Raw genomic sequence first — 57,671 nt, 5'->3', positions numbered from 1 at the left:
CTTTGGTACGTATTAGGCGGAGTGGTGTATTGGCTAGCCGTTGAGAGCATCCATAGCCTACTCATGAGCTGGACATTCCTGACAGAATGGCATGGTTATGTCGCTGCTATGGGCATTAGCTGGCTGCCTTTATTCGCTTGGGTGCTGTATCGAGCACTACGCTATGATGATGTTAGTGCAGCTTTGCAACAGCAGCGTGAGATTGAAACAGCACGTTATATTGAGCACAGCCCTATTTATGATGATGACTATACGCCACGTTTTGAATAGTATCCTTAGTAGTTAGTTTGGCCTACTATTTAATAAAGACACGACCATTACTTAAAAACACCGCTGGTTTAGAGAGGGTGTTGGCTGATAACTATTGTTATGAAACTATTGTAAAATTATGCGCCTACTATTGGCGCTTTTTTTATCGGTTACTATTACTTTGTTACACATACTTAAAGCTGTCTACGCAAATACTAATGAGTACCGGCTGAAGAATGAGTTATAATTTAACTATATGATTATAGTGATAATTGCTATAAAGTACGTTTTATTTTTAGCCACTTTTAGGAGTTTGACCATGTTTACTGTTCCTGTTTTGGATGTAAAATCTGATCCTTTAGATGTACTATTAGCGGTAGTTGGTTATCGCTTGTCTATGCTTGCTGATAGCAATAACGAAGACTTTAAAGCACTATTGACTGAACGTAAGGTAACTATTGAGTTTGCTAGCGAAGAGTCTGATATTGCTCGTTACTTTAGCTTCGATAATGGTGAGTTTAGTCAGCGTAGTGGTCATGCTGAAAAAGCCGACTTAACTATCACTTTTAAAGATTCAATGACTGGTGTTAAGCTATTAACTAAAGGTAGCTTGCCAGCCTTTATGACTGCTGTTCAAGAAGGCAACTTAAGCATTGAGGGCGATTATAGTTTGCTAATGTGGTTCAATAAACTGGCAAAACATATCGTACCAGAGATCCCAGAAGAGCTAAAACCTCATATCCAAAATGCTAAGCCTTATGTTTATAAAGCCCAGCAGTTCGCTGAGCATTGGATCGGTTTTGCCAAGCATAAACTAGGTAAATAGTTGCCCTAGTAAGTAGCTGCTATATTGACACGAAGCATTATTGCTGTCACTTAGCACTACTCTGCTGTTATTATAAAGGTTGCGGTACACTACGGTTGCTGCAACCTTTTTTTATGTGGTAATCTTTTTATAATTTAAATTTTTTATTTACTAAATAATAGTCGCTGTTACTATTAGTGCTACTCTTCTTATAAACCACGCTTTAGTTTTTGAATAACTCAATACACCCTGATTAAGTTTTATTATCGAAGCTTTTTCAAATGTTGTGCTACTTATTACCCAAGGATTTATCATGGCAGGATTGCTTAGTATTACCGAACCTACTCCTACTTCTACTTGTAACCTCCCTAAAGGCAAGTATTTTAATCCTGAAGCGTTAGCTACAGAAGCTGTTGAGCCTGTTAATAAATATAGCCGTGAGCAAGTCGCCCAGCTTTTTGAATTACCATTGCTAGATTTATTATCACAAGCCCAAACCATTCATCGCCAATACTTCATCGCTAATGAGGTGCAAATTAGCACTTTATTATCGATCAAGACTGGCAACTGTCCTGAGGATTGTGGTTACTGCTCGCAGTCTGGTCATCATCGTGACAAAACTAAGCTACAAGCAGAAAAACGCTTAGAGATTGATAAGGTTATTGCCGCGGCCAAACGTGCTAAAGCGACTGGTTCATCACGGTTTTGTATGGGTGCGGCTTGGAAACATCCAAGCGCCAAAGATATGCCTTATGTAGTCGAGCTAATCAAAGAAGTCAAAGGTTTAGGGCTTGAGACTTGCATGACCTTAGGTATGCTCAACCCTGAGCAAGCAGGCCAATTAGCCAATGCTGGATTAGACTATTATAATCATAACCTCGATACTTCTAGAAGCTATTATGAGCAAGTGGTAAGTACTCGTAGCTATGATGATCGTTTGGATACTCTGAACAACGTGCGTGATTCAGGCATTAATGTCTGTAGTGGCAATATCGTCGGCATGGGTGAGAGCCGTGATGATCGTATAGATTGGTTATACGAATTACTCAAAATGCCTAAGGCTCCTGAATCTATCCCTGTCAACTTACTAGTTCCTATTGCTGGCACACCTATAGGCGATAAAGTATTAGCAGAAGGTGAGCTATCCGTGCTTGAATGGATTCGCACTATTGCGGTGACTCGTATTTGTTGCCCTACTAGCTATGTGCGCCTATCAGCCGGACGTGAGAGTCTATCTGATGCCGAGCAAGCCTTAGCCTTTATGGCAGGGGCTAATTCATTCTTTTATGGTGATAAGCTGTTAACCACTGGTAATGCTAGCCAAGCCAATGATGATCGCTTACTGCGCGAGCTGGGCTTAACTAAGCAATTTGCGGCGCCAAAAGCTGCAAAACTATTGCCTGTACTCGATGCTGTGAGTGGTCATAAGTCACAAGTAGTGCTGTCAAACTAAAGCAAACTGCGCTAAGCTTGCCCGCATTCCAATATAGCTATCAGCAGATCGACATTAGGAAAATGAGTATGGCAAATTATTTTGATTGGATTAAAGCGGCGCATGTTATCTCTTTGGTTTGCTGGTTTGCAGCTATTTTTTACTTACCAAGACTGTTTGTCTATCATGCCATGAGTGAGGACACTATTAGCCAAGAGCGCTTTGTTATTATGGAGCGTAAGCTGTATCGCGGCATCATGACGCCAGCGATGATCGCTACTTGGATTTTTGGTTTGTGGATGGTGATATCGGGCTGGGAAGTATACAAGACTCAGGGCTGGCTACACGTCAAGATAGTACTAGTTATCCTGCTTTCTGGCTATCATGGCGCTTGTGGCTTCTATCGAAAAAAGCTAATAGACAACCCACAGTACAAGTCTCATGTGTTCTGGCGCTGGTTTAATGAAGTACCAGTCTTTGCTTTAGTGATTATTGTGATTTTAGTGATAGTAAAACCTTTTTAAAGCTGATTTTATTATGGTTAAGCTGTCCTCTATTAGTAAGATTAAAGCTTAGTATAAAACCTAAAAAAGCGTCCATAGTTTATTAGCTATGGACGCTTTTTTGTTTAACCGTACAGCAAAACCGACTCTTCTATAAAGCTGATAATCAAAGTAGCTTAAATAGTTGGGCGCATGATTTGGTAGACATTACTCAAGTCATAAACCCGATAACGTGCAGGCTCACGGCGATTTTCACCGGCGTAACTGAGCATTAGAGCTTGCTTGGCTGACTCATCGACCCAACCGACGAACAGACCACTGTGTTCAATACCTTTATAGCCGTGGTTAATATAATACAGCCAATCACCAATTTGAATCTCACTACTATTAGCATAAGGACCTTGTCTATAAGTGCCTTTATGTAGCGTATCACGGCTGACTCCAGCACGGTTAAATACGGCATTTAGATAGTCCCAGCAGCCGCCTTGAATGATAGTACGTTCATTGAGCGCCATAGTACGTGCAATGCTGATCACCCCACGAGCCGCCTTGCTACTCTGTAATTCAGCAGTGCTGAGCAGTGGTAAATACTCACTATCCACATTGTCATAGTTGCCCGATAAAAATGCCGGTAGTACTGCTAGCGCTGCCGATACTTGAGGATAGCGATAACTACTAGGAGCAGAGGCAGTGATAGCAGGAGAGGCTGTAACTTTGGAGCTACTAGTGTTTGACCAGCCAGAGGACACTACTGGCGACGCTACTGATACTTGAGGGTAACGATAACTGCTAGGAGCAGAAGCGGTAATAACGCGGGATGCACTAGGTTTAGAACTACTAGGCTCATAGCTGTTAGGATTGTGGCTGTTGGGATGAGAGCTATTAAGGTTAGAATTATTAGAGGTGTAGCTAATAGCGTTAGAAGGGTTAAGGCTAGAGTTGTAGCTATTAGCGTTAGAAGGGTTAAGGTTAGAGTTGTTAAGGTTAGAGTTGTTAGCATTGTAATTAGTAATATTACGATAAGTAGGCGTTGCTGCTGAAGGGGGCGCTGCACGTCTAATGCTTGAGCTGGTACTAACCCTAGCGGCGGGTACTGGCAGCATAGTTTGTGTAGTCTTTTGGGCGATCATCTGGCTCATATCATCAGCGTGTCCATAGCTTGTGAGACTCAAAACAGACAAACCTAAGGTCGCTACTGGTATCAGTTTTATAGCCTTAGATGAAACAGTTTTCGATGCAATCATCCATGTTAACGACATGATCAGCTCCTGGCAAAACAGCAAAAAAACAAAATCGCTAGGACATTAAATTCGGCAGCGATAAAGGTATAAGCTGTAGTTATAAACTATTATAGGGGCAAGTCGCAAGTACTATTAGTTATTTGACAGCGATAGCAGGTATATAAACCTAGACCAAAGGTTCAGTCAGCATTAAGCTTAATATTGACAGAGCGTTTATTAATGACTTGCCCTTGTAGGATAGCTTTGGTGGCTTGCGCCTCTTGCATAGTATCAAAGCCAATGATGTGGTATTTGCAGCTATTATCAGCAGCAATAATTTGCAGTTGCTCGCCATGCACAGTGATTTGATCATCATCAGCTAGATGAATCTGCTCACGCTTGCCTTGATTATCATGGACTAACTCGCTATTGCGTACCCATAGAATACCGTTACTGATAACGCCACTCATAGCTTTTTTGCGCTGTTGGCGCTGGCGATTAAAGAAAAAGCTGCCAATAATAAGTAAGGCTAGAGCGCCGATCGATAAGCGCTCCGGTAGCAGGCTCATAGCCAATACTACGGCTACTGCCCCTACCAACAGTGCTGAACCAAACCAAAACAGTCCATTATCACTTGCTGGCGGCTGTCCTTGCAAAGTGATTTTGGCACCATCATCAGTCAGTTTAAGCATGTAGTACTACCTATTAATTAGCGGATAAGACGTATCAACTACTGAATAAAAGAAAATCACCAGTACTGGCTACTACTTACCAGCCTAAAGCTGTTTTTTGCATAGTGATAAGCTCAGCAATGCCCTTTTCAGCTAATGCTAGCATATCATCTGCTTGCGCGCGGGTGAATGGCTTCTCTTCAGCAGTCCCTTGTAGCTCAATGAACTCGCCTTTTTGGGTCATCACTACGTTTAGATCAGTATCACAACTAGCATCTTCTTGGTAATTTAAATCCAAATACGCCACGCCATCTTTCATACCGACGGAGACCGCAGCCACTAAACCAATTAACGGATCGGCTTTTAGTTTTTTAGTTTTTTGGATAGTTTCTAGGGCATCAATTAGGGCAATAGCTGCACCAGTGACACTAGCAGTACGAGTACCGCCATCTGCTTGGAGTACATCACAGTCAAGATAGATGGTATTTTCGCCTAACTTGCTGAGATCTATCATGGCTCTTAGGCTACGCCCGATCAGGCGTTGAATCTCTTGGGTACGACCTGACTGCTTACCACGGGCAGCTTCGCGTTGATTACGAGTGTTAGTGGCGCGCGGTAACATGCCATATTCGGCAGTGATCCAGCCTTTACCTTTGCCTTTTAGCCAGCGCGGAACGCCGGACTCAACACTGGCAGTACACAATACTTTGGTATCGCCAAAGCTGACCAACACTGACCCTTCAGCATGCTTGGTATAATGACGCTCAAAGCTGATCGAACGAAGTTGGTCTAGCTCACGGTTATCAATACGCATAAGGTATCCTAGTATAGAAATAATAAATAGTTTTAGAGGGCTAAACAATGAGTGATCATATATTTTTCAATGACATAAACAGCGCTTGTTATCAGACAAATGCAGCCTTTACTGCTAGATATGGAGCTATTAACGACAATATCTTGTAATGATTGAGGACAAAATAACTGAGATATCCTAACGTGACCTCGATTCAATAGCAAGAAAAGCAGATAGCAGTGATACTTTATTAAGCCTAAATCCTAACTATAATCAACTAAAACTGCAATCGATTTAAACTCTAGCCAAGGTAAAATAAAACACTGTGGTGAATATCTATGCCCTGCTACAAAGGCTAAGGTTATAGCGACTATTAAAACTTATTCCAATAGCGCTATAGCTTTTTACAATGCAATTGCTGGTTTGATAACTGGGTTGCTGGAGCCCTCATTATTAGCTGGAAAATCACAGCAGCTGAGTTAATGGCTGATAGCTGACGGCTGATGACGAACGACGAACGACGAACAATCAATATTTGATTATTCCAAGCCTTCCATCTTACGTAATTCTTTACGTAGTATTTTACCTACATTAGATTTTGGCAGTTCAGCGACGAACTGTATATGACGAGGACGCTTATAGCCAGTCAATTGTTTTTTGCCGAAATCTATTAGCTCTTGCTCAGTGACTTCGCCTTTTTTGACTACAAACAGCTTCGGATCTTCACCACGCTGATCGTTAGGTATGCCGATAGCTCCACACTCTAATACTCCTGGGTGCTCCGACATCACTTCTTCAATCTCATTAGGATAGACATTGAAGCCCGAAACAATAATCATATCTTTTTTGCGATCGACTATTTTAATAAAACCCTTTTCGTCCATGATGCCGATATCACCAGTTTTTAGATAGCCATTAGCAGTAAAAGTTTCGGCAGTCTCATCCGGACGGTTTTGATAGCCAATCATCACTTGTGGGCCTTTTACACTCACCTCTCCACGCTCACCGATAGCCACTTCATTTTCGTCATCATCAATTAATATGACATCAGTACTAGAAGCGGGTATACCTATTTTACCAGTGAACTCAGCTATGGTCATCGGGTTAAAAGCTACTACTGGCGAAGTTTCAGATAAGCCGTAACCTTCAACGATAGGTAAGCCGGTGATTTTATGCCAGTCTTTAGCTACGCTTGGCAATACCGACATCCCACCGCCAATAGCTGCTTTTAGATTAGAGAAATCTAAGTTTGCAAAGGCTTCTTTATGGACTAAACCATTGAACAAAGTATTTACCGCTGGGATAAACGACGGCTTATATTTGCCCATCTCTTTAATGAGGCCATCTAGATCACGAGGGTTAGGAATCAATAGTCCCGCATAGCCTTTGTACATGCCATACATACCACAGACCATAAAGGAGAACACATGATAAAGTGGCAGTGCAGTCAAGATAACATTATCAGCATTAGCATCATCTTCAAAGGCGCTATTCATTAAAGCGTTAATCTGTAGCATATTGGCGACTAAGTTGCCATGCGATAACATAGCCCCTTTAGCGACACCAGTAGTACCACCAGTATACTGTAACAATGCCACGTCACTTAGGTTCAAGTCAGGGCGCTGATATGCGCTAGCTGACTCTTTATTCAAAGCTTCGTTAAAGCTAGTGCTATGAGGCAAGCTATAAGCGGGAATCATTTTTTTGATATAGCGAGCTGCTAGATTGATTACGGTGCCTTTTATCAGACCCAGCATATCACCCAGCTTACAGACCACCACATGCTTAACTTTACCTTTGTCTTCGGCATCTTCATAAGTTTTCGCAAAGTTCTCAACGATGAACAAAACTTTAGAGCCACTATCATGCAGCTGATGCGAGAGCTCACGACTGGTATACATTGGATTGACATTCACTAGTACCATACCGGCACGAATGATACCCAGAGCCACCACCGGATACTGCAAAATATTCGGCATCATCACCGCAATTTTGTCCCCTTTCTCTAAGTCTAAAGATTGCAGATAACTGGCTATTTGGCGGCTATATAAGTCCAACTCTTTAAAGGTAATAGCAGCGCCCATACAGATATAAGCGGGTTTTTTACCATAGCGACGAAAGTTGCGCTCAAAGACTTCGAGTAATGAGGTTTCATCATCAGGCATATCGATAGTCGCATCGATACTGTAACGTTCATAAGCAGCGAGCCAAGGTCTATCGCTCGGAATATTCGGCATCGTAGGGAATTGAGTAGCGTGTGCCATTGGTTGATTATCCTTTGCTTTATTGTAGTTGACTGGCTTATGATCTAGGGTTTTGAGTTCTATAAAAATTTATATTAATATCAATTTATAACAAAAAACTGTGCATAGGCTACTGATTTTGAGCCTGTATTTTCTGGCACTATAGCAGTTTTATGGTAAATTCTCTAGCACCAACACTATCGATCTATAGTCTCATCGTCCTATCTTTTGTAGTTTACTCTTGCTCAGAACTTTGACATAAAAAAATGATAAGGCCGCGAATAGGCAACCTTACCATCTGTTTGCTCATTATTAGCACTAAAGCTAATAGTGAGCCGTTTATCCCTTCTGCTAACTATAAATCAGCCAAAACTACTGATGATTTAAGGGCAGTTAAGCGTTATTCTTCTCTTCCATGACTCGCAAATCTTTGTGCAAAATTTTACCCACATTTGATTTAGGCAGCTCATCAATAAACTCAACATAACGAGGACGCTTATAGCCGGTTAAATGCTCTTTAGCATAATCGAGGACTTGCTCTTCAGTTAAACTGGCGTCTTTACGGACCACAAAAATCTTTGGTGACTCGCCACTCTTCTCATCGGGAATTCCGATAACGCCACACTCTATGATCTGGGGATGACCCGCCATCACTTCTTCGACTTCATTCGGATAGACGTTAAAGCCTGACACTAGAATCATATTCTTTTTACGATCGACAATAGTCACATAACCATCATCAGCCATAATGCCGATATCACCCGTTAAGAAGAATCCATCGTCAGTCATAGATTCACGAGTCGCCTCTTCACGCTGCCAATAGCCTTTCATCACTTGCGGACCGCGAACCCCTATTTCGCCGCGCTCGCCTAACTCTACTTCATTACCGGCATCGTCTATGATAGCGATATCAGTTGAGGGCATAGGTAAGCCTATAGTACCGCCAAAGCTTACACTAGTAATAGGATTGGCGGTCGCTACTGGTGAGGTTTCAGAGAGACCATAACCTTGTAGGATGATATTGCCAGTGATTTGACGCCATTTCTCTGCCGTATCACTGACTACTGCCATACCACCACCCATAGAGACCACTAGCTTACTGTGATCCATACCTTTGAACTCTTCATTATTAGCTAAAGCATTGAATAGAGTATTTACTGCTGGAAAGAACGAAGGTGGATTGGCTTTATAGGCTTTTATCAAACTATCGAGATCGCGTGGATTAGGCACTAATAGACCAACACAACCACGATAAATACCAAACATACCGCAGACAGTAAAGGAGAAGATGTGATAAAGCGGCAAAGCGGTCAGGATAACCGGCTGCTCACCTCTTTTATCGAACTCATCAAAAGCGGTGCCTAAAAAAGTATTACTTTGTACTAAGTTAGCCACTAGATTCTTATGGGTCAGCATAGCCCCTTTAGCCACACCAGTAGTACCACCAGTATATTGTAGTACTGCAATGTCTGCCAGACCGATATCGGTTGGACGCTTGTACTTACTGGCAGAAGATTTTTTTAGCATCGCTTTAAAACTGACACTATTAGCAATATTGTAGTCTGGGACCATTTTTTTGACATGACGGACTACAGCATTGACCATAAAGCCTTTAAGGGCCCCCATCATATCGCCCATGCCAGTAATGACCACATGCTCGACTACTTTACGACCTATATCTTGATAAGTTTTAGCGAAGTTTTCTACCATGATCAATGCTTTGGCATTAGAGTCTGTTAGTTGATGCTCAAGCTCTTTAGTAGTATACAAAGGGTTGACATTCACTAAGGTCAACCCTGCACGTAATACGCCGATGACGGCAACAGGAAGTTGTAAAACATTAGGCATCATCACGGCTACTTTATCGCCTTTGACTAACCCTAGAGACTGTAAATAAACCGCTACTTGTTTGCTGCGTTCATCCACTTCTTTAAAGGTAATGGATGCACCCATGCATATGAAGGCGGTTTTATCACCGTACTTAGCAAAGCTATTTTCGAAAATATCAATCAGCGAGGTATCATCGGCTGGCATTACGATATCATAAGTGAGCCCGAGATCCTCATAAGTTTTGAGCCAAACTTTTTTATTATGACGGGTTGGATTGCTTGGCATTTGATTGTCCATAATCTGGTTTCTCCTAATGGTAATATGCTAAATAGCCCTTTATTCTTTAACATACACACTTTGCACAGACTACTCAATACAAAAGATTGCTACTTCAGTCCTTAAAGACACTTGACCTTCAATATCATTGGTTAGATCAGTATATTGTTATAAAGCCTTCACCTTATTGACTAAGCTAGTCTGCCCAAGTAAGGGGGCACTTCTTAATAGCCTTAAGCACTTTTAACAATCAATAGCCCCAACTTATAAGCAACTAGGTATAAGTTGGAGCATATTTTTATGGTTAGCTTGTCTTTAATTATGGTTATCAAGAGCATCAGCCAGTTCAGTTAAGCTAACAAAATTACGCTGTATACCGTCTGTATCACTACTCGGTTGGCTAGTGATACTTTTACTCGCCAACTTACCACTATCACTAAAGCTCCACTCGTTGATATAATCGCTTTGAGCTAAGCGCTGAGCGAATCCGGCGACTGCAATGGCAAATTGGGTATCGATATTAGCATTACTCAAGTCACGATTATTATTGGTAATAGCTTGGCTAATGAGTTTAGAGCTGCCCCCTTCAGGAGACTTGTAACGTATTTTTAGCAAGCCCAGCTCATTGGCTTTTTGCGTAGTAGCTACTGTTTTATTCGGTTTATCACTGGCATAGCGACGCTCACTATAGAGACCAACTTGGCCGGTCGGCGTGACTTCAAATAGAGCAACCACTGCTTTTCCCGCGCCTAACTCGCCAGCATCAACTTTATCATTATTAAAATCTTGCTCGTTAAGCACTCGGTTTTCGTAGCCTATTAATCGCCACTCACTAACCACAGCCGGATTGAACTCAAGCTGAATCTTCACGTCTTTGGCTACGGTATTGAAAGTCGCTCCTAGCTCATCAGTAAAGACCTTTTTAGCTTCTGTCAGACTATCAATATAACTGTAGTTGCCATTACCATTATTGGCCATCTGCTCCATCATATAATCATTCAAATTACCGCGACCAAACCCTAAAGTCGATAAAGAAATGCCACGATCACGATTGGCTTTAACTAAATCTAGCATTTCATTAACGTCGCTAATGCCAACATTAAAATCACCGTCAGTGAGCATGATAATACGATTAATACCTTTTTTTTGTATCGCTTGTTCAGCTTGGTTATAAGCGAGCTTAAGGGCGTCTTCACCATTAGTTGAGCCTGCTGCCGTTAAGCTATCGATAGCTGCTATTATTTTTGATTTTTTATCACCACTAGTGGCAGGTAAGGCGACGCTAGTACTACCAGAATAAGTAACAATGCTAACGCTGTCTTGCGCACGCAACTGCTGAGTTAGCAGTTTAAGAGAGGCTTGTGCTAATGGCAGCTTATCGTTGGAGGACATAGAGCCAGAGACATCAACTAAAAACACTAAATTCGCTGGCGGCAAGCTAGTATTGCTGGCCGTTGCCAAGCTAGTATCGACCGCTTTGATAGCGACTTTGACAATCTTATTACCTTGATCGGCTCGGTCCCAAGGGGAGTCAACGACTTCCGTAGCTACCAAAAAGGGTGCTGTTCCTAAACGCTTACCATCAGCGAATTGGTAATTGAAATAGTTGATCAGCTCCTCAACACGTACCGCGTCAACTGGCGGCAGCCGACCTTCATTAAGATAGCGGCGCACGTTAGCATAGCTGCCAGTATCAGTATCTATAGATAAAGTAGCTACTGCCATCTCACTAGTCTTATGTACTAAGTTAGGTTTTATATCCTGATAATTATCGCCTGACTGAGACTCTGCTACTATAAAGGGCGATGGTCGGACTCTCTTGCTCTGTGGCACAGCACGGATGAGCATATTAGGGTTAGCCGCGTAATCAGCGCTAGCCGTTTGTTGCGGTGCTACTGTTGCTGAGACCACTACAACTGGCGCTGGAGCAACAGCTTGAGTATTAGTGGTACTAGCACTGGTACTGACACTTTCGGCACTAGGTCGAACCATCTGTTGCGTGCTACAGGCGCTCAGTCCTAAGCCAGCTAGCGTCGTTAACACTAACGCTTTACGAGTCATAATAGTTATACGAGTATTAGCTAACTGAACTGATGACATGAGTGACGTCCTGTTTAGTGAGGATGTAGTTATCATTGCTCCAAAGTCATTGCTCTAAAGTCATTGGGGACTACTAAGTACTGCTTCAGCGATAATGCCTTCGCACCCCCAGTTACTAGCTGCTAATCAACTAAGTAAATAATAAAAAACTATTAAAATCACTATACTAATCTTAGGGGATAAAAGCTATAAACAAAATCAGCATTGGCACGTCACGACCTGTCGTTTATTGTCATAGATAGCTTTTTAATTGCGGCAATATCCTTTACGATAGCGCTAGCTTATTTTATTTTTGGCCTAGAGGCTGAACGCACCATGCTAATTAGGCCAAGCGACTTTGAATGCATGATATTTATATTTATTCTACTTATAATAATAAATACTTATCTAGTTAACAGTAGACCCTTTATACGTAGCACCCTATTTGCAGCAAATTTTTGATCACTATAAAAGCGAAATTTATTCTATGCCTGATATTATCGATAACGATACTGCCCTTCTAGCGGACGATGCACTAGACACGCGCTCAGTAGCCGAGTTTACTGAGCAAGCCTATCTCAACTATGCCATGTACGTCATCATGGATCGCGCACTGCCCAATATTGCCGATGGTCTAAAACCTGTCCAACGTCGCATCATCTATGCCATGAGCGAGCTAGGTCTTAAGTCTACAGCTAAGCCCAAAAAGTCGGCACGTACTGTCGGCGACGTGCTCGGTAAATATCATCCGCACGGCGATAGTGCTTGTTACGAAGCTATGGTACTGATGGCGCAGCCGTTTAGTTATCGCTATCCGCTGATTACGGGTCAAGGGAATTGGGGTAGTCCTGATGATCCCAAATCCTTTGCTGCTATGCGCTACACTGAAGCTAAAATGTCAGCTTATGCCAATACTTTACTGGCGGAATTGGGCCAAGGAACCGTTGATTGGCAAGATAACTTCGATGGCACTATGCAAGAGCCGACTACTCTACCTGCTCGCTTGCCTAATATATTATTGAATGGTACTACTGGTATTGCCGTAGGCATGGCCACTGATATCCCACCGCATAACCTTAATGAAGTAGTCCGTGCGGCTATCCGTCTACTCAAAAACCCTGAACTATCGGTTAAGCAGCTCACCCAATCAATACCAGCCCCAGACTTACCTACTAGTGCCGAAATCATCACTAGCAAAAAAGATCTGCAAGCCCTATATGAAAGTGGGCGTGGCAGTTATAAGATGCGAGCCACTTACCATATCGATGATAAGGAAAAGAACCTCGTCATCATCGATGCGCTACCTTATCAAGTCTCGGGCAATAAAATCCAAGAGCAAATCGCTAAACTGATGACCGATAAAAAACTGCCTTGGGTAGTCGATATTCATGATGAATCTGATCACGAAAATCCTTGCCGTATCGTCTTAGAGCTACGTTCTACGCGCGTCGATGTGCAAAGAGTAATGAGTCATCTGTTTGCCACTACTGAGCTGGAGAGTAACTACCGAGTCAACATGAATATGATTGGCTTAAATGGTAAGCCACAAGTCAAAAACTTGAAAGATATCCTAGAAGAATGGCTAGTCTGTCGGCGCTCAGTGGTCGTACGCCGCTTGCAGTACCGTCTCGATAAGATCGATAAGCGTCTGCACATTTTAGCCGGCTTACTGATTGCTTATCTTAATATCGATGAAGTGATTCGCATCATTCGTGAAGAGGAAGATCCAAAGCTGGCGCTGATGCAAGGCTATGATCTGAGTGAGATTCAGGCCAATGCCATCTTAGATATTCGTCTGCGTCAATTAGCAAAACTAGAAGAATTTGAGCTTAGACGTGAGCAGGATGAGCTAGTCGCAGAACGAGCCATTATTCAAGAGTATTTAGATAATCCTGAAAGCCTAACTGGCTTGATTATTGATGAACTCACTGAAGATATGAAAGCTCATGGCGACAATCGCATGTCACCACTAGCAGAGCGTGAAGAGGCGCAAGCGCTAAAAGAGTCAGATCTAGTACCGAGCGAGCTGATTACGGCTGTGCTGTCAAAAGCTGGTTGGATACGTGCTGCCAAAGGTCATGATGTTGACCCTACCACTATGAGCTATCGCTCTGGAGATGGTTACCAAGCTTATGTGCGTGGCAAGTCTAATGAGAAGATCTATGTCCTTGATAGTACCGGACGTAGCTATAGTATTGACGCCCATAATTTAGCTTCGGCGCGTGGTCAAGGCGATCCATTGACTAGTGTGCTGAAACCACCAGCAGGTGCACACTTTGAGCAGCTATTAACTGGCAATAATGAGCAGCGTATTATCCTTGCCAGCTCGCAAGGCTACGGCTTCATAAATACCATTGGCAATCTTGATAGCAATCAAAAAGCCGGTAAAAACATCATCACTCTAGCGGCTGATAGTCGCCTATTACCAGTCGCTCGTATTGATGCCAATTACAATGTTAGTACTAATGCTAATAGCAGCGATGATGGTTCTGTAAAAGCTACACCTGATCATATCGCCGTGGTAACTAACGCTGGCTACTTATTGATCTTTGCTTTGGATGATCTGCCTGAACAAGCCCGTGGTAAAGGCAATAAGATGATTACCTTGAAAACTGATGAGGAAGTGCTGGCTATCACCCCGTTAAGCAAGCAAGACAGCTTAGTCATCACTGCGGGTAAGCGTCATGTGACCTTGAAGCCAATGGACTTAGCTAACTATACTGCCAAACGTGGCAGCCGTGGTGGCCAGTTGCCAAGAGGTTTTCAGAATGTGACGAGTGTTGAGGTGGTTGGATAAAGTTATCGTAATTTACTTAATAGCAAAGTGGTTTTAGTGCTTGCTAAATCCACAACTAAGATTAAAAATCTAAAATTATTTCCTTAATTATTAATATTAGCTATTCTAAAGGTGAAAATTAGTTGACAAACATTTTAAATAACGCTTGGGTCGTAGGTATAGGTGGAGGCATCCTAAGTGGTCTTTTCGTTGCATTTGTTTCAAGGTATATTTTTTCTAAAAGAGATAATCGTGAATACACACAAAAAGTAGAGGCTGCTAATCGTGAAGTAATATATGCACTGCGCCCAGGCATATCTGATGGCAAAATACCCATAGGAGAAGTTTTAGATGCCCTTCTAAATGCAACTTCTCGACGCTATAAAGTGAGTAAAGACGATATTTTTAAACCTAAGCAAATTGCTGAAGAGTTAATTAAGGAAATAATGGATTCTAGTTTTATATCATCTGATACAAAACAAGGTTACTGTGAAACGCTTACTCATTTAATTGTACCTTCCGATGAAGATACCTCTAAGGATGGCCTATACTATGAGCTAGAAATTATGCAGACTGATTATCGCAGACGTTTAAATGCTAGAATGAGTTATATTTTAGGTTTAACATCGACCTTAATAGTTATCATGCTTACTATATTCAATAGCAGTAGTTTATTCAATTTTAATGACTTTTCTCCAACCCACAATATTATTTCGAAAATATTGCTTCCTACTACATCTATTCTTATATCATCTATTTTAGTTATTACTGCAATAGGCTCAATATACTCGAAAGCTTATACTAAATCGAAAAGGGAAAGCTAGCGTAGGCTGGGCTTTTAGCCCAGCAAGCCATGACTAAAAAACTGAACCCAAATCCCTAAAATCAATCATAATCTAAATCAAACCCATCAATACCTGCCCCACCCCAATCAGAAGAATAAAGCTCCTCATCTACACATTTCTTAAAAGTCGAATACGGCCAATCAATAGGACGCTCCACATAACCATGTTTGACTGCATTGTAATGAATATAATCCATATGGCGTTGGTAATCTAAATCATCCCTGATTCTATGTTCCCAAAATCGCCTTTGCCAGATACCGCGCTCGCGCTTTTTAATTCTGGACTGATTTATCATTTCATCATCTGACTTGGTTATCTGACGAGAAAAATGAGTTTTTAAACTTGAAATAATGACAGCATAATTATCGCTTTCTTCTGCTAAAGTAATCAGTATATGAATATGATCAGGCAGTAATATTAGCGCATGAAGTTGAAAATTATGATTTTGCTTGGTTATTCGATAGGCTTGTCGAAATTGATTAGCATGAGTGGTAAGAAGTTGGCTTTTTCGATCTAATAAATTCATGGTGAAAAAATACGTGCCATCTTTAGACTTGTCTCTAAGGTAGCTTCGCATATTTTTTACCTTTAGTTTGTGTGCATATATAGAATGCTGGGCTAAAAGCCCAGCCTACGGCCTAGCTTGTATTTAATTATATCGTGAGAAAATCCGTTACAGAATAACTGCTTACAAATGGTTAAGGCCACTTCTATAATCACTGGTAATCACAGTGCTAAAATAATCCTTGCCTTAAGCAAGGCTGCTTTAATACAAAAGGACACTCATGCCCACTTCAAACAAAACCAAAAGCTTAGGGAATATCAACCCCGTCTCCATCCCTATCCCTGTTCCAAAAATGATCTTTTTTGATATTGATGATACCTTAAGCCGCAATGGTGAGATTGCACCGCATAATAAAGCCACCCTTGAAGCGCTGGCCAAATCAGACTTAGATATCAAACTGGTTATTTCAACGGGACGCTCAAAGCCGATATTACCGCTAGATATCCAAGCGCTGCTTGCAGATAATGTATTAGATGCCATCATTTGTATGAATGGGCAATATAGTTTTAATAACCAGCAGGTGATTAGTGACTACCCGCTAACTCTTAGTCAAGCGACTACCATTGCAGGACTGTGTGTTGATAGTGCGTTGATCTACAAGTTTGATTCTGCAACCCACATTGCGTGGTCAGATTCGCACGACTGGCAAAATAGATATCACAATAAAATTAAAGACGTGAGCCTGATTGATCCCGAGTATTGTAAGGCAAACACCGTATATCAGTGCTCGGTATTCTTTGATGATCAAAACCAGAAGATGCAGGGCGTTAATTTTGCTAAGCACAACCTAAAACTGGTGCACTGGCATGACTCTATTGGTGACATCTTGCCCGTAGATGCCTCAAAAGCACGTGGTATTTTAGATGTATGCGCTCATTTTGGTATTGATGCCGCCGATTGTATGGCGTTTGGTGATGGATTGAATGATTTGGAAATGTTTGATTTAGTCGGCTTCGCGGTAGCGATGGGTGATGCCAAAGACGAGCTAAAGGAGCGTGCCAACCTCATTACTGGCACCATTGAAGAGCAAGGCATTCAAGGGGTATTAAATCCTATTATGCAAAATTATGCTTAATTAGATTAGGCTGACCTTTTGGTGCAGCAAATTACATAAATATGAGCCTGATAATAAAGATGGCCAGCAAAGCAAGCTTATTCCCTGCTATGTTGCAATATATGCTTTCTGGCTCAACAGCATTACAGGATAAGCGCTAGGTATGCATAATAAGCAAACATTACTTTATAGCTATTTATTTAATGGTGTAGGCTGATTATAGTAACATTTGAATAAATAGAAAATAATAGGATCATCATGTTTATTAAACACAAAGTTGCCCAAGAGATTATGAGTAATAATATCCCTACGCCGAAGATCATATTTTTTGATATTGATGACACTCTGAGCCGTAACGGGGTTATTGCCGAGCATAATAAAGCCACGCTAGAACAACTTGCCAGCAGTGACATCAAGCTTATTATCTCCACAGGACGCTCTAAAGCAATATTACCCTCTGATATCTTAGCGCTACTCGATGCTAATGTATTGGACGCTATTATCTGTATGAATGGTCAATATAGCTTTAATAAGGATGGCATTATCAGCCATTACCCTTTATCAGAGGCGCAAACTAATAAGATTGTGAACTTATGTCAAAAAAGTGATCTTATTCATAAGTTTGACTCAGCCACTCATATCGCTTGGTCAAAAGAGAACGAACGTTTGCGTGAATACAATGCCATAACGCCAAACTCTATTCTTGACCCTGATTATTACAAGTCAAATACCGTCTATCAGTGCTCAGTATTCTTCAATAATCAACAAGACAAAATGCAAGAGGTTGACTTTGCTCAGGATGAATTGAAGCTGGTACACTGGCATACAGTAGGTGCTGACATCTTGCCAGCTAATGCTTCTAAGGCACGGGGTATCATAGACGTCTGTCAACATTACGGCATTGATTCAAAGGATTGTATGGCCTTTGGTGATGGAATGAATGATCTTGAGATGTTTGATTTGGTAGGCTTCGCGGTAGCAATGGGTGATGCTAAGTCTGAGCTAAAAGAGCGTGCGGATTTTGTCACAGGCACTATTGAAGAGTATGGTATTCAGGCGGTGCTTGATCAGTTACAGGTAGCGCAGCAGGCTTAAAGTGTTGATAGTTTCGTAGGCTTAGCTTTTGTAGGCTGGGTTTTTAACCCAGCATTAAATTATGGTAGCTTCAAAAAGCTTGGTTATAAACCCTGCTTAAGTCATTATTTGATACGCGGAATAATATTTACAGACTTCTCTAATATATAGTTAAATTCTTCTTCACTAATTTCTGTTGCCTGACTTTGCCCCGTTCTCTGCTTCTTCCACATTTCGACAAAATAACGATCATCCAAATTGTATAACAGGCAAGGTTCAACAGCGAGAGTATACGAGTGCTCTTTAAAAATCTTATCAAGACTTTTAAGCTTTCTATCCCTTTCAATAATCTGACTAAAATTGTGATCGTCAATCATCAGTTCATCGAAGCTCTGCTGAGTAATTTGTACAGTTCGAACACCATTCCCATGACCACCATTTAGAAAAATAACAAAATAATGATCCTCTAAATTATATAACGCATACCCTTCTGGTCTTTTATAAAAGTAAAATATATTTAATCTACTATTATTTGAGTCTGTCATATATTATTCCCCTTTTATACACTGGGTTTTTAATTCAGCACAATAACTCTATATTCAAAATTATACTTCTAAACGGTGTGCGGGGCGCACCCTACTCGACACTTTAACGACCTCAAATATATGTAAGGTTTTTATTCTTGCGCAAGTGAGGACAGAAGCAGCAAAGCACTGCCTGTCCGCATGGCGAGAACTATATTCTGCTCTTGCGTGAGGGACGAGCGCCGAGGCGAAACATTAAAATAACATGACCCCTGACCCGCATATTTCTATCGGTTAAAGAACGCAATGCTGAGGCCATGCTTTTAAATCTTTGTGTTTTTGTATGAGCTAAACTGACACTCAGTCAACCTCGTCCCATGACCAATCCATAAATCCAACTGCCTAGCTTATAAAGGCCCATAGTGATTGCTATAAATAGCAGAGCAGCTAGTGAATAAACCAACCATGTTGGCATATTAGTCAGCCAAGCCATAGTAAAAGCCACCCCAAGATAAGTTTCTAATGGCCAGCTTAACAGCGGTGTATCCATACCGGAATTAAAAAAGGCCATAATGGCACATAGACCTATGACCGCACTGATCACTCCGGCGATTTTGCGATTACTCATTTTATCTCTCTTATTTGTAACTTAAAACTTATGATTTACAATTTATCAAAGCCTATTAAGGTATATCAAGGCACATTAAGGCATTGTCAGACCGCCATCAACAGCAATAGACTGACCAGTAATAGCCGCACTCAAATCAGACGCCATTAGCAGTACCGAATTGGCAAAGTCTGCCACGGAAGTAGCTTGACGCAAGGGCGTAGTCGTCGCGATATAATCAAAAACTTCTTCGGTGGTTAATTTGCTAGCATCAGTAGTTTTTAATAGTCCACCTGCCAGCAGATTAACTCGAATACCATATTGTCCTAGCTCAGCAGCTAAATTACGAGTGAGGCCAATCAGTGCCGACTTAGCAGTAGTATAGTCATAGTAAGTCACTACTGGGTTATATACTAAGTTGGTAGAGATATTGATAATCTTGCCCATCTGTTGGCTCTTCATCTGCGGCAATACGGCCTGCACTGTATTGACAGCGCCTTTAACGATACCATCGATCTGCTGCGCGAAATGCGCCCATTCAACGGTTTCGATACTAGTATAATCAGCACTTGGATTGAACTGGTAGCTTGGCAAAGCATTATTAACTAATATATCAATGCGTCCAAAGCGTTCAATAACTTGCGCTGCCATAGCCTGCATTTGTGCTAAATCCGTCACATCTCCTTGGTAAGCAAAAGCTTGTCCACCTGCCTGTTTAATCTCTGCTACTACTTGGTCAGCAGCCTGTTTGCTCTTAAGGTAATTAACGCCAACGCTTGCGCCTGCTGCGGCCATTTGCTGAGCGATTTGCGCGCCAAGTCCACGGCTTGCCCCCGTAACAATGACTACTTTATCGCTTAGCAAGGCTGGTATAACGGTCTGATTGTTAATCATAGTTGATTATCCTGTAGAGTTTTATTATTATCGACTCAGTAGCGACTCAGTAGCGACTCAGTAGCGACTAAGTATCGATTAAGTAAGGCTTGTCGAATAATAGAGCACAGCAGTGTCTAGTTGTGAAGGGTCAACAGCACCTAATAAACACTAAAAACGCTAGCTTTTATAGCTCAGTTTAACTAGGGCAAAAAAAGTCTATCATAGCATGGTTGCTTACTGGCATTGGCCCAGTCAAACCTCGATTACTAGTTAGCCTTTAGTTAAAACCTCATAGATTCAAAGCTTTGCCCTTTAAATTATGCCACGTTATAACCATAACAGTAACATCGTAGCTATTAGCGGTTTTTAAACGGCTAGTTAGCCTGCTGCCACTTACTTGTTAAACCTCTATTTTTATTGATTTGTCTTACTTTAGGAGAGTTAATTTGACCCAGTCATCATCCCACCTATCTACTCACACCACCACTCGTACTAGCCTATTACCCAAAGCTTTGTTATGTGCAGCTCTGGGACTGGCTGTTGCTAGCTGTAGCAACTCTGACAAGTCACCAGCCGAAGGTGCAGCTGCTACTAGCGATGTAACCCTCAATCTATATAACTGGTCGGAGTATATGCCACAAGAGATTCTTGATGGCTTTAAAAAAGAGACTGGTATAAGTGTCAATTACACTACGTTTGACTCTAATGAGGCGATGTACGCTAAGTTAAAGCTCCTTGATGATTCAAGCCAATATGACCTTGCTATCCCCTCAACTTATTATGTTGAAAAAATGGCCAAAGAAGGCTTATTACAAGAGCTTGATAAGTCGAAACTAAGTAACTTTAAGAACTTAGACACTTCTTTTACTAATACTAAAGTTGATCCTGACAATAAATACTCGATTCCGTATATGTGGGGCAGTACTGGCATAGCTATTAACGGTGATAAGTTCGACCCTGCGACTGTTAATAGCTGGAATGATCTATGGCGCCCTGAGTACAAAAATCAGGTGATGCTGATGAATGATATGCGTGAAGTATTTGGCATGGCGCTACTGACCTTAGGCTACTCTGGTAATAGTAGCAGCCCTGATGAGATTAAAGCCGCTTACAATAAGCTCACTACTTTGATGCCTAACGTTAAGACCTTTAACTCAGATGCTACTCGTATTCCTTATATCGAAGGCGAGACCAATATCGGTATGACCTGGAATGGTGAAGCGGTTATGGCTAATAATGAAGGCTTAACTAGCTTAGTCTATAAATACCCTACCGAGGGGGCGATATTGTGGATGGATAATTTTGTCATTCCAAAGAATGCTAAAAACGTCGATGCAGCGCACAAATTTATCAATTATTTATTACAGCCTGAAAATGCCAAAATAGTCAGTGAAGAGATAGGCTATGCTTCACCAAATTTAGCCGCACGTGAGCTAATGTCAGATGAAGTGCGTAATAATAAAACTATCTATCCAAGTAAAGAAACTTTAGCTAAAGCTGAGTTCCAAGAAGATGTCGGTGATGAGGCACTGCAAGTTTATCAGCAGTATTGGGATAAACTAAAAACTGGTCGTTAATAGCCTCACTACTATTAGTTAAATAATGGCGCAGATAAATCCGCCCCTAATTAATGAGTGAGTGAGTTAGCTATAGATCAAATGACTGCCTTAGAAAACAAAAAAACGTTAACTTTTAAAGGTTAGCGTTTTTTTATGCTTTACTATTTGTAAATACTGGGCGCTTAGCAGCGTTCGTATCTTTATAAATGCAAGTCAGCTTCACTGCCCTTCTTTTTAATTCGTCGTTGTTCACGGCGTTGATATCGAACCCCAGAGCCTGCGAACCAGCGTGACTTAGTGGATTGTAGTAAATCGCTAAGCTCTTGTAGTTGTGATTGTAAGGTTTGAATCAACCAAAAGTAACCTTGCCATTCAAAGCTCAAATGCTGCACGCTTGGATATTGCGATACCTTAATACGAGTAATAGGACGAAAAACCTCATTATTAGGACTGCGTAGTACTGCTGCTATATGACGCATCGCTTGGGTCAGCTCACGCTGATAGTGCAACAATAAGATATGATTATCCTCGTCAATCTCGATGTGGGCTAATCGTGGTGCAGCGCTCAATAGTAGATCAATAGTGCCTATCATATTGCGATGACTACGCTGGATGGTTTCTATCGCTTCTTTATCTACCCCTGTTTCGCTGGCAGTGGCGGCAATATGTGGTCGCATTGCTAACAGTCGCTTATTGATCTGCTGTAGGGCTTTGATTAAAGCTTTATTAACCGGTATATCTGGTAGAGCGTTTTGTGCAGCATAACGGTTAGCTGCTACCTCTATCGATTTTGAGTACTGCAAAGGCTCGTGAGTCAGCACTTCGGCATTGATATGGCTACCTACGCTAGCGTAAAGATTACTACAGTCATCAAGATTACTAGCCAGCAAGAACCGATACATCAAAGTAGATTTTAGCGGCAATATCAAAGTCGCTGCTACGGCTATAATGGCACCGAATAGAATATTAAGGGCTCGATACAGACCATCCTGACCAATATTGCTTTGATCTGGGTTTGAGATAATCATCAACATAGTAATGCCAGTCAATAGACCAATATAGCCAAGTTGCCTGACTGACATATAGCCAATAATGCTACTGATTATCCCGATCAGTAGATAATAAGCCCAGAGCCAAATACCAATGTCTTTACTTAACCACAAAAACCCTAACCCAACTATGACTCCTAATAAAGTGCCTAATATGCGCTCTTTGGCCTTAGTATAAATCGCGCCTTGATACTGCAATAAACCCAATATGACAAATACGGTAATAGTGGTCCATTCTCCATGAGGAAAATGCGTGACTTTATTGAGTATTAAAGCAATAACTACAGCCGAGCCCAAACGTACCGCATGCAAGACATCGGCATGCTGGTAACGCGAATAAGGCTCAATAATTGGCTCAGTAATCCATTGCCAAATCGCTAATTTCACGGAAAGGTACTCTTATATGGAAAAAATATAAAATGCTCGATAAGCAGCAGCAATGATAAATCGTTAGTGATACATCGTTAGTAATAAGTTATTAAGGATAAAATATAACATATTTGCCAAAAAATAACGCCTTCTACCTATTAATGGATGACGCACCTATTAATAGACAAAAGACGTCATAAACTGAGGCTAGCCATAGCTTATTAAACCATGGCTGATACCTCATATTACTTTATAAAACTATACGGCTAAGAAGTCCAAAATACCTTCAGCAGCTTCACGGCCTTCCCAAATAGCGGTTACTACTAAGTCAGAACCACGAACCATATCACCGCCAGCAAATATCTTAGGGTTATTGGTTTGGAACTTAAAGACTTGCTTTTCAAGCGCTAGTACCCGCCCTGAGCTATCCATCTCAACTTGTTGACTGCCAAACCAATCGGCAGGGCTAGGACGGAAGCCAAAGGCCATAATCACCGCATCACAAGCAATGATCTCTTCTGAATTAGCAATGGGCTCAGGACGTTGGCGACCACGGTTGTCTGGGGCTCCTAACTGGGTTGTGATGACCTTGACCGCATTTACTTTGCCATTGAGACCAATGATTTCAGTAGGTTGGCGATTGAATAAGAACTCTACCCCTTCCTCGCGAGCATTGACTACTTCACGGCGCGAACCTGGCATGTTTTCTTCATCACGGCGGTAGGCACAAACTACCTTTTCAGCACCTTGACGTATACTAGTACGGTTACAATCCATTGCGGTATCACCGCCACCTAGCACGACTACTTTTTTGCCTTTAAGATCGATGTAGTCTTCTGAACTCTTTTCCCAGTCATTGCAGCGATTGACATTAGCAATCAGGAAATCAAGCGCATCATGCACCCCATCGAGCTCTTCACCAGCGAAACCACCGCGCATATAAGTATAAGTACCCATACCCATAAATACGGCGTCATAATCATTCATTAGCTCATCAATACTAATGTCAGTACCGACTTCAGTCTCAAGACGGAACTCAATGCCCATGCCTTCAAATATAACCCGGCGATTGCGCATAACGTCTTTTTCCATCTTGAACTCTGGAATACCAAAAGTTAAAAGACCGCCAATCTCAGGGCGCTTGTCAAACACTACCGGAGTCACTCCGTTTCTGACTAAGATATCGGCACAGCCAAGACCAGCAGGGCCTGCACCAATAATAGCGACTTTCTTGTCTGTCCAAACCACTTCTGACATATCTGGACGCCAGCCCAGTGCAAAGGCCGTATCATTGATGTACTTCTCGACATTACCGATAGTCACTGCCCCAAAGCCATCATTAAGGGTGCAAGCCCCTTCACAAAGCCGATCTTGTGGACAAACTCGTCCGCAGACTTCAGGTAAAGTATTAGTGCGATGACAGAGTTCGGCAGCCTGAAAAATCTGTCCTTCAGTAGCCATTTTTAGCCAATTAGGAATATAGTTATGTACGGGACATTTCCATTCGCAATACGGATTACCACACTCTAGGCAACGATGTGATTGCTGAGCTACTGCCTCACTTTCAAATGGGGTGTAAATCTCTACAAACTCAGTGGCACGAGTGACGATGTCTTTTTTGAGCGGCTCTAACCGTGGTACATCTAAAAACTGATAACTGTTCTCTAAACGTTTTGCCATAATATTATCTCTTCTATAATAGGCTTTTCTAGAGTGGGAAGTGGTGAGCCTTTAGCAACGTAGGGACTGTTGACCGATACGCTGCTAGATGGCAAATAACACCACTGACCTACTGGAAAAATTTAACTATTGAGGGTTAATGACTCAATACTGTATTTACCTAAAAACTTATGTAAAAGCTTACCTTAACTGATTAACTGAGCCTATTATTGCGGATCAGCCATGGTAGTTTTAAGTACGCTTACTAAGCTGGCAGCCTTAGGCTTAACCAAGTAGAACTTACGCACATAATGCTCAAAGTCAGCCAATATAGTCTGTCCCCATGCACTGTTAGTCTTGCTAACGTGGTTCTCGATTACTTGTTGCAGATAAATACGATGCTCTTCAGTCTGCTCACTAGAGATACGATTTAGATCAATCAGCTCGTGGTTACAGCGATCAAAGAAGTCGCCTTCCATATCGAGGACATAAGCAAAACCACCCGTCATACCTGCACCAAAATTAAGGCCAGTAGGTCCAAGAACGGTGACAATACCGCCAGTCATATATTCGCAGCAATGATCACCAGTCCCTTCGATGACTACTTGAGCACCGGAGTTACGTACCGCAAAGCGCTCGCCTGCCGTACCCGCAGCGTATAGCTTGCCACCAGTCGCACCATAGAGACAAGTATTGCCTATGATCGCTGTGTCATGAGCAACAAAACTAGAGTCTTTGGGCGGATAAATGACGATCTCACCACCTGCCATACCTTTACCAACATAATCATTAGCATCGCCTTCAAGCTCGATGTTTAATCCACCAGCATTCCAGACCCCTAAGCTTTGTCCAGCCGTACCGGTTAGATGTAGATTGATAGGCATATCGCTCATGCCTAGATTGCCCCATAATTGAGCAATCTCACCAGAGATACGAGCGCCAATCGAGCGGTCACAGTTGCCAACAGAATAGCTATAGTCACCGCCTAATCCTTTACGAATATTCAGCAACATATCACTGATCATTTGCTCAGCGAGCAGACCTTTATCAAAGGGCGCATTACGCTCTACTTGGCAAGTTTGTGGCTTGCCTGCACTAGCAGGATGGCTGAACAATAAAGGCGTTAAATCAAGATGACGCTGTTTATCAGTATTGCCTTCTAATATCTCCAGTAAGTCAGTACGGCCGACTAACTCCTCCATACTATGCACACCTAAGACGGCTAGCCACTCGCGAGTTTCAGTAGCGACAAACTTGAAGAAGTTAATCAACATTTCAGCTTCGCCGATATAATGCTGATCACGCAGCTCAGCTTTTTGGGTGGCCACCCCAGTCGGACAATTATTCAGATGGCAGATACGCAAGTACTTACAACCAACTGCAATCATGGGCGTCGTACCAAAACCGAAGCTCTCTGCTCCTAGAATAGCGGCTTTTACCACATCGAGACCCGTTTTGAGGCCCCCATCTGTCTGTATGCGTACTTTGTCACGCAGACCGTTAACTCTTAGGGATTGATGAGTCTCCGCTAGACCCAGCTCCCAAGGTGAGCCGGCATGATGGATAGAGGACAAGGGTGAAGCTGCCGTACCGCCATCATAACCTGAGATAGTAATCAGATCGGCATAAGCCTTGGCTACTCCAGTAGCAATAGTACCGACGCCTGGGCGTGACACTAGTTTTACTGATACTAAGGCGTCTGGGTTGACTTGCTTAAGATCAAAGATAAGCTGGGCTAAATCTTCGATAGAGTAAATATCATGATGCGGTGGTGGCGAAATTAAGGTCACCCCAGGCACTGAATAACGTAAGCGTGCAATCAAGGCATTGACCTTACCACCTGGTAGCTGGCCACCCTCACCTGGTTTCGCCCCCTGAGCGACTTTTATCTGCATTACTTCTGCTGAGCGCAGGTAAGCAGGAGTCACCCCAAAGCGCCCTGAGGCTACTTGCTTAATCTTTGAGTTACGCAAAGTGCCATAACGTACTGGATCTTCCCCGCCCTCACCAGAGTTTGAGCGCCCACCAATAGTATTCATCGCCATAGCGATAGACTCGTGGGCTTCAGGAGATAAAGCACCTAATGACATACCCGCTGAATCGAAACGCTTCAAAATCTTAGTGATGTCCTCAACATCATCGACAGCGATAGGATTATCAGTTTTAAGCTGTAGTAAATCGCGTAGGGTTGCCACTGGACGGCTATTAACTAAGTCGGCATAGTTACGATAGTTCTCGTAATCCCCAGTGCGTACAGCTGTGTGCAAGCTGTTAATCACATCAGGGTTAAAGGCATGGTATTCTTTATTGAAGACAAACTTGAGAAGACCGCCTTGATCTAGAGGCATACGACGCTTAAAAGCATTAGCAGCTAGCTGCGCTTGATCGGCCGCTAAATCCTCAAAAGTTGCCCCTTTAATCCGGCTTTGTACCCCTTTAAAGCACATAGCGACTACTGGCTCAGAGAGACCAACCGCTTCAAACAGTTGCGCACCTCGATAAGACACAATAGTAGAGATGCCCATCTTCGATAAAATCTTTAGTAGCCCTTTATCTAAACCTTTACGGAAATTGACACGCGCTTGAATCGGATCACCCAGAAGCTCGCCAGTCGCTACCAAATCATCAATGACGTCATAAGCCAAATAAGGATAAACACAAGTCGCCCCAAAGCCGATCAGTACTGCTACTTGATGCGAATCCCGTGCCAGTCCAGTCTCAATGATCAAATTGGCATCAGTACGAATACCTTGCGCAATTAAGTAGTGATGAACCGCACCAGTGACCATAATGGCATTGGCTGGCACTTTGTCAGCGCTAATATCTTTATCAGACAATACGATGAGGGTCTGACCCGCTCTAATGGCAGCAGCTACTTGCTCACAAATAGTAGTAATAGCCGTAGCTAAATCTAGATTCAAATCATAATTTAAATTAATACGTGCGATTTGAAAGGCGGTATCATTAAGGTTCTCAATCTGCTGCATTTTGCTCGCAGATAGCACAGGCGAGGAAAGAATAATGCGATGAGCGTCTTTAGCAGAAGGCGCAAACACATTAGTCTGCGCACCAAGGCAAGTTTGTAATGACATTACAATCGATTCGCGTAAAGGATCAATCGGTGGATTGGTCACTTGTGCAAACTGCTGCCGAAAAAAATCACCAACGTGACGGATTTGCTGTGATAGTACCGCCATTGGTGTATCGTCACCCATAGAGCCTACTGGCTCTTGACCATTCTCAGCGTTGGGGCGAATAATTTCGGTACGCTCTTCATTAGTTACGTGATACATTTTTTGCAAAGTCTTTAGTGCCACACCACGACAAGATTTTGCTGCTAGCGCTTCTTCGATACGCTCATCATCACGAATACGTGTCGCTTGTTCACGTAACCATTTGCGATAAGGATGGGCTTTTTTTAATAACGTGGCGATGGTCTTGTTATCCATAACCTGACCCGTCAAGGTATCGATAACCAACATCTGGCCAGGGCCAACTCGACCTTTTGCAAGCACATCCTTAGGGGCATAGTCCCAAACACCAATCTCCGATGCGACGGTGATATAGCCATTCTTAGTAGTGACCCAACGTGAGGGACGCAGGCCATTACGATCTAGCATACAGACAGCATAACGACCATCTTGAATCACTAATCCTGCTGGCCCATCCCATGCTTCCATGTGCTGCGAATAAAATTCATAGAAGGCGCGTAAGTCCATATCCATACTATCGACATTTTGCCAAGCTGGTGGCACTAGAATCGACATTGAATGAAATAAACTCATACCACCTGACATCAGCACCTCAAGCATATTATCTAAGCTTGAAGAATCTGAGCCACTACTATTCACTAACGGTGTTAACTCACTCAAATTTGGTAATTTAGCAGATTTCAATTTTGGCGTACGAGCCTCAGACCAATTACGATTACCAGTGATAGTATTCAATTCGCCATTATGGGCCAGATAGCGAAATGGCTGTGCTAATGGCCAGCGTGGTAAAGTGTTAGTCGAGAAGCGCTGATGAAACACTACAATATGCGAGGCCAAGCGCTCATCTTTTAAATCCGTAAAGAACGCTGGCAAATCTGACGGCATTACCAAGCCTTTATAGATAATAGTTTGGCAGTTTAGCGAGCAGACATAAAACAGCTCATCTTCGGTTAGACGTTGCTCTGCTTTTTTTCGTGCTACGAATAACTTACGATTGAAGTCTTCACTGCTTAAGTTAGCCGGATCATTGACGAATATCTGTTTAAATGCGGGTAGAGTCTCACGACCGATCTCACCGACGATAGTTAAATCAACTGGTACCTCTCGCCAGCCAGCTACCTCTAAATCTTGCGCAGCGATCTCTTCTGCTAGTACTTGTTCACTATACTTAGCTTTGGTCTCGTCCAAATTGACAAATACCATCCCTACTGCAAAGTTATCAGTAATGGTTAACTGCTGTTCAGCAGCGATAGCTTGAAAAAATGCTTTAGGAGTGGCAAGTAGCAAACCGCAGCCATCCCCCGTTTTGCCATCGGCAGCAACACCGCCGCGGTGAGTCATACAGCTGAGACTATGAATGGCAGTCTTAACTAAATCGTGGCTGGCTTGTCCCTCAATGTGAGCGATTAAGCCAAAACCACAGTTATCAGAAAAGTCATCTGGAGTGGCCAGATGTGTGTGTGATGAAATCATTGACATGGCTAGTCCTTTTAAGTGAGCGAGCAGTTCATGGCTACAATGCGTAGCATGTACTGAATGACGCAGTTAGAACGGGCTAAATTATTCTAGTATCCGGATTAAAAACTGAATTCGTACACTGCATAATATTGTTGATACGAGTTGTTAGTAATTATCCGTTTGGTTTGGAGCAGAACGGTTAGCTACTTGGCAAAATAGCTCAAGCGCTAATAGTTGATTGATGGTGTATGCGGGTGAATGACACCGTAAATACGATAAGAGCGATGATAGAGTGATAGCTATTGAACCGATAATAATCTACTTATCAACGCTCAGACATTAAACGCTCTAGGTTCAATCACTTCTTTAACCCAAATAAGGACTATAAATAAATAGAAGAGAATTAGCGATTACTTGACCTTTATGATCAACAGCACTTAATAACGCTTAGAACAGTGAGAGACGAAAAATTTACCTAAATAGCCAGTATTTCCAACAATTTACCATAACTATACAGAATAAGTCCCTTAATCATATTAGTTAATGATGCTGAAAAAATCTAGTCTTTTTTACAAATTATTGGATAGCTATTGTTAATTACTGGCTTAAAACCAAGTAATAAAGTCACAGACTGACTACTGAAAATGAACACTGAATCACTGTACTGCTTCTACAAGTAACTAGGCGATACCAGTGACTGACCGACATTATTCTGTAAGTATCATTAATGATTCTACCTTTAATATCCGTGCTTGTACTAGCAAAAACCTCACCAGTCACTTATTGCTTTTAAAGCGTATTGTCAAAAAAAAAGCAAAAAAATTTGCTAATAAAAGTCAACCAAAGCAATCCCGACCCTAGCGGCTATTTAAAAAAACCGCTAGGTCGAAAACTGATAGTGAAAAGCTACTTACTCTTTTCTTCTATTAGTTGCTTAATAGGATCACTATTACCTTTATTAGTAGTGCTCTTATCAGCGCTACTGTTATTCTTTTTATTACTGCCTTCACTAGCTTTATCAGGATTGCTCGCCGAACTTGGCTGTTTAGGCGTGGCTACTACCGGTGGCTTTTTGACTTGTGGCTCAGCCTTAATAGCTTTATCATCATTTTTAGAATCATCAGAATTTTCAGATGATAAGGTGCGCTCTTCATTGACTGATAAGGTATCTGAAGTGTCGGCGGACTGACTAATACTGCCAGTGCTATTAGTGTTAGACTGATTACTAGAAGGCTTAGAAGTGGCCTCTTCATTATCATTACTAACTTTAGGAACTACTGGCGCTTTTTGACGCACAGGTACTTCACGCTTGGTAGGATTAAGTTTCACTGAGCGTGAGCGTCTAGTACTTAGATCTTTGATGGGTTGCGAACGCTCATAATTGTCGATAATACTAGTGTAGCGATTAATCTCTTCCGATAGCACACGTACGTCAGCAGGCAAGCCAAAATCTACCAGTTTCGCCGCCCCTACCGCTTCTTGCGAGCTATTTAATAGACCATAAGTAAGCATATAACGCAGCTGTTTGTTCTCATCGCGATAGCGGAAATAGGCAAATTTATCTCTATCTTTTCGACCTTCTAAGTAGCTGACTATCACCTCATTCTCGGCGACATTCATCACTTGTACGGTCCATTTACCTTTATTAGCGAGCAAGTATCGCTTATCTTTGAACTCGTCTGGATAATTGCGTAAATCTCGGATAGTATCTTCGAAATCAATAGGCTGAATGTCATTATCTAGCTCATGTAGAGACTCAATAGATAGAGGTTGTTCAAGCTCGCTAACTAATGCTTCAGGTGCAGCAATAGGAGCATTCTCAATTTTGGCTCCAATTGCAGGGGTCTGACTGACCATCCAAAGCAGCGCAGTGGCCACTCCGAGCAGCAAAGTCATCATTAACCAAATTAGTGCTTGGCGACGATTTGACTTACTGCTAGAGCTAGTCGTAGAGCTCGGTGCTGCCATGGGATTTTCCTTGGAAAAGTAATTAATTAACGCTTATCAACAGCCATTAGCTTATCAGCAGCTATTAGCTTGTAAACAATTAGTATGCCGCTTAGGATGACAGCACTTCAGTAAGCAACTGCGCATCGAATTCGTCTGTCAATACCGCCTCACCTAGTGATTTTAACAAAATCAGCCGGATTTGTCCTTGTTTGACTTTTTTATCGTGGCCCATTAGTTTTAACGCTGTGTCTACATCGATAGCTGGTGGCATAATTGGCAGTTTAGCTAAGCTCAATACCCGTTTTACTCGAGCCACGTCGCTATCGCTGAGCCAGCCAAGCATTTGCGATAATTCAGCTGCTTGCACCATACCTGCTGCAACAGCTTCACCATGCAACCAATTACCATATCCTTGGTGAGTCTCAATCACATGACCAAAGGTATGACCAAAATTCAATATCGCTCGTATACCTGCTTCACGCTCATCTTGCGCCACAATATCAGCTTTATACTGGCAGCAGCGTTTTACTGCTATCGCTAGAACTTCTAAATCCAAAGCCATCATGGCTGGTAGATGCTCTTCAAGCCAATCCAAAAACTCAATATCCATAATCAGTGCGTATTTGATGACTTCCGCTAATCCAGCGGATAGCTCACGCTCAGGCAGCGTTTGCAAAGTATTCATATCCACTAGTACCATCTGCGGCTGCCAAAAAGCGCCAATCATGTTCTTGCCTTGTGGATGATTGATACCAGTCTTACCACCAACGCTGGAGTCCACTTGCGACAATAGAGTAGTAGGTATTTGGATAAAATCAACCCCACGCATAAAGCTAGCCGCTGCAAAGCCTGTCATATCACCGATAACACCACCACCAAGCGCAATTAAAGTAACATCACGGTTGAAGTGCTGCGCCATTAGCGCATCATATATTTTATCGATACTAGCCTGATTTTTGTACTGTTCTCCATCAGCTAGGATGCAAACCGCCACCTTAAAGTGCAATTCTAGTTGCGCTTGTAATGCCGCTAAGTATAAAGGCGCAACCGTCTCATTAGTCACAATTAATAGCTGCTTACCCCGTATATAGGAAGTAATTTGCTCCGCCATATTACTGGTTTTATTGCCGCTTTGTGCCGTAATAACTATTGGATAATCGTGACTTTGAGTATGTACAATTAAGCCATCTTCCACTAATGCGGTAGTCATCTCATACTTCCTAATGTTTAGGTTTGAAAGTGGTTAGCTTCAAAAATTATTATGCTATAAAAATTATTATGCTATAAAAATTATTAGCTATAAAAATATGGCGCTATAAAAAATACTATAGTTAAAGTTCATTACGGTCAGCAGCAGAGGCTGATGGTACTAAACAATCAGTATCAGTGGTCAGCTCTAAGCCAGTATCAGTATTAACAGTGCTACTTTTAATACTCTTAGGAGCATCAATACCGTCATCTACACTAGCTGCACTATTTGATTCACTATCTAGCTTTATGAGGTCAGGACTACTATAACTGTCAGTATCTTGCTCTAACTCAGTATCCATATCAGTATCAGTAGCTTGTTCTATCTTGACCACCGAAAAACGCTGGAGCTGTTGCAACAACTGATTGACCATATTCCGTGGATAAGTGTGGCCAGTAGGCATAATAATGTGTGCTACTTGCCGATATAATGGATCACGTTTTTTATATAATTCTTGTAGTATTTTTCTGGGATTGGGCTGCTGTAATAGGGGACGTGACTTGTCCTTCGCTGTACGTACCATCTGCACATCGACTGGTGCATTTAGGTAAACTACAATGCCACGCTGATGCAAGAATGCTCTGTTTTCATCAGACATAACTGCACCACCACCAGTGGCAAGTATAATTTGCTTATATTGGGTTAGCTCATCAATGGCTCGAGTTTCGCGCGCCCGAAAGCCTGCCTCGCCTTCTTTAGCGAATATCCAAGCAATATCAGCGCCTGTTTGCGATTCAACATACCAGTCACTGTCCACAAACTCGCGGCCCAGCTGCTTAGCAAGCAATCGGCCAATGGTGGTCTTGCCAGCTCCCATCGGCCCGACTATAAATACCGACGGTAATTCCTCCAACATAAAACTCACTCAGATAAATTAACTATCATACAACGTCATTAATATTCTAGCTAGTAATGAGCGTTGATTATTGTTGATAAAATAATGCTGCTCAAAGCATAACCCTTAGCAATAACCTTGCGCCCATAAAAAAACAAGCGCTTAAGCTTGTATTTTTATAGTGTCTTAAATACCGCCGCTTATTCTAAACGATTTATGCCATCGTTAACCAGCTTCGTAGTGATAAAGATAAGTAATTCTTCTTTATTATTGCTACGAACGTCTCTACGGAACGCACGACCAATATAAGGTAAATCTCCTAAGAATGGTACTTTATCTACACCATTATTAATACGGTTTTTAAACACCCCGCCTAATACGATAGTTTGGCCATCTTCAACAATGACATTAGTGGAAATCGAGTCTTCAGAAATGGCGACCTGATTATTGATAATAGTCGGTGTGCCATTAGTAATCACTAACTGCAGACCGATTTTGCCATCAGGGGTGATATTTGGCGTAGCCTCAAGGCTCAATGCGGCTTCTTTAAAACTAGTCGTAGTAGCACCACTAGCCGACGCTTCCTGATAAGGAATCTGCGTACCAGAAGAAACTTTAGCGGTTTGTTTATCAGTAGTCAAAATTTTGGGTGTAGAAATAACCTCACCGCGATTATCCGCTTGTAACGCTGATAATTCAAGATCCAACATGAAATCTGATAACCCCAACAGACCAAAGGCAATGCTCCCTGCAGGATTACTGACGCCTAAATCAACGTTTAGATTATCAGGGCGACTAATATCGTATGACGGATAAGAGACGGACTGTCCATTGACAGTAGTAGTTTCGATATCGAAGTCTTTTAAATCCCATAGGGTCTGATCACTGCCGCCAACCAATAGGTTGCTATTATTAGCTGCTCCGTTAGATAACAGACCCCAGCGCACACCAATCTCCTTACTAAAGGTATCGGTAGCGCTAACAATACGTGCCTCAATCATCACTTGGCGTACTGGAATATCAATTTTACTAATTAATTTATGTATATTTTCAATACTATCTGCCACATCTTTAATAATTAAAGTATTAGTACGTTTATCAGTAGTGACTGTGCCACGATTGGACAACAAGGTATTATTATCTTGATTGCTACCCGTATTGACAGCACCAAACCCGCCACCACTATTAGAAGGTCCACTACCATCAGAAATTAATAATAAAACATCTTCGGCACGAGCATAGCTCAAGCGAATGTACTCAGTACGCAAAGGGGAAAAGGCTTGCACCGCTTGCTGAGCCGCAAGCTCACTAGCTTCTTGTTCAGCAAGCTCAGTAGCAGGGGCGATCAAAATTACATTACCATTCTCACGCTTACCTAAATTTTTACTTTTCAGAATAATATCTAGTGCTTGATCCCAAGGAACATTAATAAGACGCAAGGTAATGTTACCAGTTACAGAATCGCTAGCTACCACATTCATCTTAGTGAACTGCGCCAAGATATCTAACACGCTACGGATTTCCACATTTTGGAATTCCATAGATAATGCTTCACCAGTATAGACTCTCTCCTCAAGCGTAGGCTCACCTAACAGCTCAGGTTTTTTAATCGCTATAGTAAGCTTATTGCCTGATTGGTGAGCTTGGTACTCGTAGTCTTCGGTCATATTAATAGTAATAGTCCCATTTTGACCTTGATTTTGAGTATCGATACCAGCGACTAACCCACTATTAATAGTAAGATGGCGTAGCAAATTTCTGGGAATCGTACTACCAGTCATACGTATCACTAGCTTATTGCCTTGCCGCTGCACATCTACCGGAATAGCCTCATTAGCGAGCCTAATACTGACATTACCGCCACCATTATTATCAGCTACAAAATTAAGTTCCGTCAAGCCATCATAGCTATACTGCCGAGCCACTTGTGAGGCGCCTAGTCTAGGGTCTAGTAGTGGGTTGACTCGTACCATCATAGTATCAGTCGGCACCGCTTCAGTGCTGCTATTAACGGCTACACCAACGTTAGCAATACTATTGGTGATCGGTGTGGTGGGAATAACCTCGACGCTCTTGTAGACCTTGGGGGTTGTCGCTAGCGCTTGATTGGGCTCAGTAATAGTAAGCAGTAAATCATTACCACTAATAGCCGTAATATAGCTACCAGTTTGTTTTAGACCCACAATCATGCGAGTAGTGCTGTCATTGTTTAAGGTAGTAACTTCATTGATCATACCGATATTATAGTCCGTCAAGCGCCTGCTAATACCGTTTTGAACTTGCTCAAAATCTAATACTAAACGTCTGGGATCATCCAGTTGATAGGCCACAGGTAATGTCGGAATTTCTGAAAACTCTAAACGTAACTGTGTTACAGCTGGAGCTGTCTTCACTACTGATAAGGTGTTAATACGCTGTTCAGCATAAGCGCTGCTGCTAATTGCGAGCATACTGACAGCCAATATAAGCATGACAAAGTTGTAGGAAGGTATAGTAAAAGTGGCGAATACGCGGTTACTCATCATCATTCCCTTATGGTTGCGTACTGTCATTATTCATTCCTCAAAAAAAACATCCACTCAACTTATAGGAGAAACTAGAGACTGTGGCTTTTCAACGAATCCAGCTCGGCTATCTGGTACAATTTCAATCAAATTAATTTGGGTAGGGGTAATCTCAACAATTCGGCCATCGTTTAAACCGATATAATCTCCTGCTTTGACACTAGCTACTGAGCCATCAGGACGCTGTATCAAGGCATACTGCTGACCTTCAGAAGATGTCAGCATGCCACGGAAGGTCATCTGCGCCAGCCCGTACTGTTCTAGGGGTTGTTTGACGCGATTGATATCTGGACGTACATCATCGATAGCTGTAGTTGCACCTTGTAGATTGACTAAACTGGGGGGTAAGAATGGGCTACGTAGCAAGTTAGCACTGTAGACAAAGTCCTCGATTAACTGTGCTTGTGGCGGCGGCTCAATCGGCTGCGCCGCTTGGTTACGTATAGTATCCATTGCTTGCGAAGCTAGGCCAATACGATCACTACAGCCGGATAGTCCTAGCCCAACAACGGTTAAAGTAACTAGCATAGACCATAGTTTAATACTCATCATCTACTCCCTACAGGGGCATCAGCATCTGCTACAGCTTCTTCTGACAATGCGTCTTTTGCTACCGCTTCTTTTGAGCGGTAGGTTTTAGTCTGTAGCACTAATTTCAGCTCAGGTATGGCTTCTAAGGTTGGCTGTGGGTTACTCACTTCAAAATCGTGAATAGTAATAATACGAGGTAGCGTGGCAAGACCACTTAAGAAACTTCCGAACTCATGATATTCACCGAGGGCGGCAATACGAATAGGCTGTTCGATAAAGAACTCATTTTCAATTTCAGCCTCAACAGAGATATCTTGGAAACGAATGTTACTACCAACCCCTGTCATATTAATACCTTCTACTAATTCTGATACTCGGGTTTCTTTAGGCAACTGATCTAATAAGGTATTGAACTCCGTTTCCATTTGACTCACTTGCGCTTTATAAGCTGCTAAATGTCGAGCACGGGACTCTTTTTGCCGATAGCTTGCAAGCAATACTTGCTGTTCACTTTCTGCGGCTTCAATATGATCGATTTTACTACTAATGGGTAGTGCCCACGATAAAGCGGCAATGAAGACCACTATTAGCATTAATATAGTCACCTTAACCCCTAGGGGCCAGCTTCCATAATTATCATTATCTAATGACTCAAAGCTGCGCCTAAAATTAGCAAGGTTAAAGGTAGGCTTTACCGCTTTAGTACTAGCAAGCTTTGGTTTTTTTAGTAGTAATTTCTTATGGGTAAGTTTCATAACTTATCTCCAATAGCAGTATCAACTGCTATAGCATTACCATCTACCGTTGTAGGAACTGCTGCTTGTACTTGAGTAGTTATGACGAACTGCACGTAGCGGTCCTCAGGATATATCGGGCGAGGCTGCTTACCAGTTGGTAGTGGCGCATTAAATTTAGGTTCTGGCTGGTAGGCAACAATGTTTTGCTGGATATTACGCACGGCGGAGTTACCCATCCAGCGGCTACTGTCTAAATTACGGATTAGGCCAGATATCACATTAGGGTTATCAGCCAAACCCGTCAAAGTGATCAGATCACCTTCTCGCTTGAGATTATTCAAATAGAGTGAGGGTGGAATGGCTTTAGCAAGATCAGCCCATAGGCGTACTGGTATCGGACGACGACCCTGCAAATCTTGAATCACTTGCATACGAGAAATAATATCTTCACGGCGCTGCTCTAGACTATCAATCTGGACCAGTGCCGCGTCTAAACGGCTATTTTCTTTAGTGATCAGCGCATTGGCATCGAGTTGTTCTTCCAGCTCATTATTGAAGTAGCTCCAAGTAGCAAACGCCGAAAGTAACGCTAACAGAGTGATAGCAGCAGCTAAGGTAATAAATTCTTTATTACGATGCAGACGCTCTTCTTGACGCCATGGCAGTAGATTAATACGTGGCATCAGTCAAAACTCCTTAAGGCAAGACCACAAGCAGCCATCAAGCTTGGGGTATCAACGTTCAGCTGCTCACTGTCTATATAAGGATCAATAGTCATATTGATAAAAGGATTGGCTATAGTCACAGGCTTGCCAAGCTTTTGCTGCACCATGCCAGCTAAACCAGGAATAGAGCTACTACCACCTGCCATCACCAAGTGATCTATATTCTTATATTGACTGGATGAAAAATAAAACTGCAAAGAGCGCATCACTTGCTGAATAATATTTTCTATAAACGGCATAAGAATTTCTGGATAATAATCATCTGGTAAACTAAGTTCACGCTTATTAAAAGTAGCTTCTTCAAAAGACAAGCCATAACGATTTTGAATCGCTTCTGTTAGCTGCATACCTCCGAATAACTGCTCACGGCTATAGACAAACTCACCATTTTTGACAATATACAAAGTGGTTTGGTTATGGCCTATATCGACTAAAGCTATTAGCTCAGGCAAGCTGTCTACCATTAAGCTGAAGGCACGCTCTATAGCATGTGACTCAATATCCATAATCTTGGTTTCAAGTCCACCAAAAGTTAGAGCATCAATGCGTTGATTTACATTCTCTGAACGCGAAGCTACCAGCAGAACTTGTACCATACTGTCATGTACTAATGAGGGGCCAACCACCTCAAAGTCTAAGTTAACTTCTTCTAAAGGATAAGGAATGTATTGATCAGCATCTAGACGTATTTGCGCTTCACGTTCAGCATCATTTAATCTCATATCCATGTCAATAATCTTAGTGATGACTGCTGACCCTGAGACCGATGTTGCTGCGGCACTACCAGAAACTTGCCCCCGTTCGGCCAAGCGAGAAATAGACTCACCCACCATTTCGGTATCAACAACGATCTTATCGACCACTGCTCCTACAGGTAAAGTTTCTATACAATAAGACTTCAAATGTAATAGGCCTTGCTCACGCTGAATATTAACCATTTTGACAGAGGTGGAACATATGTCCACTCCTACCAACCCTTTAACTTTGGAAGAAAATAGCCCCACAAGGTATATGCCTTATATAAGTTTACAATTTGATAGTTAATAGTAATATTTAAATACAATACGTTACTTAAATAATAGTTTCAAGTATTTAAGAACGGCTTAACGGCGATTTACACATTAATTATGACTTACTAGTTTTGTTCAAGGTATAATGTAGAATTTAATGCAAATTTTAAATGATAAGTTCCCTATGGCTAAAAAACATGCTACCGCTCGTTTGATCCACTTTTTGGTGGGCCTTTTTATTGCTTGTCTGGCGCTGGCTATAATTATAGCCTTGGCTGTGCCGATTGGTTTTTATGGTATGGCAATGTACTTATCGCCTACTCTACCCAGTCTGCAGGAAATAAAGACTGCCAAATTAGAGATGCCGCTACAAATATATAGTAGCGATGACAAACTGATAGGTCAGTATGGCAATCGCCTCTCCTTGCCCGTGAGCTATGATGAGATTCCAAAGAATTTAACCAATGCTTTTTTAGCAGCGGAAGACGCCTCTTTTTTCCAACATAGCGGTATCAGTATTAAGGGCCTTGGTCGTGCGGTCACTGAAGTCGTCACCGATGATGATACGCAAACCGGTGGATCGACTATTACCATGCAAGTTGCTAAGAACTACTTTTTAACTCCTGAGCGTACTTTAGACCGCAAATTGACTGAGCTTTTTGTCGCACGCAAAATGGAAGACGAGCTTAGCAAAAAAGAAATTTTGACGTTATATGTCAACAAGATATATTTAGGTGAAGGTGCTTACGGTATTAGTGCAGCCGCTAAAAAATACTATAGTAAATCTCTCGATAAGCTTACTATAGCTGAAATGGCGATGCTGGCAGGTTTACCTAAAGCACCCTCAAAGTACAATCCTGTTGCTAATCCTAGTCGTGCTTTAGTGCGCCGCAATTGGATCATCGGCCAAATGCATAAGCTCAACTATATTAGCCAAGCTGAGCATGATGAAGCCGTTAAAGCGCCGATTGGTCTTAACTTGTATCAAGAAAAACTCGATGTCAATATGCCTTATTTAGCAGAAATGACTCGTTATGCTTTAGTCAATCGTTACGGTGAACAAGTGGTCAATGGAGGTTGGCGCGTGCGTTTGACTGTCGATAGTCAAGCACAGCTGGATGCAGAAAAAGCGGTATTAAAAGGCTTAGTTGATTACGACCATCGTCATGGCTGGCGTGGTGCTGAGGCTAATGATGAACCGCTAGAGAATTTCCAACGCTACGCTAACATGTCACCTGCCAAAGTAACTAAAGTTAATTCTAGTAGCTTTGAAGCTATTATGCTTTCTGGTGAGACGGTTACCATCAACTGGTCAGGTATGAGATGGGCTCGTAAATATATTTCTGCCGACCGCTTTGGTAATTCCCCTAGCAATGCTTCACAGATTGTCAGTGAAAAAGATATTATTCGTTTGGTACCTACTGAAGGTGGCAACTGGAAGCTGGCACAAATACCTGAAGTCCAAGGTAGCTTAGTGTCTTTGCATCCTGATACTGGTGCCGTCAATGCCTTAGTCGGTGGCTTTGACTTTAATCATAGTAAATTCAACCGAGCGTTACAAGGCTGGCGTCAGCCTGGCTCGACTATTAAGCCTTTAGTCTACACCGCTGCACTAGAGAAAGGATACAGTCCTGATAGCATAGTCTCTGACCGTCCTATCCAAGTAGGTGACTGGAAACCAAAGAACTCTGATGGGCGTTTCTTAGGGGATATTACTTTACGCCGCGGTTTATATTTATCACGTAACTTAGTTTCTATTCGCTTACTGCAAGCCATTGGGATCTCAGATGCTCGCAACTTATTAGATCAGTTTGGCTTGGATAAAGAAAAACTACCTACTACCCTATCGTTAGCTTTGGGTGCTGGTCAAGCCACCACTTTACAAATGGCGACTGCTTATACTGCTTTTGCTAATGGTGGCCATCGTATTCAGCCTTATTTCATTGAGCAGATTTATAACTATGATAATAAGATGTTATTCCAAGCCAATCCACAACAAGCTTGTGCGTTGTGCTTTAATGAGGGATTACAGAAGCTTAATGAAAAATTAGTTGTAGATTATAATAAGCGGGCTGAAGAGAGCTTACTAACTGCCGCTGATGCTAAAACTAGTAAAAACACTACTGAGGCTGCAACGGATGCGAAGACCTTAATTGCAGACAGTAAAGACGGTGCAGAGGATAGCGTGCAAAATGCTAACAGTATCTCAGTGGATCAAAGTACTAACCTGAATATGTATGATGCTAGCCCAGCAGCGGATCGTCTCAAAGCGCCTGTCATTCAGTATGTGACGGCTACTCAAGCTCCCCGTATTTTAAAGCCAAAAGTAGCTTATGATATGGCTGGTATCTTGCGTGATGTAGTGCAGCGCGGTACAGCGGTAAAAGCGCGCTCTTTAGGTCGTGACGATATAGGCGGCAAAACAGGTACTACTAACGAAGCCAAAGACGCTTGGTTTGCAGGCTTTCACCCTACTAATACTACCGTAGTGTGGATGGGCTTTGATCAGCCTGCAACTCTTGGTCGCCGTGAGTATGGTGGTGTTGCCGCTTTACCAGTGTGGATGGACTTTATGCGGGCCCAATTGAAGGGCACACCTCGTCAGTGGGTATCTTTGAATAACAAATCAAAGTCAAAAAAACAAAAGTTACGAATCATAGAGATGACTGATGAGGGCGCAGTTACTACTAGTGAAGAGGAAGATGAGGGCGGTAATGGTGTAGCCAAACCTGTCAAACTTAAGACTCAGCAACGTCCGTTACCAGTGCCTGAAATAGATGAGGCAGCGGCTACTAGTGCGGCTAAGATTAACAATAGCAAGGACAGCACCAAGGCTACTAGTACTAGCGATCAACCACGTAATGCTAGAATACCAAAGACGGTAACCCCAGCACCAGTCGGCCAGTTATCATCAACGCCCGAGTAATTAAGCTTACTAGTCGCCATGGTTTATGGCGGCTAACTTTATAAGCTTACAACTTTATATAGCTCATTAAGCAGTACGGTAATAAAAAAGGCTTATTCAATTAATACTGAATAAGCCTTTTTGCTGTTTAATACAATCTAGTTTTGCTATTTAATACAATATAGCTGCATAGCCTACTTATACTCAGCAGTTAAAACTCTACCATACCCGCTCGCAGTTGCTCGATGAGGGTCAAAAACTGCTGTCGCCATTCACGTATAGTAGCATCATCTGGTAGCCATTGATTAGACAAGGTTACGACGTTGACGATCAAATCACGAGCTGAGGGTTGTTTATTGACTATAGCGGCACTTTCACTTTCTATCTCTTCGGGTTGTACCGCATAAAGACAACGCTGATAAGCACGCTCGACGTTAGCTAAAAACCCTTGTTGTTGTAGCAGCTGTAGACGCTGTATCTCCGGTGAAACTTGGGTACGAGCGCTTAATGCTTGTTTGATGTCTACCATGGTTGGTGCACTAAGATTCAAGCCATAGAAGTGTCCTAGTTCTTGCAGAAACGCTAAATAAGTGCCATACAAGTGAAAGATAGCTGTCTCGCAATGCGCTTGATAAAGCTGCTTATCACTACTATCTCCAGCTGCCTGACAAGCTAAACGACAAAAATATAGCTTTTGATTGGTACGATCTGCTTGATATTTAGCAACACGAGTTTTACCTGCCATGAGCCTACTATCCTTATAAAGTTTATTAAAACATCAGAAAACTACTGTCTATTACGCAGTTTACTATTTTCTAGCATAAATTTCTTAAAAAATATATAGTAATTTTTAGAGACAAAAAAGCCAGCAACGTGGCTGGCTTCTTGGTTTATCTAGGCTTTAATGGCGAACAACTGTTAATAGAAATATTGATAAAAACGCTATTAATATTAACGTTGACTCTATTAGTTGTCTTGATTAAGCTCTTGAGCAAAGGCTTCATCAAAGCTAGCAAAATCTTTGCTATCGCTACCACCGATGCTCATATCAAACGCTGTATTATCGAAAGAGGCATTTAAATCTTTGTCTTGCAGTTTTTTATCAGCTTTGTCTTTACGTGCTTTATGATAAGCAAGACCAGTACCCGCTGGAATCAAACGGCCAACAACTACGTTCTCTTTGAGACCGCGTAGTTCATCAATCTTACCAGTTACCGCAGCCGCTGTTAATACGCGCGTGGTTTCTTGGAAAGATGCCGCTGAAATAAAGCTTTCAGTAGCCAAACTTGCTTTAGTAATACCTAGCAACTGACGCTCAAACTTCACTGGGAACTTATCTTCTGCTTCCAATTTAGCATTCAATGCTCTGATATCAACGTATTCAACCTGATCACCTTTAAAGTGATTAGAGTCACCAGCATCAGTAACTTCAACTTTACGCAGCATCTGACGAATAATAACTTCGATGTGCTTATCGTTGATTTTTACACCCTGCAAGCGGTAAACATCTTGAACTTCGTTTACGATATAGTCAGCAAGAGCAGTCTGACCTTTTAGACGCAAGATATCATGTGGATTCTGTGGACCATCAGCGATCACTTCACCACGAGCTACTGTCTCATTTTCGAAAACGTTGATTTGACGCCATTTAGGTATTAGCTCTTCATGAATCTCACCGTCTTCATTAGTAATAATAAAGCGGTTTTTGCCTTTAGTCTCTTTACCAAAGCTCACTACACCAGTCATCTCTGCCATAATGGCATGATCTTTCGGGCGACGGGCTTCAAATAAGTCAGCAACACGTGGCAAGCCACCGGTAATATCTTTAGTACCTGAAGAGGCTTGTGGTACACGGCCTAAGATTGAGCCAGCAGCTACTTCTTCACCATCACCAACACGAATAATAGTTTCAGCAGGTAAGAAGTAAACTACTTCTTTACCTTCATTGGTATTCAATATAATAGCCGGACGTAAATCTTTGGCTGAGCTTGAACGATCGCGGGTAGCAAGAATCTCAAACGAGCTCATACCAGTAGCGTCATCAACTTTCACAGTAGCTGTTAGACCATCGGTAATATCACTAAAGCGTGCTTTACCCGCAAACTCAGTAATAATAGGATGCGTGTGCGGATCCCATTTAGCGATAGTTTGACCACCTTCGACATGATCTTCACTTTTCACAAGTACGCTTGAACCATAAGGCACTTTATAGCGCTCACGCTCGCGACCTAACTCATCGGTCAACGCAATTTCAGCTGAACGAGATACGATAACTAAATGACCATCAATGTGCTCAACAGTTTTCATATTCTCGAAATGAACCTGACCACCATTACGGACAGAGATGCTGTTATCTACAGAAGCTGAGCTTGCTGCTCCACCTACGTGGAACGTACGCATGGTTAACTGAGTACCAGGTTCACCGATAGACTGAGCTGCCATTACACCAACTGACTCACCGATGTTGACTTTATGACCACGAGCAAGGTCACGACCATAACACTGCGCACAGACACCGTGAGCTACATCACAGGTGATAACTGAACGAACCCAGATATCATCAATAGCGTTGTCATCAAGCACATCAACCCAATGCTCATCAATCAAAGTCCCAACTGGGATTAAGATTTTATCAGCATCATCATTATAAGTAACATCACGTGAAGTTACTCGACCTAGTACTAAATCACCAAGCTTCTCAATGATTTCGCCACCTTGGATATGCGGAGTCATTAACAAACCAACCTCAGTACCACAATCATCGCTAGTGATAACCAAATCTTGTGCTACGTCCACTAAACGACGAGTCAAATAACCTGAGTTAGCAGTTTTCAAAGCAGTATCAGCTAGACCTTTACGTGCTCCGTGAGTTGAGATGAAGTACTGAAGTACAGTCAAACCTTCACGGAAGTTAGCTTTAATCGGAGTCTCGATAATAGAGCCATCCGGTTTAGCCATCAAACCACGCATACCTGCCAACTGACGAATCTGTGCTGCACTACCACGAGCACCAGAATCTGACATAATAAAGATAGAGTTAAAGGACTTCTGCTCTTCCTCTTCACCTTGGGCGTTGATTACTTTATCTGTTGCCAAGTTATCCATCATCGCTTTGGCGACTTTATCATTGGTACGTGACCAAATATCGACAACTTTGTTATAGCGTTCACCTGCTGTCACAAAACCTTGCTCGAACTGATCTTCAATTTCACGTACTTCTGCTTCTGCTACACCAATAATTTGTTTTTTGCTTGGTGGAATAACCATATCATCTAGGCAAATTGATACGCCAGACAAAGTGGCTTGTGCAAAACCAAGGTACATCAATTGGTCAGCGAACATAACGCTGTCTTTGACACCTAAGTTACGATAGCAAGAGTTAATCAATCTTGAGATATTCTTTTTAGTCATCTCTTGATTACATTCTTCAAACGCCATGCCCGTAGGCATAATGTTCCAGATCAATAAACGACCTGCTACGGTTTCTTTTAGGCTAGTCTTTTCAGTACGAGTACCATCTTCAGCGATAGTAGTCTCAGTTACTCGTACTTTGATTTTAGCATTAACATGTAAATCGTTAGAGCCAATAGCACGTAGAGCTTCATTAACAGTAGCGAAGATCATGCCTTCGCCTTTAACGTTCACTGATGAGCGACTAATATAATATAAACCCAATACCACATCTTGTGATGGTACGATGATTGGATCACCGTTGGCAGGTGACAAGATGTTGTTGGTAGACATCATCAAGGCACGTGATTCAAGCTGTGCTTCTAGGGTCAATGGCACGTGAACGGCCATTTGGTCACCATCAAAGTCAGCGTTGAATGCGGTACAAACCAACGGATGCAACTGAATGGCTTTACCTTCAATCAATACTGGCTCAAACGCTTGCAGACCCAATCTATGCAGGGTTGGTGCACGGTTAAGTAGCACTGGATGCTCACGAATAACCATCGCTAGCATATCCCACACTTGTGGCTCTTCACGCTCAACCATCTTTTTAGCAGCTTTGATCGTCGTCGCTAAACCGTGTGATAATAGTTTGTTATAAGTAAAAGGCTTGAAAAGTTCAAGGGCCATTTTCTTAGGTAGACCACACTGATGTAGACGTAGCGTTGGACCTACTACGATTACTGAACGGCCAGAATAATCGACACGTTTACCTAGTAAGTTCTGACGGAAACGACCTTGCTTACCTTTAATCATGTCAGCTAAAGATTTCAATGGACGCTTGTTACTACCAGTGATAGCACGACCGCGACGACCGTTATCTAACAACGCATCGACTGACTCTTGTAGCATACGTTTTTCGTTACGTACGATAATGTCAGGGGCGCTAAGCTCAAGCAAACGTTTAAGACGGTTGTTACGGTTGATGACGCGGCGATACAAATCGTTAAGATCTGAAGTCGCAAAACGACCGCCTTCTAGCGGTACTAAAGGACGCAAATCTGGTGGTAGTACTGGCAAGATGGTCATTACCATCCATTCAGGCTTGTTATGAGAATCACGGAAGGCTTCTAATAACTTAAGACGCTTAGACATCTTTTTAAGCTTAGTCTCAGAACCAGTCTGTGGAATCGCTTCACGTAACTCATCAATTTCGATATCTAAATCGATATCTTTTAATAAGTCTTGAATCGCTTCTGCACCCATTTTAGCAACGAACTCATCACCGAACTCTTCAAGCGCACGATAATAATCTTCGTCATCAAGCAATTGATACTTCTCTAAGCTGGTCAGACCAGGCTCAGTTACGATGTAGCTTTCAAAATATAGTACCCGCTCGATATCACGTAGAGTCATATCAAGAAGCAAACCAATACGGCTTGGTAGAGACTTTAAGAACCAAATATGCGCAACTGGGCTAGCAAGGTCAATATGACCCATGCGATCACGACGCACTTTAGCAGTAGTAACTTCTACGCCACATTTTTCACAGATAACGCCTTGGAACTTACGACGTTTGTACTTACCACAAAGACATTCAAAATCTTTTACTGGACCAAAAATCTTGGCACAGAATAGACCATCACGCTCAGGCTTAAAGGTGCGATAGTTAATAGTTTCAGGCTTTTTAACTTCACCATGTGACCATGACTTAATAACGTCAGGCGAGGCTAAGGTAATTTGGATACTGTCAAACTCATGGTTACCATTGCTGGTAGGGCTCTGCATGATATCGAGTAAATCTTTCAAGTTGCTTCTCCGTTATCTTTATAATCATCTGCTAGCGTTGTCACCATAATTACAGTGGCGCTGCTAGTTAAGATGAATGAAGGCAATGAATAGGGTTGAGATAAATACCTAAAAGCAGCAGCAATAAGCGTACTGCTTCTAGTTAACTAACTAAACGATCAATTATGAAATCATATTTAATTAGTGAGTTTGTTTTAGCTCAATATTAATACCCAAAGATTTTATTTCTTTGGTCAGTACGTTAAACGATTCAGGCATGCCTGGATCCATGTACTGCTCACCATCAACGATGTTTTTATACATCCGCGTACGGCCTTCAACGTCATCCGACTTCACGGTTAGCATTTCTTGCAAGGTGTAAGTGGCGCCATAAGCTTCTAAAGCCCAAACTTCCATCTCACCGAAACGCTGACCACCGAACTGCGCTTTACCACCTAGCGGCTGTTGCGTCACTAGTGAGTAAGAACCTGTTGAACGCGCATGCATCTTGTCGTCAACCAAATGGTTAAGTTTCAGCATGTACATGTAGCCAACCGTTACTTTACGATCGAATTTTTGACCAGTACGACCATCATATAACGTTTGCTGACCATCACGTGCCATACCTGCAAGCTCAAGCAAGTCTTTGACTTGATGCTCATGCGCCCCATCAAATACCGCTGTACCCATAGGAACACCGGCACGTAAGTTATCTGATAGCGCCATGATGTCATCATCACTTAAGCTATCAAGATCGACTTGTTCGCCACCAACTTTGTTATAGATTTGGTCTAAGAAATCACGCAAATCTTTTATTGCTGCTTGGGCTTTGAGCATACCATCTATTTTTTCGCCCAAACCTTTAGCAGCCATACCTAAATGGGTCTCTAGTACCTGGCCGATGTTCATACGTGAAGGTACGCCTAGCGGATTCAGTACGATGTCAACAGTGTTGCCATGCTCATCATAAGGCATGTCTTCAACTGGCATAATACGTGATACCACACCTTTGTTACCATGACGACCAGCCATTTTATCACCAGGCTGAATACGACGCTTAACCGCAAGATATACTTTAACGATTTTTTGTACGCCATGCGCCAAATCATCACCAGCAGTCAATTTGCGTTTTTTCTCAGCAAATTTACTATCGATATCTTTTTGCTTATCGACTAAGTATTCTGCAATCTGAGTCAAACGCTCAGAGATATCTTCTTCGACTGGCTGGATATCAAGCAAAGTCTCAAGATTCATATCTTTCATATCAACTGCAGCCATAACAGTACCGGCTTTTAGACCTGAACCACCACTGACTTTTTGACCGTTAAGCAAGTTGCTGATACGACCACGAGCCGCTTCTTCAAAGATACGTAGCTCTTCTTTTAAATCTTTACGATAGCTGTCTAACTGTGACTTCTCAATAGCACGCGCACGCGCATCTTTTTCAACGCCATCACGAGTAAAGACTTGCACGTCAATAACCGTGCCTTTGCTTGATGTAGGTACTCGTAAAGAAGTATCTTTTACATCAGCCGCTTTTTCACCAAAGATTGCCCGTAGTAGTTTCTCTTCTGGGGTCAGTTGGGTCTCACCTTTTGGCGTGACTTTACCAACTAAGATATCACCAGCATCTACTTCAGCACCGATATAAACAATACCTGCTTCATCAAGACTAGATAAAGCTGCTTCACCGACGTTTGGAATATCACCAGTGATCTCTTCAGTACCTAACTTGGTATCACGAGCCACACAAGTCAATTCTTGAATATGAATAGTAGTAAAGCGATCTTCTTTCACTACTTTTTCAGATAGCAAGATTGAATCTTCGAAGTTGTAACCATTCCAAGGCATAAAGGCAATGCGAATGTTCTGACCTAACGCTAGCTCACCAAGATCGGTTGATGGACCATCGGCTAAAATATCGCCTACAGCAATAGCATCACCTTGGTTAACAATGATACGTTGGTTGATACAAGTGTTTTGGTTAGAACGAGTGTATTTAACTAAGTTATAGATATCAATACCAGCTTCACCAGCAATCATCTCATCTTCGTTAACTCGTACTACCACACGAGAAGCGTCAACATCTTCAATGACACCACCACGCTTAGCAATCACACAAACACCAGAATCACGAGCAACGTGACGCTCCATACCCGTACCTACTAACGGCTTATCAGCACGTAGTGTAGGAACCGCCTGACGCTGCATGTTCGAGCCCATCAAGGCACGGTTAGCATCATCATGCTCTAGGAACGGAATCAGACCTGCTGCTACTGATACTACCTGACTTGGTGACACATCCATATGCGTCACTTTTTCTGGTGGCATACGTACGAATTCACCATAGCTACGTACACTGACCATCTCATCGCTAAGCGCACCATCGGCAGTTACTGGTGAGTCGGCCTGTGCAATTACAGTACCTACTTCTTCAATAGCTGATAAATACTCAATAACGTCAGTTACTTTACCATCGACTACTTGGCGATAAGGCGTCTCTAGGAAACCAAAGCTGTTAGTTTTAGCAAAAGTAGCTAGTGAGTTGATCAAACCAATGTTTGGACCTTCAGGAGTCTCAATCGGACATACGCGACCATAATGAGTATCATGAACGTCACGTACTTCAAAGCCTGCACGCTCACGAGTCAAACCACCGGGTCCTAGTGCGGATACCCGACGTTTATGAGTAACTTCTGACAAGGGGTTGTTCTGATCCATAAACTGTGACAACTGGCTTGAACCAAAGAATTCTTTGACCGCAGCAGCGACAGGTTTTGAGTTAATCAAATCTTGTGGCGATAAGTTGTCTGATTCCGCTGAGCTCAAACGCTCTTTGACCGCACGCTCAACACGTACTAGACCAACACGGAATTGGTTTTCTGCCATTTCGCCTACTGAACGAATACGACGGTTACCTAAGTGATCGATATCATCGACTTCGCCGCGACCATTACGAATCTCAATAAGCTCTTTTAGAACGTTAACGATGTCGGCATTGGTCAGTACACTGCGCTCACGCTGAATATCAGGATCATCAGTATTATCGAACTCAAGACCTAAACGACGGTTGAACTTCATACGACCAACGTTTGATAAGTCATAACGATCAGCGTTAAAGAACATGCTGTCGAATAGTTTCTCAGCAGTTTCAACCGTTGGTGGCTCACCTGGACGCATAACTTTATAAATTTCAATCAACGCTTCTTCACGGCTTGAAGTACTATCAGCACGTAGCGTATCGGCAATATAACTACCTTGATCGATATCGTTAGTGAACAAGATGCTAATTTGTTTGATAGCATCACTAGCTTCAAACGAGTTAATTTTGACTAATAGTTCATGATCAATAGGAGTGTTAGCTTTAGCAATAACTTCACCGTTAACGATGATGTCTTCAGCTAGAATACGCTCATACAAGTATTCATCAGGTACCGCAATCTTAGTCATACCCGCTTCTTCAAGCTGACGGATACGACGAGCATTGATACGTTTGCCTTGCTCGACTATCACTTCGCCTTCTGCTGATACGATATCGAACTGAGCCATTTCACCACGTAAACGATCAGCTACTAAATCGATTTCGAACTGCTCTTCACCTTTATATACAGCTACTTTTTGGAAAAATAGATCCAATATCTCGTTAGTACTAAGACCTAAAGCGCGTAGAATAATAGATGCAAGCAGCTTACGGCGACGGTCAATACGAGCAAAAACTAAGTCTTTAGCATCAAACTCGAAATCTAACCATGAACCACGGTAAGGAATGATACGAGCGTTATAAAGTACTTTACCACTTGAATGTGACTTGCCTTTATCATGATCAAAGAACACCCCTGGTGAGCGATGTAGCTGAGACACGATAACTCGTTCAGTACCATTAATAATAAAGGTACCGTTATTGGTCATCAGTGGGATTTCACCCATATAGACGCTTTGCTCACGGATATCTTTTACCGCAGCTTTGCTATCTTTGTCTTTGCTGTCTTTGTCTTTGATAATCAAACGAATCTTAACTCGCATAGGTGCTGCAAAAGTTGATCCGCGCAATATACACTCACGCTCATCAAACTCAGGCGTGCCTAAGTAATACTCAACAAATTGTAACTCAGCATTACCAGAGTGACTCTCAATTGGGAAAATAGAGGAATACGCAGCTTGTAAACCAGTATTCTCACGAGCCTTAGGCTTTTTGTGCTCTTGCAAAAAGTGCTCATAAGAATCAACTTGAATAGACAATAGATAGGGAATGTCCATCACAGTTGGCAATTCAGCAAAGCTTTTGCGAATACGCTTTTTTTCAGTATAAGAATATGCCATCGGGAGTCCTTACAGTAACGTGGAAACAAATTGAAAGCGTGACCAGCAAGCATAAATAGTATGCATAGTTGGCAACGTAAACGATAATAAAGTCGTACTTACTAGTATTTAACTAGCCTTTCTTAAATACTTTTAAAACGGTTATAAAGTAGTGCTTAAATTCAAACTCAGTGCGTTATTAGTATGGTCGCTAATATCTACCGTCTACGAGCACTGTTGGCAAGCTTATGAACTGACAGTAAAATCATGCTAAACTACATAATATATAGTAGGTAAAAACAATTACAAAAGGGCTATGAGACAAACATCAATTGAAATTGGAACAAAATTTACAATTATTGGGAAAGCATGCAGACACAGAAAAATGCCAAACATCAAACGACGTTTAGCCTATATTAATTTATTACTCATAACTACTGTGGTTGCTTGCATGTATAACGTGTGTCCTTTTGATGGGTATCCACCGCTTGTGATACGACTATTGGCAGACACAAAAGGTCAAGCTAGTAATTATAATAAAAAAAAGCCAGCAATGCAAGGCATCACCAGCTTTTTTTGTAAAACTTTAGATTTAGAGCTTAGCTGAACTTATTTTAGTTCAACAGTAGCGCCAACTTCTTCAAGTTTCTTTTTCAATTCTTCAGCTTCAGCTTTGTTAGCGCCTTCTTTGATTGGTGCTGGAGCACTTTCAACCAAATCTTTCGCTTCTTTTAGGCCAAGGCCAGTCGCTTCGCGAACAGCTTTAATAACGCCAACTTTCTTCTCGCCGAAGCTAGTAAGAATAACGTCAAATTCGCTTTGCTCTTCAGCAGTAGCAGCAGGACCAGCAGCAGCAGGTGCAGCAGCGGCAACAGCAGCAGTTACGCCGAATTTTTCTTCCATAGCGCTGATTAATTCAACGATATCCATTACTGACATTTCAGCAATTGCGTTTAACACATCATCTTTAGATAGTGCCATGAGAACTCTCCGTTATCTGATAAAATTAATTGATTCTAATAGCGTTTAAACTGCTTGTCCAAAATTTAATGAATGAACAATCAATGCAGCAAACGATAATAAATTTACGTTAAAACAAGCAATTAAGCAGCTTCTTTTGCGTCTTTGATTGCTGCTACAGTGCGAACAAGCTTACTAGGAACAGCGTTCATAGTTTGAACTAGCTTGGTCACAGGTGCATTTATAGTAGCCATCAAGATAGAGAGTGCTTCGTCACGAGTTGGTAGTTTCGATACGCGCTCTAGCTCTTCTGGACCATAAACCACACCGCCGACTGATACTAATTTGGTCTCTAAAGCATTGTTATCTTTACTGAAGTCAAAAATGACTCTAGCAGCAGATCCCAAATCTTCCATAGAGAAAGCCAAAAGTAATGGACCAGTCATACTGTCTGACATGCACTCAAACTTAGTGCCTTCAAAAGCGCGTCTTGCTAGGGTGTTTTTCACAACCTTCAAAACCACACCTTTATCACGGGCTTGTTCGCGCAGCTTAGTAAGCTTTGCAACACCAATACCATGATACTCGGCAGCTACTGCTGAGTAAGCATTAGCAGCAACTTCAGACACTTCAGCCACAACTTGTTGTTTTTGCTCTAGCGTTAATGCCATAAGTTAACTCCTTAATCTTACCAATCAACTATCAAGATAAAAATTAAAGGCCTAAGTCTTCAATAAATTAAGCTATCAGCGTTGATTGACTTGATACGACACGTTACTCATAAACTTTCGTTTTAAGTAACGCCTGATTACGGCACCGTTATCAGAATGACGTCGAATGATAAACTAACGCTACTAAGTTAATAGTAATGCTACCCTATCGTCTCTAGTCTTAAACTGGGTGGGTCACCGTCTGCGTAGGACAATTAAGATTTTCATCTGTCATCGATTAACAAGACCAACTCGCTGATATTTATAAGAATAACTAGTAGCTGATAACAACTACTGTCTTCTATCAAAAATACCTTAGAACTGCTCTCTACCTACGGTCTTAGACAGCGTAGCAAAAAACTACGCTGACCTAATTTTTAAAATTTGATTGTATTACTGTTTAAGCCTAATAGCTAAATAGTAAAAATATTTTTTTCAAAGCATTTGCTTATCAAAACCAGCTTATTTAGCCATACGATAAGGAACAGGATCAATAGTTAGACCTGGACCCATAGTGCTAGACAAAGTGATCTTTTTAATGAAGATACCTTTAGAAGTAGCAGGCTTAGCGCGTTTTAGATCCGCTATTAATGCTTGAGCATTTTGCATAACTTGTTCAGTAGTAAAGCCAACTTGACCGATAGTCGCATGGATAATACCACCTTTGTCAACACGATACTGTGCTTGACCAGCTTTAGCATTAGTCACAGCTTCTGCAACGTTTGGCGTTACTGTACCGACTTTAGGGTTAGGCATTAGACCACGTGGACCTAAAATTGTACCCAACTGACCAACAACACGCATAGCATCTGGAGCAGCAATAACCACATCAAAATCCATGTTACCGGCTTTGATTTGATCTGCTAAGTCTTCCATACCAACGATGTCTGCACCAGCTTCTTTAGCGGCTTCAGCAGCAGCACCCTGTGCGAACACAGCAACGCGTTTGGTTTTACCAGTACCCGCAGGTAGGTTAGTAGCACCACGAACGACTTGGTCAGATTTACGTGGGTCAACACCCAAGTTGATAGCAATATCAACAGACTCTTTGAATTTTAGCGTTGGCAAATCGTTTAAGATTTGTACTGCTTCTTCAATAGTGTACTGCTTTTCGTTATCGATACGGCTATTGATTTCTTTTTGACGTTTGGTTAACTTAGACATTATACACCCTCCACGGTAATACCCATCGAACGGGCAGTACCAGCAACAGTACGAACAGCAGCATCAAGATCGGCAGCCGTTAAGTCTGCATCTTTAGTTTTGACGATTTCTTCTAACTGAGCACGCGTCACTTTACCGACTTTATCGGTGTTTGGCGTACCTGAACCTTTAGCAACGCCAGCAGCTTTGCGTAAAAGAAAAGCAGCTGGTGGTGACTTCATAATGAAGGTAAAAGATTTATCACTGTAAACAGTGATCTCAGTTGGAATCGGCAAACCTGGCTCTTGGTTTGAAGTCGCAGCGTTAAATTCTTTACAGAACGCCATGATATTCACGCCTTTTTGACCCAAAGCTGGACCAATCGGTGGTGAAGGATTCGCTTTACCTGCTGGGACTTGTAGTTTGATGTAACCATCAATCTTCTTAGCCATAACTGTCTCCTAAATGGGTGATAACGCCAGTTAAATACTTTATGTATCGAAGAGACTGAGTCTCAAAGAACTTTAGTAGTTAACAACAGCTCCCCGGTTGATGAATACTGAATTAATTACTGCATTAATAATAATTATTTAGTCTAGCTTTTCAACTTTGCTAAACTCAAGTTCAACCTGTGTAGGTCGATTAAATACGTTTACGGTTAATTGTAGCTTAGACTTCTCGTAATCCACTTTTTCCACCATACCTTTAAAGTCAGTGAAAGGACCATCGATAACCAATAACTCTTCGCCTGGCTCAAATAGAGTCTTAGGACGTGGATTGGTTTCAGCTTGATTAAGACGGTTTAAGATGCGATCAGCTTCTACTTGAGTAATTGGCGCTGGCGTTTCAGCAGTACCACCGATGAAGCCCATAATACGAGGACATTCATTAACGATGTGCCAAGTGCTATCGTTCATTTCCATTTGAATTAATACATAACCTGGAAAGAACTTACGCTCACTTTTACGCTTTTTGCCGTCTTTCATTTCGACGACTTCTTCAGTAGGTACTAATACATCACCGAAAGAATCAGCGAAGTCACTACGATTAATACGATCAGTTAATGAACGTTGTACTTGTTTTTCATATCCTGAAAACGCTTGGACAATATACCAACGCATATCACGCTCCTGATCTTTATAACTCAATCGTTATAAATAAAATTGGGGTTAAAAAAGAGTAATACCTCTAATATTAACCAATAAATAGACCGACGAACCAGTTAAAAAAGTTATCTAATAACCAAACAAAAAACCCAGCAATCGCGATCACGACAATGGTTTGCCATGTGTATTGAAAGGTTTCATCTTTACTCGGCCAAGTCACTCGGCGTAATTCAACTGCGGCGTCGGTCAGTAAGGTTTTAAAAGCAGTACCTTGATGGGTCATCGCCAAACAAAATAATGCAAATACTGCTAATACAACAATAATACCAATACGGACCCAAAGGTCGTTGGCAGGCTGCCATACACCGGGTAAATATTGATTGGCAAAAGTTGCACTAATTAAAGCAACAATGGCTAATAGCCACAGTACTATATCTTTTGCTGAGCTTGTTTTTGCCACTTCAACGGCAGAAGTATTTGTCGCTGAGATGTGGTTTCCTTTAGACAGCATGCCGCCAGTAACCGCATTGGCATTAGATAACTTTGAATCGAGGTTATCTTGGTCATTGCTCATAAAGGACTCACTTTGGAGTTGCTAGACTACAACAAAGATAGGATAAAAAAAGATGGCAGGCGATGTAGGACTCGAACCTACAACCCTCGGTTTTGGAGACCGATGCTCTACCAATTGAGCCAATCGCCTAGGGGTGTTAAGGCTGATTATTATACATGTCTTTATACATAATGCAAGTTTTAAGACGGTTTTATTTATTTGTTGGGTGAATTTCGTGGATGATAATAAATTCGAGGTAACCCCTTATTGAGTTTTGGAACATAGATTGGGTGGGTTACGCTTGAGCTAACTTACTCTACGCTTGCTTTATCGTGTTGGGTGTCGCAAGCTCCACCCAACCTACGTGCTGATATTTGGATTAAGAATAAAGCAACTAATAAGGCAGTAACGGAGGTGGTACGAACCGCACCACCGCCTGCGCCAAGGGTCATTTCTTATTTGATTATCATTAATAATTAGCAGTTCTTAGAATCGAATTTGCCACGTATTAGAAGTTGTTTTAGTATTAACCAATTCATATGATGACTATCCCTGATGCCATTTTTCCATATAGTTGACTGCCATAGCATTTATCGACTGCCAATCCCCAAGGTTTTTTCCAGAAAACTCAAGCAAGATATTATTGTTATAAATAGGATGTAAGTATTCCATCTGACAAACACTATTCTGATCTTTGTTAGTTGCCATTAAACATCGTATAGTAGTCGGCGAATTAGGGTAGATATTACCTGTGTAGGTTATTATTGAGTCATCATTGTTGTCAATATAAGCTTTTAACCTAAACTTATCTTTTTCCATAACTTTACGATTTGTTTTTTTTACAATATTTACTCTTGTAGACATATCGTTGCCTTCAATACCAGAGTTTTGAGCTGTCCAATGAAACTTCACAATATTTGCATCATATTGTAAAACGTTTGGATCTTTGTCTTCATTTGTCATACCGAGACCACTCGGCCAAAAAAAGTAACTAAGACCCATATTCGTCTCAAAGCTTGCATAACTACCTGTATTGGGTCTAACGATATGGTTTAATGGAATTACGTAGTTGTCACCATTTATATTCACTTTAATTTGAGCATCAGGGTCATGTATATTTGGCTTAGCGCAGCTAGTTAATATCAATAAACTACCTAATAGTAAAAATTCATTCTTCATTTTATTTTCCTTCGGAAGCAAAAATTGTCTTATCCATTTGCACATCTCCAATATGAAAAGCTGTAGTCTAGCTATTTATTGAATACTGCAAGCTTCACCTAATCAATCAAATTATTCATTGTTAATACCTGAAACATCACTAACCTTTTACTTCCTATCACCCAAAAAAAAGCCACCCTCAATAAAGAGAGTGGCTTTTGACTAACTGATTAAGCGTTAACCCAGAGGTTAAGTCTTAAACGTTTACGTTAGCAACAACACCAGCGCCTACAGTACGGCCGCCTTCACGAATAGCGAAGCGAAGAC

42 protein-coding genes, 1 tRNA gene and 1 pseudogene (1 of these 44 cut by a window edge) are annotated in these 57,671 nt (G+C 41.9%); 11 read left to right on the top strand and 33 right to left on the bottom strand.

The genetic code is table 11. The features are described from left to right. From aciT to hemJ, 4 genes are all read left to right on the top strand, one after another. Positions 1–270 carry the 3' portion of an AciT family ciprofloxacin tolerance protein gene (gene aciT, locus KPY62_RS10370; RefSeq protein WP_228730655.1) on the top strand. 138 nt of this gene lie to the left of the window's left edge, so only the last 270 of its 408 coding nucleotides appear in the window; its start codon lies off the left edge, out of view; the stop codon is at positions 268–270. A 298-nt stretch (positions 271–568) separates the two neighbouring features. Beyond that, positions 569–1,075, top strand: coding sequence for an SCP2 sterol-binding domain-containing protein (locus tag KPY62_RS10365; protein ID WP_216581916.1), 507 nt, complete (start codon positions 569–571; stop codon positions 1,073–1,075). 292 nt (positions 1,076–1,367) lie between these two features. Then, positions 1,368–2,507 (top strand): biotin synthase BioB, encoded by a 1,140-nt coding sequence (bioB, locus tag KPY62_RS10360; RefSeq protein WP_216581915.1) that lies wholly within the window; start codon positions 1,368–1,370, stop codon positions 2,505–2,507. Between the two features lie 68 nt (positions 2,508–2,575). Further along, positions 2,576–3,010: a protoporphyrinogen oxidase HemJ gene (gene hemJ, locus KPY62_RS10355; protein WP_216581914.1), complete on the top strand. Its 435-nt coding sequence runs from the start codon at positions 2,576–2,578 to the stop codon at positions 3,008–3,010. 155 nt (positions 3,011–3,165) lie between these two features. Here hemJ and KPY62_RS13785 read toward each other — a convergent pair whose 3' ends face one another. The 6 genes from KPY62_RS13785 to KPY62_RS10325 form a co-directional block, all read right to left on the bottom strand. Next, positions 3,166–4,248, bottom strand: coding sequence for a hypothetical protein (locus tag KPY62_RS13785; protein ID WP_228730654.1), 1,083 nt, complete (start codon positions 4,246–4,248; stop codon positions 3,166–3,168). A gap of 161 nt (positions 4,249–4,409) precedes the next feature. Then, positions 4,410–4,901 (bottom strand): hypothetical protein, encoded by a 492-nt coding sequence (locus tag KPY62_RS10345; protein ID WP_216581913.1) that lies wholly within the window; start codon positions 4,899–4,901, stop codon positions 4,410–4,412. A 76-nt stretch (positions 4,902–4,977) separates the two neighbouring features. Next, the gene (rph, locus tag KPY62_RS10340; RefSeq protein ID WP_216581912.1) at positions 4,978–5,694 is read right to left on the bottom strand and encodes a ribonuclease PH; all 717 of its coding nucleotides are present in this window, start codon (positions 5,692–5,694) and stop codon (positions 4,978–4,980) included. A gap of 518 nt (positions 5,695–6,212) precedes the next feature. Beyond that, entirely contained in the window at positions 6,213–7,937 is a 1,725-nt protein-coding gene (locus tag KPY62_RS10335; RefSeq protein WP_216581911.1) for an AMP-binding protein, read from the bottom strand. 372 nt (positions 7,938–8,309) lie between these two features. Further along, the gene (locus tag KPY62_RS10330) at positions 8,310–10,043 is read right to left on the bottom strand and encodes an AMP-binding protein (RefSeq protein WP_216581910.1); all 1,734 of its coding nucleotides are present in this window, start codon (positions 10,041–10,043) and stop codon (positions 8,310–8,312) included. Between the two features lie 294 nt (positions 10,044–10,337). After that, positions 10,338–12,122, bottom strand: a complete 1,785-nt coding sequence (locus KPY62_RS10325; protein WP_228730653.1) for a vWA domain-containing protein — start codon at positions 12,120–12,122, stop codon at positions 10,338–10,340. Positions 12,123–12,588: 466 nt separating this feature from the next. On the opposite strand from KPY62_RS10325, the gene parC reads away from it, so the two are divergent. Both parC and KPY62_RS10315 read left to right on the top strand, forming a co-directional pair. Then, entirely contained in the window at positions 12,589–14,898 is a 2,310-nt protein-coding gene (gene parC / locus KPY62_RS10320; protein ID WP_216581908.1) for a DNA topoisomerase IV subunit A, read from the top strand. A 122-nt stretch (positions 14,899–15,020) separates the two neighbouring features. Beyond that, on the top strand, positions 15,021–15,701 hold the full coding sequence (locus tag KPY62_RS10315) for a hypothetical protein (RefSeq protein ID WP_216581907.1): 681 nt from the start codon (positions 15,021–15,023) through the stop codon (positions 15,699–15,701). A 61-nt stretch (positions 15,702–15,762) separates the two neighbouring features. Here KPY62_RS10315 and KPY62_RS10310 read toward each other — a convergent pair whose 3' ends face one another. Then, positions 15,763–16,299: an REP-associated tyrosine transposase gene (locus tag KPY62_RS10310; protein WP_216581906.1), complete on the bottom strand. Its 537-nt coding sequence runs from the start codon at positions 16,297–16,299 to the stop codon at positions 15,763–15,765. 208 nt (positions 16,300–16,507) lie between these two features. On the opposite strand from KPY62_RS10310, the gene KPY62_RS10305 reads away from it, so the two are divergent. Beyond that, positions 16,508–17,362, top strand: a complete 855-nt coding sequence (locus KPY62_RS10305) for a Cof-type HAD-IIB family hydrolase (protein ID WP_216581905.1) — start codon at positions 16,508–16,510, stop codon at positions 17,360–17,362. Positions 17,363–17,599: 237 nt separating this feature from the next. Continuing rightward, entirely contained in the window at positions 17,600–18,436 is an 837-nt protein-coding gene (locus KPY62_RS10300) for a Cof-type HAD-IIB family hydrolase (protein ID WP_228730652.1), read from the top strand. Positions 18,437–18,540: 104 nt separating this feature from the next. On the opposite strand, the gene KPY62_RS10295 is transcribed toward KPY62_RS10300, so the two are convergent. From KPY62_RS10295 to KPY62_RS10285, 3 genes are all read right to left on the bottom strand, one after another. Further along, positions 18,541–18,960 (bottom strand): hypothetical protein, encoded by a 420-nt coding sequence (locus KPY62_RS10295; protein ID WP_216581904.1) that lies wholly within the window; start codon positions 18,958–18,960, stop codon positions 18,541–18,543. Positions 18,961–19,303: 343 nt separating this feature from the next. Continuing rightward, positions 19,304–19,567 carry a hypothetical protein gene (locus tag KPY62_RS10290; protein WP_216581903.1) on the bottom strand — a complete coding sequence of 88 codons (264 nt, stop codon included), beginning with the start codon at positions 19,565–19,567 and terminating at the stop codon, positions 19,304–19,306. Between the two features lie 75 nt (positions 19,568–19,642). Next, the gene (locus KPY62_RS10285) at positions 19,643–20,440 is read right to left on the bottom strand and encodes a 3-oxoacyl-ACP reductase (RefSeq protein ID WP_216581902.1); all 798 of its coding nucleotides are present in this window, start codon (positions 20,438–20,440) and stop codon (positions 19,643–19,645) included. Between the two features lie 428 nt (positions 20,441–20,868). Here KPY62_RS10285 and KPY62_RS10280 point away from each other — a divergent pair, with 428 nt between their 5' ends. Continuing rightward, complete coding sequence (locus KPY62_RS10280; protein ID WP_216581901.1) at positions 20,869–21,999, top strand: ABC transporter substrate-binding protein; 1,131 nt, start codon at positions 20,869–20,871, stop codon at positions 21,997–21,999. A gap of 182 nt (positions 22,000–22,181) precedes the next feature. Here KPY62_RS10280 and KPY62_RS10275 read toward each other — a convergent pair whose 3' ends face one another. The 11 genes and pseudogenes from KPY62_RS10275 to KPY62_RS10225 form a co-directional block, all read right to left on the bottom strand. Continuing rightward, positions 22,182–23,417 carry an FUSC family protein gene (locus KPY62_RS10275; RefSeq protein WP_216581900.1) on the bottom strand — a complete coding sequence of 412 codons (1,236 nt, stop codon included), beginning with the start codon at positions 23,415–23,417 and terminating at the stop codon, positions 22,182–22,184. A gap of 240 nt (positions 23,418–23,657) precedes the next feature. Continuing rightward, on the bottom strand, positions 23,658–25,079 hold the full coding sequence (locus KPY62_RS10270; protein WP_216581899.1) for a glutamate synthase subunit beta: 1,422 nt from the start codon (positions 25,077–25,079) through the stop codon (positions 23,658–23,660). A gap of 206 nt (positions 25,080–25,285) precedes the next feature. Further along, a complete protein-coding gene (gltB, locus tag KPY62_RS10265; RefSeq protein WP_216581898.1) occupies positions 25,286–29,749 on the bottom strand; it encodes a glutamate synthase large subunit in 4,464 nt (1,487 codons plus the stop codon). 885 nt (positions 29,750–30,634) lie between these two features. Further along, positions 30,635–31,696 (bottom strand): hypothetical protein, encoded by a 1,062-nt coding sequence (locus KPY62_RS10260; RefSeq protein WP_216581897.1) that lies wholly within the window; start codon positions 31,694–31,696, stop codon positions 30,635–30,637. A 91-nt stretch (positions 31,697–31,787) separates the two neighbouring features. Continuing rightward, complete coding sequence (gene aroB / locus KPY62_RS10255) at positions 31,788–32,888, bottom strand: 3-dehydroquinate synthase (protein WP_216581896.1); 1,101 nt, start codon at positions 32,886–32,888, stop codon at positions 31,788–31,790. 316 nt (positions 32,889–33,204) lie between these two features. Then, positions 33,205–33,783, bottom strand: a pseudogene (gene aroK, locus KPY62_RS10250) (shikimate kinase AroK); the annotation flags it as partial. Positions 33,784–33,962: 179 nt separating this feature from the next. Next, the gene (gene pilQ, locus KPY62_RS10245) at positions 33,963–36,314 is read right to left on the bottom strand and encodes a type IV pilus secretin PilQ (protein WP_216581895.1); all 2,352 of its coding nucleotides are present in this window, start codon (positions 36,312–36,314) and stop codon (positions 33,963–33,965) included. A gap of 27 nt (positions 36,315–36,341) precedes the next feature. Next, entirely contained in the window at positions 36,342–36,875 is a 534-nt protein-coding gene (locus KPY62_RS10240) for a pilus assembly protein PilP (RefSeq protein WP_228730651.1), read from the bottom strand. After that, positions 36,875–37,612, bottom strand: a complete 738-nt coding sequence (locus KPY62_RS10235) for a type 4a pilus biogenesis protein PilO (RefSeq protein WP_216581893.1) — start codon at positions 37,610–37,612, stop codon at positions 36,875–36,877. The genes KPY62_RS10240 and KPY62_RS10235 overlap by 1 nt, the downstream gene beginning before the upstream one ends. Beyond that, entirely contained in the window at positions 37,609–38,277 is a 669-nt protein-coding gene (locus KPY62_RS10230; RefSeq protein ID WP_216581892.1) for a PilN domain-containing protein, read from the bottom strand. The genes KPY62_RS10235 and KPY62_RS10230 overlap by 4 nt, the downstream gene beginning before the upstream one ends. Then, the gene (locus tag KPY62_RS10225) at positions 38,277–39,323 is read right to left on the bottom strand and encodes a pilus assembly protein PilM (RefSeq protein WP_216581891.1); all 1,047 of its coding nucleotides are present in this window, start codon (positions 39,321–39,323) and stop codon (positions 38,277–38,279) included. Before KPY62_RS10225 ends, KPY62_RS10230 begins: the two co-directional genes overlap by 1 nt. 190 nt (positions 39,324–39,513) lie before the next feature. On the opposite strand from KPY62_RS10225, the gene KPY62_RS10220 reads away from it, so the two are divergent. Further along, positions 39,514–42,255 (top strand): penicillin-binding protein 1A, encoded by a 2,742-nt coding sequence (locus KPY62_RS10220; protein ID WP_216583317.1) that lies wholly within the window; start codon positions 39,514–39,516, stop codon positions 42,253–42,255. Positions 42,256–42,445: 190 nt separating this feature from the next. On the opposite strand, the gene KPY62_RS10215 is transcribed toward KPY62_RS10220, so the two are convergent. The 3 genes from KPY62_RS10215 to rpoB form a co-directional block, all read right to left on the bottom strand. After that, positions 42,446–42,979 carry a DUF6586 family protein gene (locus KPY62_RS10215; RefSeq protein ID WP_216581890.1) on the bottom strand — a complete coding sequence of 178 codons (534 nt, stop codon included), beginning with the start codon at positions 42,977–42,979 and terminating at the stop codon, positions 42,446–42,448. A 221-nt stretch (positions 42,980–43,200) separates the two neighbouring features. Next, on the bottom strand, positions 43,201–47,436 hold the full coding sequence (gene rpoC / locus KPY62_RS10210; RefSeq protein ID WP_216581889.1) for a DNA-directed RNA polymerase subunit beta': 4,236 nt from the start codon (positions 47,434–47,436) through the stop codon (positions 43,201–43,203). Between the two features lie 180 nt (positions 47,437–47,616). Next, a complete protein-coding gene (gene rpoB, locus KPY62_RS10205) occupies positions 47,617–51,735 on the bottom strand; it encodes a DNA-directed RNA polymerase subunit beta (protein WP_201623276.1) in 4,119 nt (1,372 codons plus the stop codon). Between the two features lie 295 nt (positions 51,736–52,030). On the opposite strand from rpoB, the gene KPY62_RS10200 reads away from it, so the two are divergent. After that, positions 52,031–52,321 (top strand): hypothetical protein, encoded by a 291-nt coding sequence (locus tag KPY62_RS10200; RefSeq protein ID WP_201623275.1) that lies wholly within the window; start codon positions 52,031–52,033, stop codon positions 52,319–52,321. A gap of 2 nt (positions 52,322–52,323) precedes the next feature. Here the strand turns inward: KPY62_RS10200 and rplL are convergent, their stop codons facing one another. The 9 genes from rplL to KPY62_RS10155 form a co-directional block, all read right to left on the bottom strand. Further along, entirely contained in the window at positions 52,324–52,695 is a 372-nt protein-coding gene (rplL, locus tag KPY62_RS10195) for a 50S ribosomal protein L7/L12 (protein WP_201623274.1), read from the bottom strand. A gap of 122 nt (positions 52,696–52,817) precedes the next feature. After that, complete coding sequence (gene rplJ / locus KPY62_RS10190; protein ID WP_216581888.1) at positions 52,818–53,345, bottom strand: 50S ribosomal protein L10; 528 nt, start codon at positions 53,343–53,345, stop codon at positions 52,818–52,820. Between the two features lie 501 nt (positions 53,346–53,846). Further along, on the bottom strand, positions 53,847–54,548 hold the full coding sequence (gene rplA / locus KPY62_RS10185; RefSeq protein ID WP_216581887.1) for a 50S ribosomal protein L1: 702 nt from the start codon (positions 54,546–54,548) through the stop codon (positions 53,847–53,849). Next, the gene (gene rplK, locus KPY62_RS10180; RefSeq protein WP_216581886.1) at positions 54,548–54,979 is read right to left on the bottom strand and encodes a 50S ribosomal protein L11; all 432 of its coding nucleotides are present in this window, start codon (positions 54,977–54,979) and stop codon (positions 54,548–54,550) included. The genes rplA and rplK overlap by 1 nt, the downstream gene beginning before the upstream one ends. A 138-nt stretch (positions 54,980–55,117) precedes the next feature. After that, positions 55,118–55,648, bottom strand: a complete 531-nt coding sequence (gene nusG / locus KPY62_RS10175; RefSeq protein WP_201623270.1) for a transcription termination/antitermination protein NusG — start codon at positions 55,646–55,648, stop codon at positions 55,118–55,120. 73 nt (positions 55,649–55,721) lie between these two features. Continuing rightward, positions 55,722–56,207, bottom strand: coding sequence for a preprotein translocase subunit SecE (secE, locus tag KPY62_RS10170; protein WP_216581885.1), 486 nt, complete (start codon positions 56,205–56,207; stop codon positions 55,722–55,724). Positions 56,208–56,260: 53 nt separating this feature from the next. Beyond that, positions 56,261–56,336: transfer RNA gene (locus KPY62_RS10165), tRNA-Trp, on the bottom strand. A gap of 161 nt (positions 56,337–56,497) precedes the next feature. After that, positions 56,498–56,638 carry a hypothetical protein gene (locus KPY62_RS10160; protein ID WP_216581884.1) on the bottom strand — a complete coding sequence of 47 codons (141 nt, stop codon included), beginning with the start codon at positions 56,636–56,638 and terminating at the stop codon, positions 56,498–56,500. 94 nt (positions 56,639–56,732) lie between these two features. Further along, the gene (locus KPY62_RS10155) at positions 56,733–57,365 is read right to left on the bottom strand and encodes a hypothetical protein (protein WP_216581883.1); all 633 of its coding nucleotides are present in this window, start codon (positions 57,363–57,365) and stop codon (positions 56,733–56,735) included. Positions 57,366–57,671: the final 306 nt, after the last annotated feature.

Source organism: Psychrobacter sp. TAE2020, assembly GCF_018919485.1.
Classification (GTDB): domain Bacteria; phylum Pseudomonadota; class Gammaproteobacteria; order Pseudomonadales; family Moraxellaceae; genus Psychrobacter.
Note: the sequence above shows the minus strand (reverse complement) of the source record. Positions and strands in the feature narration are given on the sequence as shown.

Coding starts and splice junctions, on each gene's coding strand:
- KPY62_RS10365 (WP_216581916.1), top strand. CDS start 569: ATGTTTACTGTTCCTGTTTTGGATGTAAAATCTGATCCTTTAGATGTA.
- bioB (WP_216581915.1), top strand. CDS start 1,368: ATGGCAGGATTGCTTAGTATTACCGAACCTACTCCTACTTCTACTTGT.
- hemJ (WP_216581914.1), top strand. CDS start 2,576: ATGGCAAATTATTTTGATTGGATTAAAGCGGCGCATGTTATCTCTTTG.
- KPY62_RS13785 (WP_228730654.1), bottom strand. CDS start 4,248: ATGTCGTTAACATGGATGATTGCATCGAAAACTGTTTCATCTAAGGCT.
- KPY62_RS10345 (WP_216581913.1), bottom strand. CDS start 4,901: ATGCTTAAACTGACTGATGATGGTGCCAAAATCACTTTGCAAGGACAG.
- rph (WP_216581912.1), bottom strand. CDS start 5,694: ATGCGTATTGATAACCGTGAGCTAGACCAACTTCGTTCGATCAGCTTT.
- KPY62_RS10335 (WP_216581911.1), bottom strand. CDS start 7,937: ATGGCACACGCTACTCAATTCCCTACGATGCCGAATATTCCGAGCGAT.
- KPY62_RS10330 (WP_216581910.1), bottom strand. CDS start 10,043: ATGGACAATCAAATGCCAAGCAATCCAACCCGTCATAATAAAAAAGTT.
- KPY62_RS10325 (WP_228730653.1), bottom strand. CDS start 12,122: ATGTCATCAGTTCAGTTAGCTAATACTCGTATAACTATTATGACTCGT.
- parC (WP_216581908.1), top strand. CDS start 12,589: ATGCCTGATATTATCGATAACGATACTGCCCTTCTAGCGGACGATGCA.
- KPY62_RS10310 (WP_216581906.1), bottom strand. CDS start 16,299: ATGCGAAGCTACCTTAGAGACAAGTCTAAAGATGGCACGTATTTTTTC.
- KPY62_RS10305 (WP_216581905.1), top strand. CDS start 16,508: ATGCCCACTTCAAACAAAACCAAAAGCTTAGGGAATATCAACCCCGTC.
- KPY62_RS10300 (WP_228730652.1), top strand. CDS start 17,600: ATGTTTATTAAACACAAAGTTGCCCAAGAGATTATGAGTAATAATATC.
- KPY62_RS10295 (WP_216581904.1), bottom strand. CDS start 18,960: ATGACAGACTCAAATAATAGTAGATTAAATATATTTTACTTTTATAAA.
- KPY62_RS10290 (WP_216581903.1), bottom strand. CDS start 19,567: ATGAGTAATCGCAAAATCGCCGGAGTGATCAGTGCGGTCATAGGTCTA.
- KPY62_RS10285 (WP_216581902.1), bottom strand. CDS start 20,440: ATGATTAACAATCAGACCGTTATACCAGCCTTGCTAAGCGATAAAGTA.
- KPY62_RS10270 (WP_216581899.1), bottom strand. CDS start 25,079: ATGGCAAAACGTTTAGAGAACAGTTATCAGTTTTTAGATGTACCACGG.
- gltB (WP_216581898.1), bottom strand. CDS start 29,749: ATGTCAATGATTTCATCACACACACATCTGGCCACTCCAGATGACTTT.
- KPY62_RS10260 (WP_216581897.1), bottom strand. CDS start 31,696: ATGGCAGCACCGAGCTCTACGACTAGCTCTAGCAGTAAGTCAAATCGT.
- aroB (WP_216581896.1), bottom strand. CDS start 32,888: ATGACTACCGCATTAGTGGAAGATGGCTTAATTGTACATACTCAAAGT.
- pilQ (WP_216581895.1), bottom strand. CDS start 36,314: ATGACAGTACGCAACCATAAGGGAATGATGATGAGTAACCGCGTATTC.
- KPY62_RS10240 (WP_228730651.1), bottom strand. CDS start 36,875: ATGAGTATTAAACTATGGTCTATGCTAGTTACTTTAACCGTTGTTGGG.
- KPY62_RS10235 (WP_216581893.1), bottom strand. CDS start 37,612: ATGAAACTTACCCATAAGAAATTACTACTAAAAAAACCAAAGCTTGCT.
- KPY62_RS10230 (WP_216581892.1), bottom strand. CDS start 38,277: ATGCCACGTATTAATCTACTGCCATGGCGTCAAGAAGAGCGTCTGCAT.
- KPY62_RS10220 (WP_216583317.1), top strand. CDS start 39,514: ATGGCTAAAAAACATGCTACCGCTCGTTTGATCCACTTTTTGGTGGGC.
- KPY62_RS10215 (WP_216581890.1), bottom strand. CDS start 42,979: ATGGCAGGTAAAACTCGTGTTGCTAAATATCAAGCAGATCGTACCAAT.
- rpoB (WP_201623276.1), bottom strand. CDS start 51,735: ATGGCATATTCTTATACTGAAAAAAAGCGTATTCGCAAAAGCTTTGCT.
- KPY62_RS10200 (WP_201623275.1), top strand. CDS start 52,031: ATGAGACAAACATCAATTGAAATTGGAACAAAATTTACAATTATTGGG.
- rplL (WP_201623274.1), bottom strand. CDS start 52,695: ATGGCACTATCTAAAGATGATGTGTTAAACGCAATTGCTGAAATGTCA.
- rplJ (WP_216581888.1), bottom strand. CDS start 53,345: ATGGCATTAACGCTAGAGCAAAAACAACAAGTTGTGGCTGAAGTGTCT.
- rplA (WP_216581887.1), bottom strand. CDS start 54,548: ATGTCTAAGTTAACCAAACGTCAAAAAGAAATCAATAGCCGTATCGAT.
- rplK (WP_216581886.1), bottom strand. CDS start 54,979: ATGGCTAAGAAGATTGATGGTTACATCAAACTACAAGTCCCAGCAGGT.
- nusG (WP_201623270.1), bottom strand. CDS start 55,648: ATGCGTTGGTATATTGTCCAAGCGTTTTCAGGATATGAAAAACAAGTA.
- secE (WP_216581885.1), bottom strand. CDS start 56,207: ATGAGCAATGACCAAGATAACCTCGATTCAAAGTTATCTAATGCCAAT.
- KPY62_RS10160 (WP_216581884.1), bottom strand. CDS start 56,638: ATGACCCTTGGCGCAGGCGGTGGTGCGGTTCGTACCACCTCCGTTACT.
- KPY62_RS10155 (WP_216581883.1), bottom strand. CDS start 57,365: ATGAAGAATGAATTTTTACTATTAGGTAGTTTATTGATATTAACTAGC.